The organism is Pseudomonas fluorescens (genome assembly GCF_001623525.1).
In the GTDB taxonomy this organism is placed as follows: domain Bacteria; phylum Pseudomonadota; class Gammaproteobacteria; order Pseudomonadales; family Pseudomonadaceae; genus Aquipseudomonas; species Aquipseudomonas fluorescens_Q.
On record NZ_CP015225.1, the window covers coordinates 3550025 to 3607021 of the forward strand.

General features: G+C 59.9%; 54 protein-coding genes and 2 pseudogenes (2 of these 56 only partly in view). 23 read left to right on the top strand and 33 right to left on the bottom strand.

Features of this window, described 5'->3' with window-relative positions:
* From rseP to rpsB, 8 genes are all read right to left on the bottom strand, one after another.
* Nucleotides 1-85: the start of an RIP metalloprotease RseP gene (gene rseP / locus TK06_RS15315; protein ID WP_063322761.1), read on the bottom strand. The gene continues 1268 nt to the left of window position 1, outside the view; 85 of the gene's 1353 nt are visible here — the first part of the coding sequence; it begins with the start codon at nucleotides 83-85; the stop codon falls past the left edge of the window.
* Between the two features lie 52 nt (nucleotides 86-137).
* The gene (gene ispC / locus TK06_RS15320; protein WP_063322762.1) at nucleotides 138-1328 is read right to left on the bottom strand and encodes a 1-deoxy-D-xylulose-5-phosphate reductoisomerase; all 1191 of its coding nucleotides are present in this window, start codon (nucleotides 1326-1328) and stop codon (nucleotides 138-140) included.
* A complete protein-coding gene (locus TK06_RS15325) occupies nucleotides 1325-2131 on the bottom strand; it encodes a phosphatidate cytidylyltransferase (protein WP_063322763.1) in 807 nt (268 codons plus the stop codon). The genes ispC and TK06_RS15325 overlap by 4 nt, the downstream gene beginning before the upstream one ends.
* On the bottom strand, nucleotides 2131-2886 hold the full coding sequence (gene uppS, locus TK06_RS15330) for a polyprenyl diphosphate synthase (RefSeq protein ID WP_063322764.1): 756 nt from the start codon (nucleotides 2884-2886) through the stop codon (nucleotides 2131-2133). The genes TK06_RS15325 and uppS overlap by 1 nt, the downstream gene beginning before the upstream one ends.
* Nucleotides 2887-2899: 13 nt before the next feature.
* Nucleotides 2900-3457, bottom strand: a complete 558-nt coding sequence (gene frr, locus TK06_RS15335) for a ribosome recycling factor (protein WP_063322765.1) — start codon at nucleotides 3455-3457, stop codon at nucleotides 2900-2902.
* The gene (pyrH, locus tag TK06_RS15340; protein WP_003198235.1) at nucleotides 3454-4197 is read right to left on the bottom strand and encodes a UMP kinase; all 744 of its coding nucleotides are present in this window, start codon (nucleotides 4195-4197) and stop codon (nucleotides 3454-3456) included. The genes frr and pyrH overlap by 4 nt, the downstream gene beginning before the upstream one ends.
* A gap of 213 nt (nucleotides 4198-4410) precedes the next feature.
* The gene (tsf, locus tag TK06_RS15345; RefSeq protein WP_063322766.1) at nucleotides 4411-5277 is read right to left on the bottom strand and encodes a translation elongation factor Ts; all 867 of its coding nucleotides are present in this window, start codon (nucleotides 5275-5277) and stop codon (nucleotides 4411-4413) included.
* A 194-nt stretch (nucleotides 5278-5471) separates the two neighbouring features.
* Complete coding sequence (gene rpsB / locus TK06_RS15350; protein ID WP_003198231.1) at nucleotides 5472-6209, bottom strand: 30S ribosomal protein S2; 738 nt, start codon at nucleotides 6207-6209, stop codon at nucleotides 5472-5474.
* A 447-nt stretch (nucleotides 6210-6656) separates the two neighbouring features.
* Here rpsB and map point away from each other — a divergent pair, with 447 nt between their 5' ends.
* The 5 genes from map (at nucleotide 6657) to TK06_RS15375 (ending at nucleotide 12263) form a co-directional block, all read left to right on the top strand.
* Nucleotides 6657-7439, top strand: coding sequence for a type I methionyl aminopeptidase (gene map / locus TK06_RS15355; RefSeq protein ID WP_057448350.1), 783 nt, complete (start codon nucleotides 6657-6659; stop codon nucleotides 7437-7439).
* Nucleotides 7440-7481: 42 nt separating this feature from the next.
* Entirely contained in the window at nucleotides 7482-10184 is a 2703-nt protein-coding gene (locus TK06_RS15360; RefSeq protein ID WP_063322767.1) for a [protein-PII] uridylyltransferase, read from the top strand.
* Between the two features lie 60 nt (nucleotides 10185-10244).
* Nucleotides 10245-11444: a succinyldiaminopimelate transaminase gene (gene dapC / locus TK06_RS15365; RefSeq protein WP_063322768.1), complete on the top strand. Its 1200-nt coding sequence runs from the start codon at nucleotides 10245-10247 to the stop codon at nucleotides 11442-11444.
* A gap of 164 nt (nucleotides 11445-11608) precedes the next feature.
* Nucleotides 11609-11950 carry a type II toxin-antitoxin system RelE/ParE family toxin gene (locus TK06_RS15370; RefSeq protein ID WP_063325158.1) on the top strand — a complete coding sequence of 114 codons (342 nt, stop codon included), beginning with the start codon at nucleotides 11609-11611 and terminating at the stop codon, nucleotides 11948-11950.
* 10 nt (nucleotides 11951-11960) lie between these two features.
* Complete coding sequence (locus tag TK06_RS15375) at nucleotides 11961-12263, top strand: XRE family transcriptional regulator (RefSeq protein ID WP_057448352.1); 303 nt, start codon at nucleotides 11961-11963, stop codon at nucleotides 12261-12263.
* A gap of 156 nt (nucleotides 12264-12419) precedes the next feature.
* On the opposite strand, the gene TK06_RS15380 is transcribed toward TK06_RS15375, so the two are convergent.
* Both TK06_RS15380 and TK06_RS15385 read right to left on the bottom strand, forming a co-directional pair.
* A complete protein-coding gene (locus TK06_RS15380; protein WP_063322769.1) occupies nucleotides 12420-14066 on the bottom strand; it encodes a Na+/H+ antiporter in 1647 nt (548 codons plus the stop codon).
* Nucleotides 14067-14249: 183 nt separating this feature from the next.
* A complete protein-coding gene (locus TK06_RS15385; RefSeq protein ID WP_063322770.1) occupies nucleotides 14250-15605 on the bottom strand; it encodes a hypothetical protein in 1356 nt (451 codons plus the stop codon).
* 178 nt (nucleotides 15606-15783) lie between these two features.
* Between TK06_RS15385 and TK06_RS15390 the strand changes: the two genes are divergently transcribed.
* The 4 genes from TK06_RS15390 to TK06_RS15405 all read left to right on the top strand — a co-directional run bounded on the left by TK06_RS15390 (nucleotide 15784) and on the right by TK06_RS15405 (nucleotide 18997).
* The gene (locus TK06_RS15390) at nucleotides 15784-16146 is read left to right on the top strand and encodes an ArsC family reductase (protein ID WP_063322771.1); all 363 of its coding nucleotides are present in this window, start codon (nucleotides 15784-15786) and stop codon (nucleotides 16144-16146) included.
* 32 nt (nucleotides 16147-16178) lie between these two features.
* Nucleotides 16179-17213, top strand: coding sequence for a 2,3,4,5-tetrahydropyridine-2,6-dicarboxylate N-succinyltransferase (gene dapD / locus TK06_RS15395; RefSeq protein WP_063322772.1), 1035 nt, complete (start codon nucleotides 16179-16181; stop codon nucleotides 17211-17213).
* A 174-nt stretch (nucleotides 17214-17387) separates the two neighbouring features.
* Nucleotides 17388-18593 (top strand): aminotransferase class V-fold PLP-dependent enzyme, encoded by a 1206-nt coding sequence (locus tag TK06_RS15400; protein ID WP_063322773.1) that lies wholly within the window; start codon nucleotides 17388-17390, stop codon nucleotides 18591-18593.
* Nucleotides 18590-18997, top strand: coding sequence for a SufE family protein (locus TK06_RS15405; RefSeq protein WP_063322774.1), 408 nt, complete (start codon nucleotides 18590-18592; stop codon nucleotides 18995-18997). The genes TK06_RS15400 and TK06_RS15405 overlap by 4 nt, the downstream gene beginning before the upstream one ends.
* 126 nt (nucleotides 18998-19123) lie before the next feature.
* On the opposite strand, the gene tcdA is transcribed toward TK06_RS15405, so the two are convergent.
* Nucleotides 19124-19942 (bottom strand): tRNA cyclic N6-threonylcarbamoyladenosine(37) synthase TcdA, encoded by an 819-nt coding sequence (tcdA, locus tag TK06_RS15410; protein ID WP_063322775.1) that lies wholly within the window; start codon nucleotides 19940-19942, stop codon nucleotides 19124-19126.
* A gap of 212 nt (nucleotides 19943-20154) precedes the next feature.
* Between tcdA and dapE the strand changes: the two genes are divergently transcribed.
* From dapE to TK06_RS15425, 3 genes are all read left to right on the top strand, one after another.
* A complete protein-coding gene (gene dapE / locus TK06_RS15415; RefSeq protein WP_063322776.1) occupies nucleotides 20155-21306 on the top strand; it encodes a succinyl-diaminopimelate desuccinylase in 1152 nt (383 codons plus the stop codon).
* Complete coding sequence (locus TK06_RS15420) at nucleotides 21306-22115, top strand: putative RNA methyltransferase (RefSeq protein WP_063322777.1); 810 nt, start codon at nucleotides 21306-21308, stop codon at nucleotides 22113-22115. The genes dapE and TK06_RS15420 overlap by 1 nt, the downstream gene beginning before the upstream one ends.
* An 82-nt stretch (nucleotides 22116-22197) precedes the next feature.
* Entirely contained in the window at nucleotides 22198-22575 is a 378-nt protein-coding gene (locus tag TK06_RS15425; RefSeq protein ID WP_063322778.1) for a hypothetical protein, read from the top strand.
* 147 nt (nucleotides 22576-22722) lie between these two features.
* Here TK06_RS15425 and TK06_RS15430 read toward each other — a convergent pair whose 3' ends face one another.
* Nucleotides 22723-22932, bottom strand: a complete 210-nt coding sequence (locus TK06_RS15430) for a cold shock domain-containing protein (protein ID WP_003198198.1) — start codon at nucleotides 22930-22932, stop codon at nucleotides 22723-22725.
* Nucleotides 22933-23166: 234 nt separating this feature from the next.
* Between TK06_RS15430 and plsB the strand changes: the two genes are divergently transcribed.
* The 4 genes from plsB (at nucleotide 23167) to TK06_RS15450 (ending at nucleotide 27445) form a co-directional block, all read left to right on the top strand.
* Nucleotides 23167-25665 carry a glycerol-3-phosphate 1-O-acyltransferase PlsB gene (gene plsB, locus TK06_RS15435; RefSeq protein WP_063322779.1) on the top strand — a complete coding sequence of 833 codons (2499 nt, stop codon included), beginning with the start codon at nucleotides 23167-23169 and terminating at the stop codon, nucleotides 25663-25665.
* 187 nt (nucleotides 25666-25852) lie between these two features.
* Nucleotides 25853-26227, top strand: a complete 375-nt coding sequence (locus TK06_RS15440) for a hypothetical protein (RefSeq protein WP_063322780.1) — start codon at nucleotides 25853-25855, stop codon at nucleotides 26225-26227.
* A gap of 91 nt (nucleotides 26228-26318) precedes the next feature.
* Entirely contained in the window at nucleotides 26319-26723 is a 405-nt protein-coding gene (locus TK06_RS15445) for a YbaY family lipoprotein (protein WP_063322781.1), read from the top strand.
* A 32-nt stretch (nucleotides 26724-26755) separates the two neighbouring features.
* The gene (locus TK06_RS15450; protein ID WP_063322782.1) at nucleotides 26756-27445 is read left to right on the top strand and encodes a DUF4197 domain-containing protein; all 690 of its coding nucleotides are present in this window, start codon (nucleotides 26756-26758) and stop codon (nucleotides 27443-27445) included.
* Nucleotides 27446-27630: 185 nt separating this feature from the next.
* Here TK06_RS15450 and TK06_RS15455 read toward each other — a convergent pair whose 3' ends face one another.
* Complete coding sequence (locus tag TK06_RS15455) at nucleotides 27631-30696, bottom strand: efflux RND transporter permease subunit (protein ID WP_063322783.1); 3066 nt, start codon at nucleotides 30694-30696, stop codon at nucleotides 27631-27633.
* 6 nt (nucleotides 30697-30702) lie between these two features.
* Nucleotides 30703-31803 (bottom strand): efflux RND transporter periplasmic adaptor subunit, encoded by a 1101-nt coding sequence (locus tag TK06_RS15460; RefSeq protein WP_063322784.1) that lies wholly within the window; start codon nucleotides 31801-31803, stop codon nucleotides 30703-30705.
* Nucleotides 31804-31896: 93 nt separating this feature from the next.
* Here TK06_RS15460 and TK06_RS15465 point away from each other — a divergent pair, with 93 nt between their 5' ends.
* Nucleotides 31897-32532, top strand: coding sequence for a TetR/AcrR family transcriptional regulator (locus TK06_RS15465; protein ID WP_063322785.1), 636 nt, complete (start codon nucleotides 31897-31899; stop codon nucleotides 32530-32532).
* Nucleotides 32533-32603: 71 nt separating this feature from the next.
* Here the strand turns inward: TK06_RS15465 and TK06_RS15470 are convergent, their stop codons facing one another.
* The gene (locus TK06_RS15470) at nucleotides 32604-33386 is read right to left on the bottom strand and encodes a class I SAM-dependent methyltransferase (protein ID WP_063322786.1); all 783 of its coding nucleotides are present in this window, start codon (nucleotides 33384-33386) and stop codon (nucleotides 32604-32606) included.
* Between the two features lie 91 nt (nucleotides 33387-33477).
* Between TK06_RS15470 and TK06_RS15475 the strand changes: the two genes are divergently transcribed.
* Nucleotides 33478-34098, top strand: a complete 621-nt coding sequence (locus TK06_RS15475) for a hypothetical protein (protein ID WP_063322787.1) — start codon at nucleotides 33478-33480, stop codon at nucleotides 34096-34098.
* Nucleotide 34099: 1 nt separating this feature from the next.
* Here the strand turns inward: TK06_RS15475 and TK06_RS15480 are convergent, their stop codons facing one another.
* The 7 genes from TK06_RS15480 to ppc all read right to left on the bottom strand — a co-directional run bounded on the left by TK06_RS15480 (nucleotide 34100) and on the right by ppc (nucleotide 41543).
* Nucleotides 34100-34798, bottom strand: coding sequence for an extensin family protein (locus tag TK06_RS15480; protein WP_063322788.1), 699 nt, complete (start codon nucleotides 34796-34798; stop codon nucleotides 34100-34102).
* 16 nt (nucleotides 34799-34814) lie between these two features.
* Nucleotides 34815-35636, bottom strand: a complete 822-nt coding sequence (locus tag TK06_RS15485; RefSeq protein ID WP_063322789.1) for an isocitrate lyase/PEP mutase family protein — start codon at nucleotides 35634-35636, stop codon at nucleotides 34815-34817.
* A 31-nt stretch (nucleotides 35637-35667) separates the two neighbouring features.
* Nucleotides 35668-36528 carry a DUF72 domain-containing protein gene (locus TK06_RS15490; RefSeq protein WP_063322790.1) on the bottom strand — a complete coding sequence of 287 codons (861 nt, stop codon included), beginning with the start codon at nucleotides 36526-36528 and terminating at the stop codon, nucleotides 35668-35670.
* On the bottom strand, nucleotides 36528-36839 hold the full coding sequence (locus TK06_RS15495) for a hypothetical protein (protein WP_063322791.1): 312 nt from the start codon (nucleotides 36837-36839) through the stop codon (nucleotides 36528-36530). The genes TK06_RS15490 and TK06_RS15495 overlap by 1 nt, the downstream gene beginning before the upstream one ends.
* A 363-nt stretch (nucleotides 36840-37202) precedes the next feature.
* Entirely contained in the window at nucleotides 37203-37880 is a 678-nt protein-coding gene (gene tsaB, locus TK06_RS15500) for a tRNA (adenosine(37)-N6)-threonylcarbamoyltransferase complex dimerization subunit type 1 TsaB (RefSeq protein WP_063322792.1), read from the bottom strand.
* Between the two features lie 93 nt (nucleotides 37881-37973).
* Nucleotides 37974-38621, bottom strand: a complete 648-nt coding sequence (gene adk, locus TK06_RS15505; protein ID WP_063322793.1) for an adenylate kinase — start codon at nucleotides 38619-38621, stop codon at nucleotides 37974-37976.
* Between the two features lie 291 nt (nucleotides 38622-38912).
* A complete protein-coding gene (gene ppc / locus TK06_RS15510; protein WP_063322794.1) occupies nucleotides 38913-41543 on the bottom strand; it encodes a phosphoenolpyruvate carboxylase in 2631 nt (876 codons plus the stop codon).
* A gap of 179 nt (nucleotides 41544-41722) precedes the next feature.
* Between ppc and TK06_RS15515 the strand changes: the two are divergent.
* Together TK06_RS15515 and TK06_RS15520 are read left to right on the top strand one after the other, a co-directional pair.
* Nucleotides 41723-41983 (top strand): annotated as a pseudogene (locus TK06_RS15515) (hypothetical protein); the annotation flags it as partial.
* A 136-nt stretch (nucleotides 41984-42119) separates the two neighbouring features.
* Nucleotides 42120-42440: a hypothetical protein gene (locus tag TK06_RS15520; protein ID WP_003189099.1), complete on the top strand. Its 321-nt coding sequence runs from the start codon at nucleotides 42120-42122 to the stop codon at nucleotides 42438-42440.
* A 34-nt stretch (nucleotides 42441-42474) separates the two neighbouring features.
* Here the strand turns inward: TK06_RS15520 and TK06_RS15525 are convergent, their stop codons facing one another.
* The 3 genes from TK06_RS15525 to TK06_RS15535 are packed head-to-tail and all read right to left on the bottom strand — an operon-like array spanning nucleotide 42475 to nucleotide 46842.
* Entirely contained in the window at nucleotides 42475-44247 is a 1773-nt protein-coding gene (locus tag TK06_RS15525; protein WP_109790760.1) for a P-loop NTPase fold protein, read from the bottom strand.
* Complete coding sequence (locus TK06_RS15530) at nucleotides 44247-45245, bottom strand: hypothetical protein (protein WP_063322797.1); 999 nt, start codon at nucleotides 45243-45245, stop codon at nucleotides 44247-44249. The genes TK06_RS15525 and TK06_RS15530 overlap by 1 nt, the downstream gene beginning before the upstream one ends.
* Entirely contained in the window at nucleotides 45238-46842 is a 1605-nt protein-coding gene (locus tag TK06_RS15535) for a hypothetical protein (protein ID WP_238992546.1), read from the bottom strand. The genes TK06_RS15530 and TK06_RS15535 overlap by 8 nt, the downstream gene beginning before the upstream one ends.
* Before the next feature lie 230 nt (nucleotides 46843-47072).
* Between TK06_RS15535 and TK06_RS30925 the strand changes: the two are divergent.
* The 3 genes and pseudogenes from TK06_RS30925 to TK06_RS15545 all read left to right on the top strand — a co-directional run.
* A pseudogene (locus TK06_RS30925) lies at nucleotides 47073-47171 on the top strand (pilin assembly protein); the annotation flags it as partial.
* A gap of 283 nt (nucleotides 47172-47454) precedes the next feature.
* Complete coding sequence (locus TK06_RS15540; protein WP_003198164.1) at nucleotides 47455-47868, top strand: DUF4398 domain-containing protein; 414 nt, start codon at nucleotides 47455-47457, stop codon at nucleotides 47866-47868.
* Nucleotides 47869-47919: 51 nt separating this feature from the next.
* Nucleotides 47920-48708 carry an OmpA family protein gene (locus TK06_RS15545; protein WP_063325159.1) on the top strand — a complete coding sequence of 263 codons (789 nt, stop codon included), beginning with the start codon at nucleotides 47920-47922 and terminating at the stop codon, nucleotides 48706-48708.
* A gap of 89 nt (nucleotides 48709-48797) precedes the next feature.
* On the opposite strand, the gene TK06_RS15550 is transcribed toward TK06_RS15545, so the two are convergent.
* The 8 genes from TK06_RS15550 to TK06_RS15580 form a co-directional block, all read right to left on the bottom strand.
* On the bottom strand, nucleotides 48798-49127 hold the full coding sequence (locus tag TK06_RS15550; protein ID WP_063322799.1) for a hypothetical protein: 330 nt from the start codon (nucleotides 49125-49127) through the stop codon (nucleotides 48798-48800).
* Complete coding sequence (locus tag TK06_RS15555; protein ID WP_063322800.1) at nucleotides 49124-50029, bottom strand: alpha/beta hydrolase; 906 nt, start codon at nucleotides 50027-50029, stop codon at nucleotides 49124-49126. The genes TK06_RS15550 and TK06_RS15555 overlap by 4 nt, the downstream gene beginning before the upstream one ends.
* An 84-nt stretch (nucleotides 50030-50113) precedes the next feature.
* Nucleotides 50114-51391 carry a flavohemoglobin expression-modulating QEGLA motif protein gene (locus TK06_RS15560; RefSeq protein ID WP_063322801.1) on the bottom strand — a complete coding sequence of 426 codons (1278 nt, stop codon included), beginning with the start codon at nucleotides 51389-51391 and terminating at the stop codon, nucleotides 50114-50116.
* Between the two features lie 36 nt (nucleotides 51392-51427).
* On the bottom strand, nucleotides 51428-51982 hold the full coding sequence (locus TK06_RS15565; protein ID WP_063322802.1) for a hypothetical protein: 555 nt from the start codon (nucleotides 51980-51982) through the stop codon (nucleotides 51428-51430).
* A 144-nt stretch (nucleotides 51983-52126) separates the two neighbouring features.
* A complete protein-coding gene (locus tag TK06_RS15570; protein WP_058545985.1) occupies nucleotides 52127-52843 on the bottom strand; it encodes a TetR/AcrR family transcriptional regulator in 717 nt (238 codons plus the stop codon).
* Between the two features lie 101 nt (nucleotides 52844-52944).
* A complete protein-coding gene (lysS, locus tag TK06_RS15575) occupies nucleotides 52945-54447 on the bottom strand; it encodes a lysine--tRNA ligase (protein ID WP_057448378.1) in 1503 nt (500 codons plus the stop codon).
* Nucleotides 54448-54555: 108 nt separating this feature from the next.
* Nucleotides 54556-55651, bottom strand: a protein-coding gene (gene prfB / locus TK06_RS30930; protein ID WP_095963568.1) for a peptide chain release factor 2 whose coding sequence is annotated in 2 segments (ribosomal slippage) — nucleotides 54556-55578 and nucleotides 55580-55651 — 1095 coding nt in all. Because the reading frame shifts where the segments join, the coding sequence is not laid out codon by codon here.
* A 353-nt stretch (nucleotides 55652-56004) separates the two neighbouring features.
* On the bottom strand, nucleotides 56005-56997 hold the 3' portion of the coding sequence (locus TK06_RS15580) for a response regulator (protein ID WP_063322803.1). It continues 9 nt past the right edge of the window; only the last 993 of its 1002 coding nucleotides appear in the window; its start codon lies beyond the right edge, outside the window — the gene reads right to left on this strand; it ends in the stop codon at nucleotides 56005-56007.

A 56997-nucleotide genomic window follows, 5' to 3' on the forward strand; every position in this document is an offset into this window, starting at 1 on the left:
CGACCCAGAAATGACCGAATTCGTGAAATGTGACCAACACCCCCAAGGCAACCAGGGTGCCGACAATCATATAGAGCGCGCTCATCTGTTTTCTCCGCAATCCTGTCCAGGGCAACCCTGGCTAACGTATCGCAGCTTCAACGCCCGTGGCGCTGCAGCCATTGGCCCGCCAATTCACGAGCCCTGGCATCCGCCGTAAATACCGTGTCGAGGTCATCGACCGAAACCACGGCCTCGAGATTCAAGACTTCCTCGATGATACTCGCGATCTCGAGGTAACGGACACGTCCATCGAGAAACGCTGCAACCGCCACTTCATTGGCGGCATTAAGCATGGCCGGTGCGCTGTCGCCCGCCTCGGCCGCCTGTCGCGCCAGGCGCAGGCAGGGGAAACGCTGCTCATCGGGCGCCTGGAAATCCAGGCGAGCGATGGCGAACAGGTCCAGCGGCGCAACACCCGAATCGATGCGCTCCGGCCAGGCCAGGGCATTGGCGATCGGGGTGCGCATGTCCGGATTGCCCAGCTGGGCCAGCACCGAACCATCGACATAGTCCACCAGGGAATGAATCACGCTCTGGGGATGAATCACCACCTCGACCTGGGACGGCTTGGCATCGAACAGCCAGCAGGCCTCGATCAGCTCCAGGCCCTTGTTCATCATGCTGGCCGAATCCACGGAAATCTTGCGCCCCATGGACCAGTTCGGGTGGGCACAGGCCTGCTCGGGTGAAACATGCACCAATTCTTCCAGCGGCGTCTGCCGGAACGGGCCACCGGAGGCTGTCAGCAAAATCCGCCGGACACCCACCGCGCCGAGGCCACGGGAAAAATCCTGCGGCATGCATTGAAAAATCGCATTGTGCTCGCTGTCGATAGGCAGCAACACCGAACCGCTTTTGCGCACAGCCTGCATGAACAGCGCGCCGGACATCACCAGCGCTTCTTTATTGGCCAGCAGGATCTTCTTGCCTGCTTCCACCGCCGCCAGCGTCGGACGCAAGCCCGCCGCACCGACGATTGCCGCCATCACGGCGTCGACTTCCGGGTCGGAAGCCACTTGGCAGAGGCCTTCCTCCCCCACCAGCACGCGAGTTTGCAGGCCGGCTGCGCGCAGATCGTCCTGCAGCGCCCGCGCCACAGCGGCCTCAGGCACCACGGCAAACCGCGGCGTGTGGCGTATGCACAAGGCCAGCAATTCACTCATGCGCGTGAAACCACTGAGGGCGAACACCTGGTAACGCTGCGGGTGCCGGCCGATGACGTCAAGCGTACTCAGGCCGATCGAACCGGTCGCACCAAGGACAGTGATCTGCTGGGGGCGACTCACGACGCCGCCATCCACAACAGCACGGCAAAGATCGGAATCGCGGCGGTAAGGCTGTCGATGCGATCCAGCACGCCACCGTGACCGGGCAGCAGGTTACTGCTGTCCTTGATTCCCGACTGACGCTTGAACATGCTTTCGGTCAGGTCGCCAACCACAGACACAAATACGATCAAGGCGGCCCCCATAAGGCCCATCAGCAGCTGCGCGACCGTCCAGTCCCGCACGAAGCCGACCACAGTGGTGATCACCAGGCTCAAGGCCAGGCCACCATAGACCCCTTCCCAGCTCTTGCCAGGACTGACCTTCGGCGCCAGCTTGCGCTTGCCGAAGGCCTTGCCGGAAAAATAGGCGCCGACGTCGGCACCCCAGACCAACACCATCACGGCCATGATCTGCCAGTTACCCAGCGGGTCTTGCTTGATCCAGATCAGCCCTTGCCAGGCCGGCAGCAGGATCAACAGGCCGATCACCAGCTTGGTCGCCGCATTGGCCCAATGATGGGTAGTCTGCGGGTAGGTCAGGACCAGGAAGGTCGCTGTCGCCCACCACAGCACCGCGGCACCCAACACCCAAGGCGCGAGCCCGGGCATCACGTACATGATGAACAGCATGGCCGCCACGGCCGCTGCGTAGGCCACGCGCGCCGACTGCGCAGGAAAACCCGCCAGCCGAGCCCATTCCCACGCCCCCAGGGTCACGACCAGTCCGATGAACAGCGCAAAACTGGCGCCTTCGAGCAGGAAGAAACCGCCCAGGGCGATGGGCAACAGGATCAAGGCAGTGATGATTCGTTGTTTGAGCATTAAACCCGGGCTCCAGCTTCGATCTGCTCGCTCGTTTTACCGAAGCGACGCTGACGGGAAGCGAAATCGGCCAGTGCGGTGCGCATGGCATCGTGTTTGAAGTCCGGCCAGAACAGGTCGGAGAAGTACAACTCGGCATACGCCAACTGCCAGAGCAGGAAGTTGCTGATGCGATGCTCGCCACCGGTACGGATGCACAGGTCCGGCAACGGCAGGTCGCCGGTCGCCAGGCAGGTCTGCAGCAGTTCCGGCGTGATGTCTTCCGGGCGCAGGTGCCCGGCCTGGACTTCCCGCGCCAGCCGCTGGGCAGCCTGGGCAATGTCCCACTGCCCACCATAGTTGGCGGCGATCTGCAGGACAAACCGATCGGCGCCCGCAGTCGCTGCCTCGGCTTCGCGCATCGCAGCCTGCAATTCAGGATGGAAGCGCGAGCGATCACCGATGATCCGCAGGCTGATCTTGTTATCGTTGAGGCGCTTGGCCTCACGACGCAGGGCCTTGAGGAACAGGTCCATCAAGGCACTGACTTCATCGGCCGGACGCTGCCAGTTCTCACTGGAGAAGGCGAACAGGGTCAGCACCTCGACCCCTGCCTCGGCGCACACCTCGATGACCGCACGCACCGCATCGACACCCGCCTTGTGCCCGGCGACGCCAGGCATAAAGCGTTTCTTGGCCCAGCGGTTATTGCCGTCCATGATGATCGCCACGTGGCGCGGCACCGCGAACGGCACGGCCTGCTTGGTCTTTTCCATGAAAACGAGACCCTTATACGGCCATCAGGTCTTTTTCTTTCTGCGCCAAATCCGCGTCGATCTTAGCCACGTACTTCTTGGTCAGGTCGTCGATCTCGCCAGTGGCACGACGCTCTTCGTCTTCGCTGATTTCCTTTTCCTTGACCAGGTCCTTGAGCTGGCTGTTGGCGTCACGACGGATGTTGCGCACGGCAACACGGGCGTCTTCAGCCACGTCACGGGCCTGTTTGGTGAAGCCCTTGCGGGTCTCCTCGGTCAGGGCCGGCATGGAGATCAGCAGCAGCTCACCCAGGTTGGTCGGGTTCAGGTTCAGACCGGCACTACCGATGGCCTTGTCGACCGCAGCCAGCATGTTGCGCTCAAAGGCCACGACCTGCAGGGTACGCGCATCCTTGACTGTGATGTTGGCCACTTGCTTGATCGGGGTATCGGAGCCGTAGTACGGCACCATCACGCCCTCAAGGATGCTCGGGTGCGCCTGGCCGGTGCGGATACGACCGAAGTTGTGCGCCAGGGACTCCAGGGATTTCTGCATGCGCTGTTCAGCGTCTTTCTTGATTTCGTTGATCATTGTTGAACTTCCTCGATCAGTGTTCCTTCGGCGCCGCCATGGACGATATTCAGCAGGGCACCGGGCTTGTTCATGTTAAAGACGCGCAGCGGCATCTTGTGGTCGCGGCAGAGACAGATAGCCGTCAGATCCATTACCCCCAGCTTGCGATCCAGCACTTCATCGTAGGTCAGATGATCGAACTTCTCGGCATGCGGGTCCTTGAACGGGTCAGCGGTATAGACGCCATCGACCTTGGTTGCCTTGAGCACGACATCGGCATCGATCTCGATCGCTCGCAGGCAGGCGGCCGAATCCGTGGTGAAGAACGGATTACCGGTACCGGCGGCAAAAATCACCACTTCCTTGGAGTTGAGGTGGCGCATGGCTTTGCGGCGGTCGTAGTGATCGGTTACGCCAACCATGGAAATGGCCGACATCACGATGGCCGAGATATTGGCACGCTCCAGCGCGTCACGCATAGCCAGGGCGTTCATCACAGTAGCCAGCATGCCCATGTGGTCGCCCGTGACCCGATCCATGCCGGCCGCGCTCAGCGCTGCGCCGCGAAACAGGTTGCCGCCGCCGATGACCAGACCGACCTGAACGCCGATCCCGACCAGCTGGCCGACTTCCAGGGCCATGCGATCCAGCACTTTCGGATCGATCCCGAACTCTTCCGAGCCCATCAGGGCCTCGCCGCTAAGCTTGAGTAGAATGCGTTTATAGCGAGCCTGATAACCACTGCCCTGCTGAGCCATTGCGAATCTCTCCTGCGGCGTATTTTCGAAAATTCTTTGCAGGCTGTTTGCAGCCTGCGTCTACTCTAGTCTGACGCTGACACAGCGCCATCGGAACACGGCTTTGTAAGCCAGTTCCGACAGGAAACCAATAAAAATCGGCATCCCCATCCAAAAAGAGGCTGCGCGCGTTAAGCGGGCAGCCTCTTCAGGGCGACAGTTGTAAAAACCGTCTTATTGCTTGCTGGCAGCAGCTACCTGGGCAGCAACTTCTTCAGCGAAGTTGTCGACCGGCTTCTCGATGCCTTCGCCTACTTTGAAGTAGGTGAACGAAACGATTTCAGCACCGGCTTTCTTCGCCAGGTCGCCGACCTTGACTTCCGGGTTCTTGACGAAAGCCTGCTCAACCAGGCTAGCTTCGGCCAGGAACTTGGAGATACGGCCGCTGACCATTTTTTCTGCGATTTCAGCAGGCTTGCCTTTCAGCTTTTCTTCGTTCAGCTGCAGGAAAACGCCCTTCTCGCGCTCGATCGCTTCAGCCGAAACGTCCGAAGGCAGCAGGAACTCAGGGTTGGTTGCAGCAACGTGCATGGCGATGTCTTTCGCCAGCTCGGTATCGCCGCCCTTCAGGACAACCGCAACACCGATCTTGTTGCCGTGCAGGTAGGTACCGACCACGTCACCTTCAACACGAACCAGACGGCGGATGTTGACGTTTTCGCCGGTCTTGCCAACCAGGACCAGGCGCGCTTCTTCCTGAGCTTCGATCAGCGGAGCTGCGTCGGTCAGTTTGTCAGCGAAGGCTTTTTCGACGCTGGCAGCGACGAATGCCTTGAAGTCATCCTGCAGGGCCAGGAAGTCGGTCTGGGAGTTAACTTCCAGCAGAACGGCAGCCTTGCCGTCGTCCTTGATGGCGATGGCGCCTTCAGCGGCAACGTTGCCCGCTTTCTTGGCAGCCTTGATGGCGCCCGAAGCACGCATGTCATCAATGGCTTTTTCGATGTCGCCGCCAGCCTTGGTCAAGGCTTTCTTGCAGTCCATCATGCCTTCGCCGGTACGCTCGCGCAGTTCTTTGACCAACGCTGCAGTAATCTCTGCCATTTCAAAATCCTCTTGGATAGGTTTTCAACCATTCCACCCGATCGAACGGGCGATCAATTCTTCCTGGAAAACCACTGCTTATAGGCCACGACAGGTTACAAACAGATCACTGCGCTGGCGGCAAATGGTTTTCGAGGTGGCAAAAAGGGGGCCAAGCCCCCTTTTTGCTTACTGAGTCAACGCCAGGGCGTCAATTACTCAGCGGCTGCTGCCGGAGCTTCTTCAGCGAAGACTTCGGTGCCGCCATTCACGTTGTTGCGACCACGGATAACAGCGTCAGCCATCGAACCCATGTACAGTTGGATGGCGCGGATGGCGTCATCGTTGCCTGGGATGATGTAGTCAACGCCTTCCGGGCTGCTGTTGGTATCGACAACGCCGATGACCGGGATACCCAGCTTGTTGGCTTCGGTGATCGCGATGCGCTCGTGGTCAACGTCGATCACGAACAGCGCGTCAGGCAGACCGCCCATGTCCTTGATACCGCCCAGGGAGCGGTCCAGCTTCTCAAGATCGCGGGTGCGCATCAGCGCTTCTTTCTTGGTCAGCTTGGCGAAAGTACCGTCTTCGGACTGGACTTCAAGGTCACGCAGACGCTTGATGGAAGCGCGAATGGTCTTGAAGTTGGTCAGCATGCCGCCCAACCAGCGGTGATCGACGTACGGCGAACCGCAACGTGCTGCTTCTTCAGCAACGATCTTGCCAGCGGAACGCTTGGTGCCGACGAACAGAATCTTGTTTTTGCCCTGGGCCAGGCGCTCTACGAAGGTCAGTGCTTCGTTGAACATCGGCAGGGTTTTTTCAAGGTTGATGATGTGGATCTTGTTACGCGCGCCGAAAATGTACTTGCCCATTTTCGGGTTCCAGTAACGGGTCTGGTGACCGAAGTGCACACCGGCCTTCAGCATATCGCGCATGTTGACTTGGGACATGATAGTTCCTTGATAAGTCGGGTTTGGCCTCCACGTATCCCAATGACCAACCAGCGGCTATATAAGCCAAAGGCACCCAGGTCATCGTGTCGACACGTGTGTGGATTTAAGCTTACGGGGTCATCCCCGGAAAGCGGCGCATTTTATACCACAGCAAGGGCGAAAACGGAACATGGAATCTGAAAACCTCTTGTGGCGAGGGGATTTATCCCCGCTGGGACGCGTAGCGGCCCCATACCAGGCGATTCAATCGACTTGATACACCATGCTGCCTGATTTGGGGCTGCTGCGCAGCCCAACGGGGATAAATCCCCTCACCACAGAGTTCCAGCCTGGAGAGCTCATTGTACTGATCGTCTGTTAGAATCGCGTTTTCAGGGCCGCCCGGATCCCCATCCGCCGCCCATTTCGTTTTGAACAGCGCCGTCGGGCGCAGAGAGAGCCTGTATGACCGTTACCCTCAAGACTCCCGAGGACATCGCCAAAATGCGTGTCGCCGGCAAACTCGCCGCCGATGTGCTGGAGATGATCGCCGACTACGTCAAGCCTGGCGTGACCACCGAAGAGCTGGACCGCATCTGCCATGACTACATCGTCAACGAGCAGAAAGCCATCCCGGCCCCGCTCAACTACAAAGGCTTCCCGAAGTCGATCTGCACCTCGATCAACCACGTGGTCTGCCACGGCATCCCCAACGAAAAACCGTTGAAGGATGGCGACACCCTGAACATCGACGTCACCGTCATCAAGGACGGCTTTCACGGCGACACCAGCCGCATGTTCCACGTCGGCAACGTGCCGGAGTGGGCCGAGCGCCTGTCCAAGGTCACCCAGGAATGCATGTACATGGCCATCGAACTGGTGAAGCCGGGCTGCCGCCTGGGGGACATCGGCGAAGTGATCCAGAAACACGCACAGAAGAACGGCTTTTCCGTGGTGCGTGAGTTCTGCGGCCATGGCATCGGCAAGGTGTTCCACGAAGAACCGCAGATCCTGCACTACGGCCGTGCCGGCACGGGCATGGAACTGCAGGCGGGCATGACCTTCACCATCGAGCCGATGATCAACCAGGGACGCGCCGATACCAAGGTGCTGGGCGACGGCTGGACTGCCATCACCAAGGATCGCAAGCTGTCGGCCCAGTGGGAACACACCTTGCTGGTCACCGAGACCGGATACGAGATCTTTACCCTGCGCAGCGATGACACCATCCCTCGCGTTTCCGCCTGATCCGAACCCAGCCTATAGATAGATAGAAAGGAAAGTCATTCAATGCCGCAGGTGGATCCCGAACTCTTCGACCGCGGCCAGTTCCAGGCTGAACTGGCCCTGAAGGCAAGCCCCATCGCGGCGTTCAAGAAGGCGATCCGCCAGGCCCACGAAGTGCTCGACCAGCGCTTTCGCAACGGCCGGGACATTCGGCGGCTGATCGAGGACCGTGCCTGGTTCGTCGATAACATCCTGCAAAAGGCCTGGGAACAGTTCAACTGGAGCGAGGATGCCGACATCGCCCTGGTGGCGGTCGGCGGCTACGGGCGCGGCGAACTGCACCCCTACTCCGACATCGATCTGCTGATCCTGCTCGACAGCGCCGATCATGAAGTTTTCCGTGACTCCATCGAGCGGTTCCTGACGCTGCTGTGGGACATCGGCCTGGAAGTCGGCCAGAGCGTGCGCTCGGTGCAGGAATGCGCCGACGAGGCCCGCGCCGACCTGACGGTGATCACCAACCTGATGGAAAGCCGCACCATCGCCGGCCCCGAGCACCTGCGCCAGCGCATGCTCGATGTCACCAGCACGGCGCACATGTGGCCCAGCAAGGACTTTTTCCTGGCCAAGCGCGCCGAGCAGAAGGCCCGCCACCACAAGTACAACGACACCGAATACAACCTGGAGCCCAACGTCAAGGGCTCGCCCGGCGGGCTGCGGGACATCCAGACGATCCTATGGGTCGCCCGGCGCCAGTACGGCACGCTGAACCTGCGCGCCCTGGCCGGTGAAGGTTTCCTGGTGGAAAGCGAAAACGCCTTGCTGGCCTCGTCCCAGGAATTCCTGTGGAAGGTCCGCTACGCCCTGCACATGCTGGCCGGGCGCGCCGAAGACCGCCTGCTGTTCGACCATCAGCGCTCCATCGCCAGCCTGTTGGGTTTCGAAGGGCAGGATGCCAAGCAATCCATCGAAAACTTCATGCAGCAGTACTACCGCGTGGTGATGAGCATCGCCCAACTCAGCGAACTGATCATCCAGCACTTCGAGGAAGTCATCCTCGCCCCCGAAGACGAAGAACCGCCGCAGCCGATCAATTCACGTTTCCAACTGCACGACGGCTACATCGAGGCGCGCAACGCCAATGTATTCCGTCGCACGCCGTTCGCCATGCTGGAAATCTTCGTGCTCATGGCCCAGCAACCGGAAATCAAGGGTGTACGCGCCGACACCATTCGCTTGCTGCGGGAAAACCGTCACCTGATCGATGAAGATTTCCGTCACGACATCCGCAACACCAGCCTGTTCATCGAGTTGTTCAAGTGCAAGATCGGCGTGCATCGCAACCTGCGGCGCATGAACCGCTACGGGATTCTCGGGCGTTATCTGCCGGAGTTCGGTTTCATCGTTGGGCAAATGCAGCACGACCTGTTCCACATCTATACGGTCGATGCCCACACCCTGAACCTGATCAAGCACCTGCGTAAGCTCCAGTACACCCAGGTCTCGGAGAAATTCCCGCTGGCCAGCAAGCTCATGGCCAAGTTGCCCAAGCCCGAACTGATCTACATGGCAGGGCTGTATCACGACATCGGCAAGGGTCGTCAAGGCGATCACTCCGAGATTGGCGCGGTGGATGCCGAGGCTTTCTGCCAGCGCCATCAACTGCCGCTCTGGGACAGCCGACTGATCGTCTGGCTGGTGCAGAACCACCTGATGATGTCCACCACCGCCCAGCGCAAGGATTTGTCCGACCCACAGGTGATCCACGACTTCGCCCAGATCGTCGGCGATGAAACGCGCCTGGACTATCTCTACGTGCTGACTGTGGCCGACATCAACGCCACCAACCCAAGCCTGTGGAACTCCTGGCGCGCCAGCCTGTTGCGCCAGCTCTACACCGAGACCAAGCGCGCCTTGCGCCGCGGCCTGGAAAACCCCGTGGATCGCGAAGAGCAGATCCGTCGCACCCAAAGCGCAGCCCTGGACATCCTGGTGCGCGGTGGCACCGACCCGGACGACGTCGAGCAGCTCTGGTCGCAATTGGGCGATGACTACTTCCTGCGCCATACCGCCGGCGACGTGGCCTGGCACAGCGATGCGATCCTGCAGCAACCGGCCGATGGCGGGCCGCTGGTGCTGATCAAGGAAACCACCCAGCGCGAGTTCGAGGGCGGCACGCAGATCTTCATCTACGCCCCGGACCAGCACGACTTCTTCGCCGTGACCGTGGCAGCGATGGACCAGCTCAACCTCAACATCCATGACGCCCGGGTCATTACCTCGAGCAGCCAGTTCACCCTCGACACCTACATCGTGCTCGACACCGACGGCGACTCGATTGGCGACAACCCGGCGCGGGTCAAGCAGATTCGCGATGGCCTGACCGAAGCCCTGCGCAACCCGGCGGACTACCCGACCATCATCCAGCGCCGGGTGCCGCGCCAGCTCAAGCATTTTGCGTTTGCCCCACAGGTGACGATCCACAACGACGCCCAGCGCCAGGTCACCGTCCTGGAACTCAGCGCCCCGGACCGCCCGGGCCTGCTGGCGCGAATCGGCCATATTTTCCTGGAGTTCGACCTGTCGCTGCAAAACGCGAAGATCGCCACCCTCGGCGAACGGGTGGAAGACGTCTTCTTCATCACCGACGCACATAACCAGCCGCTGTCCGATCCGCAGCTGTGCAGCCGCTTGCAGGAAGCGATCGTGCAGCATTTGAGCGTCAACCAGGAACCCGATGCTCACATGACACGTATCAGCATCTGAACGAACACATTCCCCCTGTGGGAGCGGGCTTGCTCGCTCCCACATTGAACGAGGCCCTTGATGAACAACGCTTTGAACCAGTTGCAGCCCTACCCGTTCGAAAAGCTCCGCGCCTTGCTTGGCAGCGTCACGCCCAACCCGGACAAGCGCCCGATCGCCCTGTCCATCGGCGAACCCAAGCATCGCTCGCCCAGCTTCGTGGCTGAAGCCCTGGCCAGCAACCTGGAAAAAATGGCCGTGTACCCGACCACCCTCGGCATCCCGGAATTGCGTGAGGCCATCACTGGCTGGTGCGAGCGTCGCTTCAACGTGCCGAACGGCTGGCTAGACCCGGCGCGCCACGTGCTGCCGGTCAATGGCACCCGTGAAGCCTTGTTCGCCTTCACCCAGACCGTGGTCAACCGTGGCGACGATGCGCTGGTGGTCAGCCCGAACCCGTTCTACCAAATCTACGAAGGCGCGGCGTTCCTGGCCGGGGCCAAGCCGCACTACCTGCCGTGCCTGGACGAAAACGGCTTCAATCCGGATTTCGATGCCGTCTCACCCGACATCTGGAAGCGCTGCCAGATCCTGTTCCTGTGCTCCCCTGGCAACCCGACCGGCGCGTTGATCCCGGTGGACGTGCTGAAAAAACTCATCGCCCTGGCTGACGAACATGACTTCGTCATCGCGGCAGACGAGTGCTACAGCGAACTGTACTTCGACGAACAGACCCCGCCGCCGGGGCTGCTCAGCGCCTGCGTCGAACTCGGTCGCAAGGATTTCAAGCGCTGCGTGGTGTTCCACAGCCTGTCCAAGCGCTCCAACCTGCCAGGCTTGCGCTCCGGTTTCGTCGCTGGCGACGCGGACATCCTCAAGGGTTTCCTGCTGTACCGCACCTACCACGGCTGCGCCATGCCGGTTCAGACCCAACTGGCGAGCATCGCGGCGTGGAACGACGAAGTCCATGTACGGGCCAACCGTGCGCTGTACCGGGAAAAATTCGACGCAGTGCTGGAAATCCTCAGCCCGGTGCTGGACGTGCAGCGTCCCGATGGCAGTTTCTATCTGTGGCCAAACGTGGCCGGCGATGATGCAGCGTTCTGCCGCGACCTGTTCGAACAGGAACACGTGACCGTGGTGCCAGGCTCCTACCTGTCCCGTGAAGTGGATGGCGTCAACCCAGGCGCCGGGCGCGTGCGCATGGCCCTGGTCGCGCCGCTGGCTGAATGCGTGGAAGCGGCGGAGCGGATTCGCGCGTTTATCCAGCGTCGAGGTTGATGGCTGTCTCGGACTGAAGCGGACCGCTGTTGTGGCGAGGGAGCTTGCTCCCGCTGGGCTGCGCAGCGGCCCCAACAGCAACATCCGTACCGGCCACCTCCCCCTGTACAAATCCTCAGTGCTGCCTGGGTTGCGCAATGCACCTATTTCGGTACACTTCATTCATGGTTGATATTGCCCCAATACTGAACGTACGTTTTTTCCGCACAGACGCTGGGAATGAACCCGTTCGCGAATGGTTGACTGACCTGCCTCGCGAGCACAGACGGATGATCGGGACCGACATCAAGACTGTTCAGATTGGTTGGCCAATAGGTATGCCGGTGGTTCGCAAACTGGACACCGGGCTGTGGGAGGTCAGGATTGACCTTGGAGATACCATTGCCCGTGTTCTCTTCACCGTGGCGGGCTCCGATATGGTTCTACTCCACGGTTTCATCAAGAAAAGTCAAAAAACGCCAGCCACCGACATGGCAACCGCCAAGCAGCGCAAAGCAAGATTATGAGGTACCGCAAATGAACAAGCATATTGGATCGGATTTTGACGATTTCCTCGCCGAGCAAGGCATCGCCGAAGAAGTTTCCGCCGCTGCGCTCAAACGCGTTATTGCCTGGCAGATTGCCGAAGCCATGAAGCTTCAGAAAGTGACCAAAAAGGCCTTGGCACAACGGATGCACACCAGTCGCACCGCTGTTGATCGTGCGCTGGATCAGAACGATGCAGGAATGACGCTGGCAACGCTTGCGAGCGCGGCGCGTGCGCTGGGTCAGAGGGTGGAAGTACGGTTGGTGCCTGAGCAGGAAGAGGCCCACGCATAAGCGCTGTTGTGGCGAGGGAGCTTGCTCCCGCTGGGCTGCGCAGCGGCCCCCACGGCAGTCAACTCAATTTGCCTGACACACCGGGTTGCCTGTTTTTGGGGGCGCTTCGCGCCCCAGCGGGAGCAAGCTCCCTCGCCACAATTAGCTTTGCGCAATCTATTTACCCAACCCCAAATTCGCCTCCGCCAGATCCAACTCCCCCAGCACCTCACGCAACACATCATCGCCAATCTGGTGGTGACGACTGAGGCGATACAACTCCAGCCGCTGTGCCCGAAAAGCCTTCAGGCGCAGCCGGCGCTCCAGCAGGTCCATCTCGAATGCCAACGCCTGGGCCTCGGCGGAGTCGTTGAACACGTCCAACTGATGACGATACTCAGACATCAACCGCGCCTTGACCTCGGTCGCCAGCGCCGCCTGGGCTGCATCCGGTGTACTGGGCAGCTCAGCCGGCTCCTCCACTTCCAGCGCGCGGATCGCCGCTTCAGCGGTCTTGCGCCAGGCCTCGCGGACTTCATTGCGCCGTTTGTCATCAGGGCTTTTTTCGATGCCCCGCAGCAACAATGGCAAGGCAATGCAGGCCGCAATCAGCGACAGCAGAATCACCCCGGCGGCGATGAAGATCAGCAGGTCCCGCTCGGGAAACGCCTCGCCCGCGCTCAGTAGCAATGGCACCGACAGCACGCCCGCCAGTGTCACCGCGCCGCGCACGCCACCGAAAGTCAGCAACCAGCAAGAACGTGCGGTCGGCACCGGGGTCAGTTCGCCCTGGCCACGCCAGCGTCGCAACAGCCCGGACAGGCGCCAGATGCTTTGCACCCAGACAAACCGCAGCACCAACAACACCAGGAAAATCGCCAGCACATCCAGGCAACGGTAGAACAACGTCGGCCAGAGCGTGGTTTCGAGGCGGGTCACCGCCTTGATGATGTCCGGCAGCTGCAAGCCCAGCAGCAGGAAGATCAAGCCATTGAAGGCAAACTCCAACAGCGACCAGACACTGCGATTGAGCAGCCGCGTGCCGGTCTGGCGCGGCAGCAGGTCGAGCCAGCTCTGCATCATCCCCGCTGCCACCGCCGAGAGAATCCCCGAGGCGCCCAAGCGCTCAGCCAGCACATAGGCCGCGAACGGCAGCAGCAACATGAACACCACATGGGTAGCCGGGTCGTCCCAGCCCCGGGCAATCATCCAGGCCCGCAGCCGCCCCAACAACCAGCTCAAGGCCACGCCGACCAACAGGCCGCCAACCGCCACCAGCACGAATGTCAGGCTCGCGCCCGCCAGGGAAAATACCCCGGTGATAGCCGCCGCCAAGGCGAACTTGAAGGTCACCAGGCCCGACGCATCGTTCGTCAGCGCCTCGCCCTGGAGCATGTGCATCAGCGGCCCGGGCAAACGGTCCCGGGCAATCGCCGACACCGCCACCGCATCGGTCGGCGACAGCACCGCAGCCAGGGCGAAGGCCACCGGCAACGGGATACTCGGCAGCAGCCAATGAATGAAATAACCGGCGCCCACCACGGTAAACAACACCAGCCCCACCGCCAGCGTCAGGATCGGCCCGCGCAAGCGCCAAAACTCGCGCTTGGGCATCCGCCAGCCGTCGGAGAACAGCAACGGTGGCAGGAAGAGAAACAGGAACAGTTCGGGATCGAGGGCCACGTGCAAGCCCAGGGACGGCCAGGCCAGCAGCGCACCCGCGCCGATCTGCACCAGGGGCAACGGTAATGGCACCAACCGTCCGAGCAGGCGCGAAACGCCCACCAGCATCAACAGGATCAGGACGGTATAGGCGCTTTGCATAACGGACTTCCAATGACAGCCATATACATCTGCGGCAACCGCTGGCCGGTGAAGTGCCATATTAACTGCCAAGGTGAACCGTTGCCGTTGCACATTGGTCGCACCTCAGCGGCATCAATGCGCAGTCGTCCCTTGGCCGCTCCTAACCTCCACGCGGCAGGAGCGACCGCGGATTATCGGAAGCTAAACAGCTCGCTCAGCGGCACTGAGCGTTGAGCGGGCCGAGACAAAATCGACGTCGTCACCCTCATTGTCGCTATCTTCCCCGATCTGTTCGGCCGTCGACATTTCGACCAAGGGCAACATTCCCTGCAGCTCATCTGGATGAGCGGGACCGGCGGATAGCCTGTCCAATGCGGCAGAGGCCTTGTCCGCCAACGGCTGGGTCATCACTCCCGTTGTCACCCAGGCGGCGAGCACCGGGGCCATCGTGGCTGTAACCGTCGCCTTACCAGCCGCCGCAACACCCGCAGGCGAAATCCCGGCGCTCCTGGCTGCGTTGACAGCGGCGGTCTGCGCCATACCGATCGCAGTAATACCACCGGCCAACGCTCCGAGACCACTGACCAAACCTGTCGGCGTAACCAAGGCTTGCAGCGATTTGCTGCCATCACGCATCGCGTCCAGCGGCAGGCTGCCAACTCGCTTCGCAATGCCCATCGCAGCACTCCCTACACCATAATTCTTGAGGTCTTTGTAACGCTGATGCCAGTCTTGACGCCCCAACAGGTATTCCGGGCCAATCCGGTGTTTCGATTTATCGATGGAATGTTGCAGGTCATAGGCGGCCATGCCTGAAAGCGGAGAACCGACGGCAGCTATCACAGAGTCCACCTTGCTGCCCGTTTGCGCATCAACGGTCTTCGTCACGACGGGTTGGATGACCGTGCGCAACACGTTTCGCGCGGAGAAGGTCTGGAAAGTCAGGCTGCCTTCAATAGCCTGAGTCGTCAGGCTCGGCTTCACCGCCTGGGCGGCTTCCTGCATGACCGGCTCCAGATCGGCATTTTCGGCCACCAGCCACTGGGTGTCGCTGGTGGCGCGCTTGATCAGGCCATTGCCGACCGTGTCGGCGGCGCTGCTGACCAGGCCGGCAATCGCCGACAGCGCCAACGGCGCGGTAATCGAGCCATTGCCGGTCACCGCCGGGGCGAAGTCCAGCGCGATGGACGCCGCGCCGAAGGGAACCGAACGAAGGAATCCAACGGTGTCATGGGCCGCGCGATCCAGCCGCGAGCCTTTGGTCAGCACGGCATCGACGCTTTCCGCGGTTTCCCCGTCATTGGCCAAGGTACGTGAACGATCGTCGATCAGTGCTTCGAAGGCCTCGCGATTGGCACCGTTTATATGCGGCTCGAATACCCGGGTGAGCTGGGCCTTGATTGCACCAGTCCGATTTGCCAGGTCCTGTGCAGCCGTGACAGGGCCGATCGGGATGGATGCAGCGGTCCCGGTAGTCGATGTCGTTGAATGGGGCGGGAGCGTCTCTTCAGTCTGAAGCGTCAGTGGATGGGGCGGTGTCAGGGAGATGGAATCCATGGGCGGGTCTCATGTGCGAAAAAAAGTGCCGGGTTTACCTGTGCTGTGTGGTCACCTCTTTCCTATCGGTTCCGCCTCGTCCGATCCGTCGCGACAGTCAAGGCACTGAAAGGAACGACGTGGCATAATCGTCCGCTGATTTTCAGGACGATACCGGGAACGTTTTGGGGGAGCATTCATGCCCAAGGAAAACAAGCACTTACAGCTTTTCGGCATCAAAGCCTGCGATACGATGAAAAAAGCGCGTACCTGGCTCGATGAGCACGCTGTACGCTACGACTTTCACGATTACAAGACCGCCGGCATCGACCGTGAGCACCTGACCCAATGGTGCAACGAGCATGGCTGGCAAGTGGTGTTGAACCGTGCCGGTACGACCTTTCGCAAACTCGACGACGAACGCAAAGCCGATCTCGACCAGACGAAAGCCATCGAACTGATGCTCGCCCAACCCTCGATGATCAAGCGCCCGGTGCTCGATCTCGGTGACCGAACCCTGATTGGCTTCAAGCCAGACATCTATGCGGCAGAAATCAAGTAAACCTGCCCAGTCCATTTTGTAGAGGTAATTTCATGTCCACTACCCTGTTCAGCCTGGCCTTCGGTGTCGGCACTCAAAACCGTCAAGGCGCCTGGCTGGAAGTGTTCTACGCACAGCCATTGCTCAACCCGTCGGCTGACATCATCAAGGCCATCGCGCCGATCCTCGGCTACAGCGAAGGCAACCAGGCCATCACCTTCACCACCACCCAGGCCTCGCAACTGGCTGAAGCCCTCAAGGGCGTCGATGCCGCACAGGCTGCCCTGCTGACCCGCCTGGCTGAAAGCCACAAGCCGCTGGTCGCCACCCTGCTGGCCGAAGATGCCCAACTGAGCTCCACCCCTGAGGCCTACCTCAAGCTGCACCTGCTGTCCCATCGCCTGGTCAAGCCCCACGGCCTGAACCTGGCTGGCATCTTCCCGCTGCTGCCGAACGTGGCCTGGACCAGCCAAGGCGCGATCGACCTGGCCGAACTGGCCGAGCACCAGCTCGAAGCCCGCCTGCGTGGCGAACTGCTGGAAGTGTTCTCGGTGGACAAGTTCCCGAAAATGACCGACTACGTGGTCCCGGCCGGCGTGCGTATCGCCGATGCCGCGCGGATCCGCCTGGGCGCCTACGTGGGCGAAGGCACCACCGTGATGCACGAAGGTTTCGTCAACTTCAACGCCGGCACCGAAGGCCCGGGCATGATCGAAGGCCGCGTATCGGCGGGTGTGTTCGTCGGCAAGGGCTCGGACCTGGGCGGCGGTTGCTCCACCATGGGCACCCTGTCGGGCGGCGGCAACATCGTGATCAAGGTCGGCGAAGGCTGCCTGATCGGCGCCAACGCCGGCATCGGTATCCCGCTGGGCGACCGCAACACCGTGGAGTCGGGCCTGTATGTGACCGCCGGCACCAAAGTGAAGCTGCTGGACGAAAACAACCAACTGGTCAAAGTGGTCAAGGCCCGCGACCTGGCTGGCCAGCCCGACCTGTTGTTCCGCCGCAATTCCGAGACCGGCGCGGTGGAATGCAAGACGCACAAGTCGGCCATCGAGCTGAACGAAGCACTGCACGCTCACAACTAAGCGTCACACCACCACCTGTGGGGGCGAGCCTTTGTGGGAGCTGAGCTTGCTCGCGATGAACGATGACGCGGTCTTGCAGTTGAACCGTGTCGCTGCCATCGCGAGCAAGCTTGGCTCCCACAAAAAAAGCCCGCTCCCACAGGGTCCGGCGTAACTCCAGCAGGGCCCGAAAGCATGTTGATTCCCTCCCCCTGGCGCACCGACTTCCCGGCCATCGCCGCCCTGCAACGGCAAGGCCAGACCTACCTGGACAGCGCCGCCACCACGCAAAAACCTCAAGCACTGCTGGACGCCCTGACGCATTACTACGCCAATGGTGCGGCCAACGTGCACCGTGCGCAGCATTTGCCGGGGGCCCATGCCACCCAGGCGTTCGAGGACAGCCGCCTCAAGGTGGCGCAATGGCTCAATGCCGGAAACTGCGGGCAGGTGGTCTTCACCCACGGCGCGACTTCGGCGCTGAATCTGCTGGCCTACGGGCTGGAACATTTATTCAACCCGGGCGACGAGATCGTCATCAGCACCCTGGAACACCACGCCAACCTGCTGCCGTGGCAGCAATTGGCCGAACGTCGTTCGTTAACCCTGGTGGTGTTGCCACTGGACGCCGACGGGGTGATCGACCCTGGCGCCGCCGCCGAACTGATCGGCCCGCGTACGCGCTTGCTGGCGGTGAGCCAGTTATCCAATGTGCTGGGGGCCTGGCAGCCAGTGCCGGCGCTGCTGGCGCTGGCCAAGGCCCAAGGCGCGTTGACGGTGATCGACGGCGCCCAAGGCGTGGTCCATGGTCGCCATGACGTGGGGGCATTGGGCTGCGACTTTTATGTGTTTTCCAGCCACAAACTTTACGGCCCCGACGGGCTGGGCGTGCTGTTTGGCCGTACCGAAGCCTTTGGCAACCTGCGTCATTGGCAATTCGGCGGCGAAATGGTGCAACAGGCCGATTACCACAGCGCCACCTTCCGTCCGGCGCCGCTGGGCTTCGAAGCCGGCACGCCGCCGATTGCCAGCGTGATCGGGCTGGGGGCAACCCTGGATTACCTGTCCGCCCTCGATCCGCAGGCGGTCATCGACCACGAGGCGGCGCTGCACGACTACCTGCTCCATGGCCTGCGGGCCCGCAACGGCGTGCGCCTGGTGGGCAACCCGCGCCTGGCCTTGGTCAGCTTCGTGGTCGAAGGCATCCACAACGCCGACTTGGCCCACCTGCTGACCGAGCAAGGCATCGCCGTACGCGCCGGACATCACTGCGCCATGCCGCTGTTCAAGCACCTGAAGCTGTCCGGGGCGATCCGCGTGTCGCTGGCGCTGTACAACGACTCCGCCGACATCGAACGCTTCTTCGACGCCCTCGATCAGGCCTTGGAGATGTTGCGATGAACCTGCCCGCCGAGGCTGCCACAGCGCTGCAGATTTTCCAGGACGCGTCAGGTTGGGAACAACGGGCCCGGCTGCTGATGCAATGGGGCGAGCGTTTGCCGCCCCTGAGCGACGAGGACAAGTGCGAAGCCAACCTTGTTCACGGCTGTGAAAGCCAGGTGTGGTTGGTGGGCCAGTTGGTCGATGGGCATTGGCAGTTTTGCGCCAGCAGCGATGCGCGGTTGATCCGTGGGCTGGTGGCGTTGCTGCTGGCGCGGGTCAACGGGTTGTCCGCCGAGGCGTTGCAGCAGGTGGATCTGCCAGATTGGTTCAACCAGTTGGGATTGTCGCGGCAGCTGTCGCCGTCCCGTAGCAATGGCTTGAATGCGGTGTTGAAGCGGATGCGCGAGTTGACCCGCCAATGATTGTGGCGAGGGAGCTTGCTCCCGCTCGGCTGCGAAGCAGCCGCCTTGGATTCAGCATGATTGACGCCGCCAATGGGGGGCCGCTTCGCGGCCCAGCGGGAGCAAGCTCCCTCGCCACAAAAGCGCTCACTGCCCAGGCTTGACCCTGTCAGCCGGTCGCCGCACTCCGGCTACGATCTTATCCACAGCCTTGGTCGCCGCAACCATGCCAAACGTCGCCGTGACCATCATCACCGCGCCAAACCCACCGGCGCAGTCGAGCTTGACGCCGTCGCCGACAAAACTTTTCTGCAGGCAAATGCTGCCGTCCGGTTTCGGGTAGCGCAGTTGTTCGGTGGAGAACACGCAAGGCACGCTGTAGTGGCGGGTCACGGTGCGGGAAAAGCCGTAGTCGCGGCGCAAGGTGGAACGTACCTTGGAGGCCAGTGGATCGTTGAACGTGCGGTTCAAGTCGCAGACCTGGATCAGCGTCGGGTCGATCTGCCCGCCCGCGCCACCGGTGGTGATGATCTGGATCTTGCGGCGCTTGCACCAGGCGATCAGCGCAGCCTTGGCGTTGACGCTGTCGATGCAGTCGATCACGCAGTCAATGTTCGGTGTGATGTATTCGGCCATGGTGTCGCGGGTGACAAAGTCGGCCACCGCATGCACCGTGCAATCGGGGTTGATCCCGCGCAGCCGCTCGGCCATGACCTCGACCTTGGGCTTGCCGACGGTGCTGTCCAGTGCGTGCAACTGACGGTTGGCGTTGCTGACGCAAACATCGTCCAGGTCGAACAGCGAGATCTCGCCCACGCCGCAACGGGCGATGGCTTCCGCCGCCCAGGAGCCGACACCGCCAACCCCGACAATCGCCACATGGGCCGCCCGCAGGCGCGCCAGGCCTTCGATGCCATACAAACGGGCGATGCCGGCAAACCGTGGATCTTCTGTACTCATGACCATTACCCCAAACACCGGCGCGCATTATAGGGCTTTGCTGGAGCAAATTAAGCAAAACCTCTGTGGGAGCGAGCTTGCTCCCACAGGTTTTGTGTTCCACCTGTCCCGCACCAGGGGCCCATGGTGGTCGTTTTGCTATAAGATAACTGCCATTTTGCGCGAGCCTGCCCGCGCCTGTACAAGCCTTGCGTCCATTCTATATTTCCGGAGCTTCCATGACGGCCCACGCCGACCTCTCGCCGACCCTGCAACTCGCCTGCGATCTGATCCGCCGTCCGTCCGTGACGCCAGTGGATGCCGATTGCCAGAAACTGATGATGCAGCGCCTGGGCAACGCAGGCTTTACGCTCGAACCGATGCGCATCGAGGATGTGGATAACTTCTGGGCCAGTCACGGCAAGCATGACGGCCCGGTGCTGTGCTTCGCCGGGCACACCGACGTGGTGCCGACCGGTCCGGTGCAGGCCTGGCAGCTCGACCCGTTCGATGCGGTCATCGACGAGCATGGCATGCTCTGCGGTCGTGGCGCGGCGGACATGAAAGGCAGCCTGGCGGCGATGATCGTGGCGGCCGAGCGCTTCGTCGCCGACTACCCGGACCACAAGGGCTCGCTGACCTTCCTGATCACCAGCGATGAAGAAGGCCCGGCGCACCACGGCACCAAGGCCGTGATCGAGCGCCTCAAGGCCCGTCAGGAACGACTGGACTGGTGCATCGTCGGCGAACCGTCGAGCACCACGCTGGTGGGCGACGTGGTCAAGAATGGCCGGCGCGGTTCCCTCGGCGCGAAGTTGACCGTGCGCGGCAAGCAAGGCCACGTGGCTTATCCACACCTGGCGAAAAACCCGATCCACCTGGCCGCTCCAGCGTTGGCAGAATTGGCCGCCGAGCATTGGGACCACGGCAACGACTTCTTCCCGCCCACCAGTTTCCAGATCTCCAACCTCAACGCCGGCACCGGCGCGACCAACGTGATCCCGGGTGACCTGGTGGCGGTGTTCAACTTCCGTTTCTCCACCGAGTCCACCGTCGAAGGCTTGCAACAACGCGTCGCCGACATCCTCGACAAGCACCAGTTGGACTGGCACATCGACTGGGCGCTGTCTGGCCTGCCGTTCCTCACCGAACCCGGTGCGCTGCTCGACGCCGTATCGTCGAGCATCAAGGACGTTACCGGCCGGGAGACCCAGGCGTCCACCAGCGGCGGCACGTCCGACGGTCGCTTCATCGCCACCATGGGTACGCAAGTGGTGGAACTGGGGCCGGTCAACGCGACCATCCACCAGGTCAACGAACGCGTACTGGCCGCCGATCTCGACGTACTGACTGAGATCTACTACAAGACGCTGATCAAGTTGCTCGCCTGATGCTCGCCTGCCCTATTTGCAGTGAACCGCTGAACGCGGTGGACAACGGCGTGGTGTGCCCGGCCGGCCACCGCTTCGACCGCGCGCGGCAGGGTTACCTGAACCTGTTGCCGGTGCAGCACAAGAACAGCCGCGACCCCGGCGACAACCTGGCGATGGTCGAAGCCCGGCGCGATTTTCTCAACGCCGGGCATTACGCCCCGGTCGCACGGCGCCTGGCCGAACTGGCCGCCGAGCGTGCACCCGGGCGTTGGCTGGACATTGGCTGTGGCGAGGGCTACTACACCGCGCAAATCGCCGAAGCGCTGCCCAACGCCGATGGTTATGCCCTGGACATTTCCCGCGAGGCGGTCAAGCGCGCCTGCAAACGCAATCCGCAGCTGACCTGGTTGATCGCCAGCATGGCCCGGGTGCCGCTGGCGGACGGCTGCTGCCAGTTCCTGGCCAGCGTGTTCAGTCCGCTGGACTGGCAGGAGGCCAAGCGCTTGCTCAGCCCCGGCGGCGGCCTGATGAAAGTCGGCCCCACCGCCGGCCACCTGATGGAATTGCGCGGGCGCCTGTACGACGAAGTGCGCGAATACATCGACGACAAGCACCTGGCCCTGGTGCCGCCAGGCATGGTGCTGGATCACAGTGAAACCCTCGAATTCAAGCTGACCCTCAACGGTGGCCAGGACCGCGCCAACCTGCTGGCCATGACGCCCCACGGCTGGCGCGCCAGTGCCGAACGCCGTGCCAGCGTGATCGAGCAGGCCGAGCCGTTCCAGGTCACGGTGTCGATGCGCTACGATTATTTCGTTCTTCAATAACCTTTTGATCCCGGGCCCGGGCAACCGCTCGAGCCCCGTTAAATCCGCGAATGGATTTTTCAAGACCGCAGCGAGGATATCCATGCGCCAACCCGATATCGAGATTTACCTCAAAGACGCCGACGTCGACCACAAGGCCATCGCCGCCTGGCTCGGCCAGGCCCTGGGCCCGTGCAGCGACTGGGTCCAGAAAGGCCAGACCTACAAGTGCAAGGCCGGCAACATCCCGGTGACCTGGCTGCCCAAGGCCGTGGGCAAATGGAACAGCCTGTACCTGGAAAGCGACCAGACCCCGTGGGAAGACGACATCGCCTGCGCCCGCGCCGCCTTCGCCGCACTGAACGTCGAAGTGCGCTGCGCGCCTGGTTCATGGGTGGAGGAAGAAGGGGAAGAATCGGCGGACCGCTGGATTCGCATCAGCGTTGACGGGGAAGAAGAGATTACCTGGAAGACGGCCTGACGCAGACTTCCAGCCCACCGAAGAGCCAATGTGGGAGCGAGCTTGCTCGCGATAGCGATAGATCAGCCAGATTAGACGTGACTGAGACACCGCTATCGCGAGCAAGCTCGCTCCCACAATGGGTTTTGTGTAGCCAGTGAACGCGGTTTACAACCCCACCACATCCTCAGCCTGCAAGCCCTTCTGCCCTTCCACGACTGCGTATTCGACCTGCTGGCCTTCGGTCAGGGAACGGTGGCCTTCACCGCGGATGGCGCGGTAATGCACGAACACATCCGCTCCACCTTCGCGTTGGATGAAGCCGTAACCCTTGGCGTCGTTGAACCACTTCACACTGCCGGTTTCCCGTGCTGCCATGATGCTCACTCCCATTTTTATCTTATAAGTCGGCTTTTCGATGGAAAGCCGTACGAACTTTCACCACCGTCAGGCCGTCCATGGGGAGGCCGGGTAGCAACCTGGCGAGTATATGACACCCGGAAAAACTCTCAACTGACTTTACTTCGGCGCTTTTTTGCCGATTTTCGATGAATCCGGCACACTAGCGAGCCCGAGCAGCCGCTCGGTTTTATTCACTCATGCAGAAGCCGTATGACCCGCTCCCCGTTCCGCCGTCTTGTGTTTGGCACCCTGCGCCGACTGTTGTACCTCTGGGTTCGCTCAGAGACGATCAACCAGTCGTCCTTCACCCTCAACCTCGACCGCAGTCGCCCGGTGTTCTACGTCCTGCAAGATCCTTCGCTCACTGACCTGGCGGTGCTCGACACCGAATGCACCAAGGCCGGCCTGCCCCGTCCGGTGCTGCCGGTCTCGGTGGGTAACCTGCTGGAGCCGGCGGCGTTTTTCTACCTGACGCCGGCGCCGGACTGGATCGGGCGCCAGGACAAGCGCGGTGCGCCGCCCACCCTGACGCGGCTGGTCAACGCCCTGACCCACAATGCCGCCGAAGACGCGCAGATCATCCCGGTCAGCGTGTTCTGGGGCCAGTCGCCCGACAGCGAGTCCAGCCCCTGGAAGCTGTTGTTCGCCGACAGTTGGGCCGTCACCGGGCGCCTGCGTCGCCTGTTGAGCATCATGATCCTGGGGCGCAAGACCCGCGTGCAGTTCTCCGCGCCGATCCATCTGCGCGAGCTGATTGAACACGATAAGGGCCACGAACGCACCGTGCGCATGGCCCAACGGATCCTGCGGGTGCACTTTCGCAACCTGAAGGCCGCGGTCATCGGCCCCGACATTTCCCATCGGCGCAACCTGGTCAAGGGCCTGCTGAACCAGCCGCTGGTCAAGCAGGCGATTATCGACGAGGCCGAGCGGGAAAAGATCACCCCGGAAAAAGCCAAGGCCCAGGCCCTGCGCTATGGCAACGAAATCGCCTCGGACTACACCTACACCGCGATCCGCTTTCTGGAAGTGGTGCTCAGCTGGTTCTGGAACAAGATCTACGACGGCATCAAGGTCAACCACATCGAAGGTGTGCAAAACGTTGCCCAGGGCCACGAAGTCATCTACGTGCCGTGCCACCGCAGCCACATCGACTACTTGCTGCTGTCGTACCTGTTGTTTCGCAACGGCCTGACGCCGCCGCACATCGCCGCCGGCATCAACCTCAACATGCCGGTGATCGGTGGCCTGCTGCGCCGTGGCGGGGCGTTCTTCATGCGTCGCACCTTCAAGGGCAACCCGCTCTACACCGCCGTGTTCAACGAATACCTGCACACGCTGTTCACCAAAGGTTTCCCGGTGGAGTACTTCGTCGAGGGTGGGCGTTCGCGCACCGGGCGCATGCTGCAACCCAAGACCGGCATGCTCGCCATCACCCTGCGCAGTTTCCTGCGTTCATCGCGCATGCCCATCGTGTTCGTGCCGGTCTACATTGGTTATGAGCGCGTACTGGAAGGCCGCACCTACCTGGGCGAACTGCGTGGGGCCAGCAAGAAAAAAGAATCGATCTTCGACATCTTCAAGGTCATCGGCGCCCTCAAGCAACGCTTCGGCCAGGTGGCGGTGAACTTCGGTGAACCGATCAAGCTGGCGGAATTCCTCGACGGCGAACAACCGGGTTGGCGCCAACAGGAGCTGGGCCCGCAGTTCAAGCCGGCCTGGCTCAACGCGACCACCCACCGCCTCGGCGAGCGCGTGGCCCGGCACCTGAACGAAGCCGCTGCGATCAACCCGGTCAACCTGGTCGCCCTGGCGCTGCTGTCCACCAGCCGCCTGGCCCTGGACGACCGCGCCATGGCCCGGGTGCTGGACCTGTACCTGGCGTTGCTGCGCAAGGTCCCGTACTCGCCCCACACCACCCTGCCCGAAGGCGATGGCCGGGTGCTGATCGAACATGTAAAAGGCATGGACCTGCTGTCGGAACAGAGCGATGCCCTGGGCAAGATTCTGTACCTGGATGAGCAGAACGCGGTACTGATGACCTACTACCGCAACAACGTCCTGCACATCTTCGCCCTGCCGGCGTTGCTGGCGAGCTTCTTCCAGAGCAGCTCGCGCATGAGTCGCGAGCAGATCCTGCGCTACACCCATGCGTTGTACCCGTACCTGCAATCGGAATTGTTCATTCGCTGGTCGCTGGAAGAACTGGACGGCGTGGTCGACCAGTGGCTTGAAGCATTCGTCGAACAAGGGCTGCTGCGTTTCGAAAAAGACCTGTACCTGCGTCCGGCGCCAAGTTCGCGGCATTTCGTGCTGCTGACCCTGCTGTCAAAAAGCATCGCCCAGACCTTGCAGCGCTTCTACATGACCGTCTCGCTGCTGCTCAACAGCGGCCAGAACACCATCAGCGCCGAAGAACTGGAAGACCTCTGCACCGTCATGGCCCAGCGCCTGTCGATCCTGCATGGCCTGAATGCGCCGGAGTTCTTCGACAAGAGCCTGTTCCGCCACTTCATCCAGACGATGCTCGACCTCGATGTACTGCGCCGCGACGAAGCCGGCAAACTCAGCTACCACGAGCTGCTGGGCGAACTGGCCGAAGGCGCAGCCAAGCGGGTGCTGCCAGCGGAAATTCGCCTGTCGATCCGTCAGGTGGCGCTGCATCGCAGTGACGATGCAGCGGACGTCGCCATCAGCCCCGACAGTTGAAGGTTGCCGATCACTCACCGAGAAGCATGGAAGGTTCCGGTGAGTTGATGGGGCAGTCAACGAGTTTACTCCGACACCGCGCAGCGGCTAAGGTGACGTCAAACGAAGAAAAGGCCTACAGAGAACTTTGGAGCAGGCCTCTAGGATGGGTTCACGTCAATGTCGACGTACTGAAAAGGAATTCAGCATGAACATCATCACGTTAACCCTGCAACTGCCCGAAGGCTTTCAACTCCCGGAAGACGCTCGCACCGAAGTCAGTGTGCGAAATGCAGCCGGTGCACAGATCAGCGCCAGCGGCGGCCAGGGCTCCAATGTGGCGCCTAAGGAGCCAGTGGCCCAGCAGCCTTGGCAATATCGCTTTCTTGTCGAGCCCAAGATGACACCCGTAGGGGAGAAACTCTCGGTCAAGGCACAAGCGTACCGAGGCGACACCGCTCTTTTTCTTGAAACCGAACAGGCCTTCACCTGGGATGGCGGCAATCAACACGTTGACATCCCGCTGAGCCTGGCGCCAGCATCGCTGGCTGAAACTGTTCAAGCACCCGCGTTCGGTTCCTGAACCGCGACGTTACGAATGGATGCTTGGACGCAAATCCGCTAAATGCTCATTGACGCCCGTGTGGCTGGCGTCAATGAGCCAGGTGCATCCAATGAAAAAACTTGCTCTGCTTGCATCCATGGCATTACTGGCCGCTTGCCAATCGGCAACGCCCCCCTCCACGACCGTTGCGGCCCTCGATGGCGAAGTGTTCTATCTGCAACGCATTGCCCTGCCACCCAACGCTACCTTGAGCGTGAGCCTGCAGGACGTTTCCCTCGCCGACGCCCCTGCGGTGGTCCTCGATGAGCAGAGCGGCCCGATCAAAGGCCAGGTCCCGCTGCCGTTCCACCTCAGTTATGATCCAACCCAGGTCAAGCCCGGCCACCGTTATGCCGTGAGCGCCCGCATCGAAGTGGACGGCCAGTTGATGTTCATCACCACCGAACAACACACCGTGCAACTCGATGGCAAGGATCCGCAGCCGTTGAAGATTCGCGTCAACGCCGCACGCTGAGTCCTTTTCAAATTCTCTTCAAGGAAGCCCTCATGCTCCGTCCTACTCTCCGTTTCACCGGCCTGTGCGCGGGCCTGCTGATCTGCGCCAATGCCATGGCCCTGTCCTTGGGCGACCTGTCGCAAAAAGACGCCACCGGCGGTCTCAAGGACGCCTTGACCCAAGGCGCGCAGGTGGCGGTCAAGCAACTGGGCACACCCGGCGGCTTCAGCAACAACCCGGATGTGAAAATCGAACTGCCAGGCAAGCTGGGCAAAGTCGCCAGCAAAATGAAGGCCTTCGGCATGGGTGAACAGGTCGATCAACTGGAAACCAGCATGAACCAGGCCGCCGAGGCCGCCGTGGTCCAGGCCCAGCCGATCCTGGTCAATGCCGTGAAGAACATGAGCGTGGACGATGCCAAGGGCATTCTCAGCGGCGGCCAAGACTCCGCCACGCAATACCTGAACAAGAGCAGCCGCGAGCAGATCCGCGCCAAGTTCCTGCCCATCGTCAAGCAAGCCACCGACAAGGTCGGCCTGGCGCAGAAATACAATGCCTTCGCCGGCCAGGCCGCGACCTTCGGTGTGCTCGACGCCAAGAGCGCCAACATCGAGAACTACGTGACCGAACAGGCGCTGGACGGCTTGTTCGAGATGATCGGCAAGCAGGAAGCCACCATCCGCCAGAACCCGGCGGCGGCGGCGACCAGCTTGGCGAAGAAGGTTTTCGGCACCCTCTGAGCCCCAACCCGAACCAACTGAAGGAGCTTGCTCGCGATGAACACACTGCCTAGCTGACAAACCACGATCCCGTGGCGAGGGAGCTTGCTCCCGCTCGGTTGCGCAGCAACCGCAAAAGCTTGGGGCCGCTACGCAGCCCAGCGGGAGCAAGCTCCCTCGCCACAGGTTCGGTGTGCAGTTGTTGATCAGGTTTTCTTGACCCTGAACCAAGCCGCATACAACGCGGGCAAAAACAGCAACGTCAACGCCGTCGCCACGATCAACCCGCCCATGATCGCCACGGCCATCGGGCCGAAGAACAGGCTGCGGGACAGCGGAATCATCGCCAGCACCGCCGCCAGTGCCGTGAGCACAATCGGGCGGAAGCGGCGCACTGTCGCTTCGATGATCGCCTGCCAGGGCGACAGTCCCGCCTTGATGTCCTGTTCGATCTGGTCCACCAGGATCACCGAGTTGCGCATGATCATCCCCGACAGCGCGATCGTGCCGAGCATGGCGACAAAACCAAACGGTTGGCGGAACATCAACAGGAACAGCGTGACACCGATCAACCCCAGCGGCGCGGTCAGGAACACCATGGCCGTGCGCGAAAAACTGCGCAGTTGCAGCATCAGCAAGGTCAGCACCACCACGATGAACAACGGTACTCCGGCGTTCACCGATTTCTGGCCGCGGGCCGAATCCTCTACCGTACCGCCCACCTCCAGCAGGTAACCGTCCGGCAGTTGCGCACGAATCGGCTCCAGGGTCGGGAAGATCTGCTGCACCAGGGTCGCCGGTTGTTCCTTGCCATAGATATCGGCCCGTACGGTCACGCTCGGCAAGCGGTTGCGGTGCCAGATCACGCCTTCTTCGAAACCGTATTCCAAGGTCGCGATCTGCGACAGGGCAACGCTCTTGCCGTTGTCGGTCGGCACCGCCAGGCTCGGCAGCAACGACAGCTCGGTGCGCTCATGCACCGTGCCACGCAGCAGGATCTCGATCAGTTCGTTATCTTCCCGGTACTGGCTGACGCTGGACCCGGTAAGGGAGCTGCGCAGGAAGCTTGCCAGGGTGGCCGTGCTCACGCCGAGGGCTCGGGCACGGTCCTGATCGACGTTCAGGTACACCACCTTGCTCGGTTCTTCCCAGTCCAGGTGCACATTGGTCACGTAAGGGTTTTCGCGAACTTTTTCCGCCACTTTGCGCGCCAGGGCGCGAACCTTTTCAATGTGCTCGCCCGTGACGCGGAACTGCACCGGGTAGCCGACCGGCGGGCCGTTTTCCAGGCGAGTGACCCGCGAGCGCAGGGTCGGGAACTGTTCGTTCAGGGTCGCGATCAACCAACTGCGCAAAGGCTCGCGGTCTTCGATGGTCTTGGCCAGCACCACGAACTGGGCAAAGCTGGACGCCGGCAGTTGTTGATCCAGCGGCAGGTAGAAGCGCGGTGAACCGGTGCCGACGTAGGCCACGTAATTGTCGATGCCCGCGTGGTCCTTGAGCAGCGCTTCAAGGCGCTTGACCTGCTCGGCGGTGTTGCTCAGGGAGGCGCCTTCCTGCAGCTTCAGGTCGACCATCAGCTCCAGCCGCCCCGATGCCGGGAAAAACTGCTGCGGCACAAAACGGAACAACACCACCGAGCCGACGAACAACAGCACGGTCAGGATGATGACGGTTTTGCGGCGACGTACGCACCACTCCACCATCCGCCGGACACGCTGATAGAACGGCGTGCCGTACGGGTCGGCCTGGCCGTCAGCCGTGCCATGTTTGGCCGCGTGAATTTTCGCCAGGTCCGGCAGGAGCTTTTCCCCCAGGTACGGCACAAACACCACGGCAGCCACCCAGGATGCCAGCAATGCCAGGGTCACGACCTGGAAAATCGAACGGGTGTATTCGCCGGTGCCCGATTGCGCGGTGGCGATTGGCAGGAAGCCGGCCGCGGTGATCAACGTACCGGTGAGCATCGGGAATGCCGTGCTGGTCCAGGCAAAACTGGCGGCCTTGATCCGGTCGAAGCCCTGCTCCATCTTGATCGCCATCATCTCCACCGCGATGATCGCGTCGTCCACCAGCAGCCCCAGCGCCAATACCAGCGCGCCGAGGGAAATCTTGTGCAGGCCGATGCCCAGGTAGTACATCGCGGCAAACGTCATTGCCAGCACCAGCGGGATCGCCAGGGCCACCACCATCCCGGTGCGCAGCCCAAGGGAGAAGAAGCTCACCAGCAACACAATCGTCAGCGCTTCCACCAACACCTGGACGAACTCACCGACCCCGGTCTTCACCGCCGCTGGCTGGTCCGACACCTTGCGCAATTGCATGCCGGCCGGGAGCGTGTTCTGGATCCGGGCAAAATCGACCTCGAGGGCCTTGCCCAGCACCAGGATGTCACCACCGTCCTTCATGGCCACGGCCAGGCCGATGGCATCTTCACCCATGAAACGCATGCGTGGCGCCGGTGGGTCATTGAACCCCCGGCGCACATCCGCCAGATCACTGATACGGAACGTACGATCGGCGACCCGGATCGGAAAGTTGCGGATCTCTTCCACGGTCTGGAAATTCCCGGAAACCCGTAGCTGCAGTCGCTCGCTGCCGGTTTCGAAGAAGCCAGCGGTCGACACGGCGTTCTGCTCTTCCAAGGCCTGCTGGACAGCCGCCAAGGGCAGGCCGAGGGTCGCCAGCTTCACGTTCGACAACTCGATCCAGATCTTCTCGTCCTGCAAACCGAGCAGTTCGACCTTGCCCACGTCCTTGACCCGTTGCAGCTGGATCTGGATGCGGTCGGCGTAGTCCTTGAGCACGGCGTAGTCGAAGCCGTCACCGGTCAGCGCATAGATGTTGCCGAAGGTGGTGCCGAATTCATCGTTGAAAAATGGCCCTTGGATACCCGGCGGCAAGGTGTGGCGGATGTCACTGATCTTCTTGCGGATCTGGTACCACAGCTCGGGGATCTGTACCGAATGCAGGGAGTCACGGGCCATGAAGGTCACCTGGGACTCGCCCGGACGGGAGAACGAGACGATCCTTTCGTAATCGCCGGTTTCCATCAGCTTCTTTTCGATGCGCTCAGTGACCTGTCGCGAGACTTCCTCGGCCGTGGCGCCCGGCCAGTTGGTGCGGATGACCATGGCCTTGAAGGTGAACGGCGGGTCTTCGCTCTGGCCGAGCTTGGTGTAGGAAAGCGCGCCAACGACGGCCAGCAACAACATCAGGAACAGTACGATCTGGCGGTTGCGCAGCGCCCATTCGGAAAGATTGAAACCCATCGGGGATTACTCCTTGGCCGTCAGATTGACCACGCGGTTGGAGCGATCCACCGGCCGCACCTGCTGGCCGTCGAGGAGCACATGCACGCCGGCCGCCACGACCCAATCATCGGGGCCCAGGCCTTCCAGCACCGGTACGGTCTTTTCGCCGAAGGCGCCGACCCGCACCGGGACCTTTTTCAGGGTGTTGTTGGCGTTGACGACCCAGACATAGGTCGCGCCATTTTCAGCCGTCAAAGCCGACAGGGGCACCGACAGCGGCACCTTGTCGGCGGTCTGGATAAACACCCGCGCACTCTGGCCCAGCTCGGCCGGAACATTGCCGGCGGTGAAGGCCACACGGGCGGCGAAGGTGCGAGACTTGGGATCGGCGGCCGGCGACAGCTCGCGAATGCGTCCGCTGAAGCGCTGGTCGGGCTGGCTCCACAGTTCGACCGAAACCGGCTGGCCGATCTTGAACCGGCCAAAACCCTGCTCCGGCAGGCTGATCAGCACTTCACGCTCGCCGTCGGTGGCCAGGGTAAAGACGGTTTGCCCGGCCGACACCACCTGCCCGACTTCCACCGAACGCCGGGCAACGACGCCATCCTGGGGCGCACGCAATATCGAATAACTGGCCTGGTTGTTGGCGACGTCGAACTCGGCCTTGATCTGCTTGAGCCGCGCGGTGCCGGATCGGTAAAGGTTTTCGGCGTTGTCGTACTGGGAGCGGCTGACCATCTGCCGTTCCATCAAGGTTTTGTAGCGGTCACGCTCGGCGCGTACCAGGTTCAGGTTGGCCTCGGCGGCGGCGACCTGGGCACGGGCGGCTTCCAGTTGCAGGCGCACATCTTCGGGATCGAGTTCAGCCAGCGGTTGATTGGCCTTGACCCGCTGACCCTCTTCGACCAGTCGTCGACTCACCTTGCCGCCAATACGAAAGGCCAGGTCGGGCTCGAACCGTGCTCGCACTTCACCGGGGTAACTGTCCATCGCCTGGACCGAAGGCTGTGGTTTCACCACCATGGCGGGGCGCACGGCGACCGGGACCGGCTCGTCATGACCGCACGCAGACAATAAAAAAGCCAGGGTGACTGGCACGGCGAGGGGCAAGGCATAGCGGAACATGGCGAGTGACCTTTCGCTAATGGTGCTTGGAATAATTATACTGGCGAGTATGTTATTAATAGCAAACTCACCAGTCCAGTATTAAAGCGAAGAATGTCGAACAATCCTCCAATCCCCTCCGGTCCCGGCCGTCCCAAGGATCTGGCCAAGCGCCAGGCCATTCTCGACGCGGCGAAGCGCTTGTTCGTGAGCATGGGTTACGCCAGTACCAGCATGGACGCCGTCGCTACCGAGGCCGGGGTCTCGAAGCTGACGGTCTACAGTCACTTCAACGACAAGGAGACGCTGTTTTCCGCTGCCGTGATAGCCAAATGTGAAGAGCAGGTGCCGCCGCTGTTTTTCGAATGGCCGGACGGCGTTCCGATCGAACACGTGCTGCTGAACATCGCCCGTGGCTTTCACCTGCTCGTCAGCAGCGAGGAATCGTTGAACCTGCATCGGCTGATCATGGCCCTGGGCAGCCAGGACCCGAAGCTCTCGACGATTTTCTACGAAGCAGGCCCACAGCGGATGCTCTCAGGCATGGAGCGGCTGCTGATCAAGGTCAATCAGAGCGGTGCCCTGAACATTGATAAACCGCGCAATGCCGCCGAGCATTTTTTCTGCCTGATCAAGGGCGCGGCGAATTTCCGGTTGTTGTCTGGCTGCGGCCCGGCCCCGGAACCGGAAGCCGCCGAGGCCCATGTACAGGAAGTGGTGGGGTTGTTCATGCGGGCTTATCGGCCTTAGCTCGACCGGTAGCCTTTCGCTGACTGGAAGAGCCTCATCGCGAGCAAGCTCGCGATACAGGCGACACGGTCTCAGGGCTTGAGCGCTTTCTTGGGGTAGATGTCGTAGCGACTGGATTTGCCATCGAGCCCATGACTTGGCTTCGGCCCTTCGATACATGGGGCCTTGCGTGGGCGCTTGACCACCACTCGGTGAGTCGCCAGGGCCAGGGCCGCGGCCAGCAGCGCCGGGGCGTCCGGGTCATCGCCCACCAGGGGGCGGAACAAGCGCATTTCCTTCTTCACCAGGGCGGTTTTCTCCCGATGGGGAAACATCGGGTCCAGGTAGATCACCTGGGGCGGCTCGCCTTCCCAGTCGCGCATCACCTCGATGGAATTGCCCTTGAGCAAGCGCATGCGCGCCACGATGGGCGCCACGTCGAAATCCTCCGCCCCACGGGCCAGGCCATCCTCCAACAGCGCTCCAATCAGCGGTTGACGCTCGATCAGGCTCATCTCGCAGCCCAGGCTGGCCAGCACAAACGCATCCTTGCCCAACCCGGCGGTAGCATCCAGCACTCGTGGCCGCACACCTTGGGCAATGCCGACCGCCTTGGCGATCATCTGGCCGCTGCCGCCACCGTACAAACGCCGATGGGCCGCTCCGCCCTCGACGAAGTCCACCCGCACCGGCCCTGGCGCGTCCGGGCCCAGTTGCTGCAACTGCAACCCCAGCTCGCCGACCTGCAAGGCAAACTCGCCATCGTCCACCTGCAAAGGCAGACCAAGCCGCTCGGCCCAGTGCTCGGCCTGCGGTTGAAAGGCCGGGGCCAGGGCCTCGACATGGATGCGGCAGGCCGCGGGTTGCTCACTCATGGAAACATGCTCAAAAAATTAAGGATCGGCAAAAACGGCCGATAACAACGGTGAACGGCATTTTGCCAGAGCTGAGCGTCGACCGAGAAAAATGTCAGACATTCAATCCACATCGATAGGCGTTATCTCCCCTTACGGCGATTACAGCCTGCGCAACACCCAAGCGCTGAGCGGCGTCAGTCACCTGTGGCAGGATTTTTTCGCCCGGGCCCTGGCCGATCAACTGGGTGATAACGCACCGGCACCTGGCAGCTACCAGCCAGTGCCTCTCGATGAAGCGGTTGAACCGACCCTCGGCGCCGAACTGCTGGAACACATCATCAGCCAGCGCACCTGCGAAGTGACCGATACACCGGTCAAGCCGCCTGAGCCGTTGTTCCTGCCCATCGCCGAATTCGAACTCGATCTGCTGGACAAGCCGTTCCCACCTTTCCCAGCGGAAGAAATCGCCGCCCAGCAAAAACAGCAGACCTTCGAAAGCAACTGGGTTCGTCCACTCGTTCTCACCGCCGGCCAACCGCTGCCGGAGCCCGGCCCGGCACCGCAACCGCGCCCACTGCACCTGCCAATCGCCGAGTTCGAACTCGACTTGCTGGACAAGCCGTTCCCGCCCTTCCCGGAAGAGGAATTGGTGGCACAACAGAAACAACTGGACTTCGACATCCGCTGGGCACGTCCGATCGTGCTGCAGAATCTGCGTATCGCCGCCTGAATCAGCGACAGATCCACCATGGTCCCACGTCCAGATGAAAATGGTTGCGGTGCGCCGCGTTGTAATCCGGACTCAAGACCACACTGAACATATCGCAGGCGCCCTCGCGTGCCTGGCGCAGGAACCGCGCGTCGGCGTTGTCCTTCGGCCAGTCCCTGAGCACGCTGATCGTGCGGCCATCGGCCAGGCGAAACCCGGCGATGTCCAGCGCACTGGCGGTGGCGTGCTGGCTGCGCGAGCCGCTTTCCCGACCGTACATGTTGCGGCAGGCAAAACTGCCGAGATGATCAACCCGTGCCACTCTCTGGCCATAGGTCGCGACTGCCGCCGGCTGCAACGCATGGCGCTCGAATAGCGCGAACGCCACCGCCAACGGGCAACTGGCAAGGAAACTGCTGCTCAGGGCCACCTCGCCGCCCTGCACTCTCAGCACGTTGGTCAGCGGGCAATCTGTATGGGCACCGCTATCAGCCTGGCGAGCGGTGCGCAGCCCCGAGGTGGCGAGGGCCTGATCGCAGAGCTGCGGGTCATTGCGCAGGGCCATGAGTTTGAAACGGGTCAGCAGGTTCGGCGCAAGGTTGACGTCCAGCGGCGCCCAGGGATTCCATTGGGGCGGCAGCGACACCCAGCCGCGCCATACCCCCAGCACTGCGACGCCAACGAGCAGTGCCACGACAGCCAGAACTTTCAAAAACCGCACGACGTTGCCTCGGGCATCAACCCTTGAATAATTGGTTGGCCTGCTTGAACGGCATCGAGTGGCGCGTGAAGGTGAACGTGCCCTGCTGCTGGATTTCTTCGGCGGCGCGGAAGAACTCGCCATAGGCAGCCAGAGCCAGGGCCGATCCGACGCTGATGCGCTTGACCCCCAGTTCACTCAATTGTGTCACTGTCAGGTCCAGCGCCCCGGACATCAGCACGTTCACCGGTTTCGGCGCCACGGCCCGCACCACTGCAAGCACTTGCTCGGCGCTGCTCAGCCCCGGGGCGTACAACACGTCGGCCCCCGCGTCTGCGAAGGCCTTCAAGCGGCGAATGGTGTCGTCCAGGTCCGGATTGCCGTGCAGGAAGTTCTCCGCCCGGGCGGTCAACAGGAAGGGGTACGGCAAGCTGCGCACTGCGTCGGCGGCGGCCTTGACCCGTGCCACCGCATGCTCGAAGCAATAGATCGGGCTGTCTTCGCGCCCCGTGGCATCCTCGATCGAACCACCCACCGCACCGGCCTCTGCCGCACGGAGCAGGTTACGCGCGCAATCGTCGGGGGCATCGGCAAAACCATTTTCCAGGTCCACGGCTACGGGCAGGTCGGTGGCCGCCACAATCGCCCGCACATTGGCCAGCGTGTCCTCCAGGCCCAGCGCTCCATCGGGCCGGCCCAAGGAAAAAGCGTGCCCGGCACTGGTAGTCGCCAGGGCTTCAAAGCCGAGGCTGGCCAACATCTTGGCCGAACCGACATCCCACGGGTTGGGAATGACAAAAGCCCCTTCACGTTCGTGCAAGGCCTTGAACGCCTGGGCTCGACGAGTTTGCGCATCCATGTAGTTCGCTCCTGGGCAGAGAGTGTTGGCCTCAGAGCAAACCCAGTTGCTCGGCGGCGGGCTCTCTATATAGCTCAGGCAGGGCCGGCAAGCCAGGCAAACGACTCATCAGGTGAGTGTGGAAGCGTTGCGCGAGTTTCGCCGCCAGCAGGTTGTCGGCGGTGTGCAGGAAGATATAAGGCGTGCGCCCTTCTTCGATCCATCCGGCGATTTTCTCTACCCAGGGCGTCAGGAACGGTTCATTGGCTTCCAGCACCGGATGGCCGATGAAGCGCACCTGCGGGCACTGGGTGAAGGCCGTCGGTCGCGGTGGCACTCGCGGTTTTTTCGATTGGGCATGGAGCACGCCAGGGTCGGTGGAGGTGCAACTGAACAGCGCCCGGGGATCGAGGCAGATACGTTCGATACCGCGGTCGAGCAACAAGCGGTTGAGTCGCCGTTCGGCATCGCCCTTGGCAAAGAACTCATCGTGGCGCACTTCCACGGCCAACGGTCGCTCGAAAGCGTCGATGAACCCCGCCAGCTCGGGCAATCGATTGGGGGTAAAGGCCTTGGATAATTGCAGCCAGAACGGTGAAACCCGGTCACCCAGGGGGCTGAGCAATTGCACGAAGGTTTCGGTGGCTGTCAGCCGCTCACGCAAGTCGCCGTTGTGGCTGATGTCACCGGGCAGTTTGGCGGTGAAGCGAAAATGCCCGGGCATGGTTTCGGCCCAACGCTGGACGATGGCCGCAGAGGGACTGGCGTAGAAAGTCGTATTGCCTTCCACGGCATTGAATACTTGGGAATAGAGATTCAGGAAGTCGGAGGTTTTGGCGTCCTGGGGATAAAGATAATCGCGCCAGGCGTTTTCGCTCCAGGACGGGCAGCCCAGGTAGTAAGGCAAGAGCATCAGATGTAGAGATCGAGACCCAGCACTTCCATATCCCAATCGACGAAACCGGCGGTACTCAGGTAGCTCGCCAGGGCCGTGGCGACACTGCGGCTCATCGCACGGTGGTAAAGCATGTCTTGCTGGCGGGCGGGAAGATTGCTCAGGCGTTGCGCGGAGGCTTTGGCGGCGCGGGCAGCCAGTTGCTCTTCAGACGGAAACTCCAGTTCGCCATCGATATCTTCATCGAAGGACTCTTGCTCAGCGATTTTGCCTGCACGAGGCTTGCGCTTGATGGGATAGGACTGGGATGAAAAGCCGTCTATACGCATAACAGAATGCTCGGTATCAATGATGGCAATTTAGCGGCACTTTCGCAGCCGCGCAAATGCGCAAGTGATAACTAGAACACATAAAGTCCAAAAGGTTTAAAAACGGGCTGAAAAAGTGACGACTGGCAATATTGGGTGTGACTTTTGGCAGAGGAAATGACTTTGGATGGGGGGCCGGATGTGCATGAAACAATCCACAGTGTCAGGGAATGCTTTTGTGGCGAGGGGATTTATCCCCGTTCGAGTGCGCAGCACTCGCCAAATAAGTGCATGGCCCAACACCGTCGGGGGGTGCTTCGCGCCCCAGCGGGGATAAATCCCCTCGCCACAACGGTGTTCGCTTGAATACCCGTTGCTGTCGAGTTACCGCTCGGACTTGGGCGTTGCCACCTTGTCCCGCAGGTACACCGGCTGCGCATCATCGGCGGGAATGGCCTCGCCGCGTTCCCAGGCGAAGCGCGCCAGGGCCAGCAGGTCTTCGGCGTGAGGCAGCAGGGTGGCGTCCTGGCCGGTCAGGCTGACGGCGATGCGTTCGCCGTAGCCCCAACCGGTACCGGCGCCGAACCAGTCACCGTCGGCCCCGCTTGGCAACGCCGCCGCTTCGGGTGGCAATACCGCCTCAGCACCGACCAGGCGCATCTCGCCGTCGGTTTCGCGATAGCAGCCCCAGTACACCTCGTCCATGCGCGCATCGATGGCCGCTGCGACTTGGCGGGCGCCCTGTTCACGCAAGGCGCGCTGGGCCAGCACCGCCAGGTTCGACACCGGCAACACCGGCCGCTCCAGGGCAAACGCCAACCCTTGCACCACGCCGATGGCGATGCGCACGCCGGTAAAAGCCCCCGGCCCGCGACCGAAGGCAATCGCATCCACTGCCTGCAAGGTCGTCCCGGCATCGCTCAGCAATTTCTGGATCATCGGCAATAGTTTCTGCGCATGCAGGCGCGGGATCACCTCGTAATGGCTCGTGACCTTGCCGTCGTGCAGCAAGGCAACGGAGCAAGCTTCAGTCGCGGTGTCCAGGGCCAGCAAGGTGCTCATCGATGTGTCCGTAAATCAGGTGGAAAAAAGTGCGCCAGTATAAACAACTACGGCCCGCAAGCGGGCCGTAGTTGATGCAACTGATCAGACTTTTCAGCTCAGCGCTTCGAGCACCTTGCTGGTGATCGCATCGACCGAGCCAACGCCCGGGATGTGGCTGTACTTCGGCTTGCCCTGGGCAGCCGACAGGTTCTGGTAGAACGCCACCAGCGGCTTGGTCTGGGAATGGTAGACCGACAGGCGATGACGCACGGTTTCTTCGGTGTCGTCCTTGCGCTGCACCAGCTCTTCACCGGTAACGTCGTCCTTGCCCGCGACTTTCGGCGGGTTGTAGACGGTGTGGTAGACACGGCCGGATGGCTCGTGGACGCGACGACCGGCAATGCGCTGGACGATCTCTTCATCGTCGACCGCGATTTCGACCACGTGATCGAGCTCAACACCGGCAGTCACCAGGGCTTCGGCCTGGGGAATGGTGCGCGGGAAGCCGTCGAACAGGAAGCCGTTGGCGCAATCGGCTTGAGCGATACGATCCTTGACCAGGGCGATGATCAGGTCATCCGACACCAGGCCGCCGGCATCCATGATGCTCTTGGCCTTGACGCCCAGCTCGGTGCCCGCCTTGACTGCGGCACGCAGCATGTCGCCAGTGGAAATTTGCGGGATACCGAATTTTTCGGTGATGAACTTTGCCTGAGTACCTTTACCGGCCCCGGGAGCTCCCAGCAGAATGACGCGCATCGATGTGCTCCTCAATTTTTTTATGTAAAACGCTCGGATTCGCCTCGTGGGGCCAATCTTCGAAAAACAGGATCGTGACCGCCCAAACGGCCAAAGGCTGATCAAGATACACAGCAGGCCCGACCCACACAAGCCGCCGAAAGTCGGAGGAACCCGCACCCGATACGACCTTCGGAGGAGGTGGCGAGAGTCGCAACCGGGCAACAAACTGTCGCCTGGCCAACCCGCTCCCTCCCCCCACGGACAACGCCCGGGAACACCGAGCGAGCCGTTTCGGTGCGCTGCCTGATCTTAGCCGGTATTGCGCAAACCGGCGGCAATCCCCGCCACAGACACCAGCAACGCCTGTTCCACGGGGCTGCCCTGGGCCACATCCTGCTGCCGTGAGCGCGCCAACAGTTCGGCCTGCAACAGGTGCAGAGGGTCGAGGTAAGTGTTGCGCAGGCGAATGAATTCCAGCGTGGCTGGGCTATGTGCCAGTAGCTGCGACTGACCGGTCAACCCAAGGACCACCGAGCAGGCCTGCGACAATAGGTCGCGTAAATGCGCACCCAAAGGCAGCAGCCCAGGTTCCACCAAACGCTCGTCGTAGGAGCGGGCAATGTCGGCGTCGGCCTTGGCCAGCACCATCTCCAGCATGTCGATGCGGGTCCGGAAGAACGGCCATTGCTCGCGCATTTGCCCCAGCAACTCGCCTTCGCCACGCTCCAGGGCCTTGCTCAGTGCGGTTTCCCAGCCGAGCCAGGCCGGCAGCATCAGGCGGGTCTGGGTCCAACCGAAGATCCACGGGATCGCCCGCAGGCTTTCGATGCCACCGGCCCGACGCTTGGCCGGACGGCTGCCCAGGGGCAGGCGCCCCAGCTCCTGCTCGGGGGTGGACTGGCGGAAGTACTCGACAAATTGCGGGTTTTCCCGCACCACGGCGCGGTAGGCACGGACGCCATCGGCCGCCAGTTCGTCCATCAGGTCCCGCCACTGCGGCGTGGGCGGCGGCGGTGGCAGCAGCGTCGCTTCGAGCACGGCGGCGAGATAAAGGTTGAGGTTCTGTTCGGCGATGTCCGGCAGACCGAATTTGAAACGAATCATTTCGCCCTGCTCGGTGGTGCGGAAACGCCCGGCCACCGAACCCGGTGGCTGGGACAGGATCGCCGCGTGCGCCGGACCACCACCACGGCCCACGGTGCCGCCGCGACCATGGAACAACAGCAGTTCGACTTGCTGCTCGCGGCAGATGTCCACCAGCCGCTCCTGGGCCCGATACTGCGCCCAGGCCGCCGCAGTGGTCCCGGCATCCTTGGCCGAATCGGAATAGCCGATCATCACTTCCTGAGGGCCTTGCAACCGCGAGCGATAACCGGGCAGCAGCAACAAGCGCTCGATCACCGGCCCGGCGTTGTCCAGGTCGGCCAGTGTCTCGAACAGCGGCACCACGCGCATTGGCCGCAACACGCCGGCGTCCTTCAACAACAGCTGCACCGCGAGGACATCGGAAGCCGCACCGGCCATGGAGATCACGTAGGAACCCAGGGACGCCGCTGGCGCCGCGGCCACTTCCCGGCACGTCGCCAAGACTTCCGCCGTATCGGCCGATGGCTTGAAATGGGCCGGCAGCAGCGGACGCCGGTTGCTCAGTTCCGCCAGCAAGAAGCTGATGCGCTGCTCCTCGTTCCAATCCTCATAGCGCCCCAGACCCAGGTAGTCGGTTATTTCCGTCATGGCGGCGGTATGGCGCGTCGAGTCCTGGCGCACATCGAGGCGCACCAGAAACAGGCCGAAGGTCACCGCCCGGCGCAGGCAATCGAGCAGCGGCGCGTCGGCAATCACGCCCATGCCGCATTCGTGCAACGAGTGGTAGCACAGCTCCAGGGGGTCCAGCAGCTCGCGGTTGTGCTGTAACACGTCGGCGCTTGGCGGCGTGGCGGCACTCAAGGAGGCGTGGGCCCAGTTGCGGGTGGCGCGCAGGCGTTCACGCAATTGCTTGAGCACGGCGCGATAAGGTTCGGCGCTGTCGCCGGCCTGGGCACGCAAGGCCTCGCTGGCGTGTTGCATGGACAATTCGGCCGCCAGTTGATCGACATCACGCAGGTACAGGTCCGCCGCCATCCACCGCGCCAGCAACAGCACCTCGCGGGTCACGGCAGCGGTGACATTCGGGTTGCCGTCACGGTCGCCGCCCATCCACGAGGCAAAACGGATTGGCGCGGCCTCCAGCGGCAGGCGCAAGCCGGTCGCGGCATGCAGGGCCTGGTCGGCCTTGCGCAGGTAATTGGGAATGGCCTGCCACAACGAGTGCTCGATCACCGCGAATCCCCACTTGGCCTCGTCCACCGGGGTCGGCCGGGTGCGGCGGATTTCTTCGGTGTGCCAGGCTTCGGCGATCAAGCGTTGCAGGCGTTCGTGAATCTGCGCGCGCTCGGCGCTGGTCAGGTCGCGGTGATCCTGGGCCGCCAGTTGCGCGGCGATGGCGTCATATTTCTGGATCAGCGTACGGCGAGCCACTTCCGTGGGGTGGGCCGTGAGGACCAATTCGATCTCCAGCCGCCCCAATTGCCGGGCCAGGGCCTCGGCGCCATGGCCTTCGGCCCGCAACCGGGCGAGCAGCTCGGGCAACACCCGCGCCTCGAAGGGTTCCGGCTGCGATTCTTCGCGGCGGTGGATAAGTTGGTATTGCTCGGCGATATTGGCCAGGTTGAGAAACTGGTTGAACGCCCGCGCCACCGGCAACAGTTCGTCCTCGCTCAACTGGTTGAGGCTGGCGCTGAGTTCGGCGTCCACGGAACCGCGTCGGTCAGCCTTGGCGCCCTTGCGGATCTGCTCGATCTTGTCGAGAAACGCATCCCCGTATTGTTCGCGGATGGTGTTGCCCAATAACTCACCCAGCAGGTGAACGTCTTCGCGCAAGCGTGCATCGATATCGGTCATCAGCATTTCTCCAGCAAAAAGTCCGGACAGCTCTTGGATTAGAGAGTGCCGATGCCCACCGTTTCTGACAAGCGACGAAGGGACTTTAAACCTTGCAGGACAAAGCTAGTCTCATGATTAAGCCACACAACGGCTTGTCACTCACCGCGCCTGCCACGAGCAGGCTTATTGAGGTCATCATGAAAATTCGTGAGCTTGCCCAGCATTGGGAAGAAAACGCCAAGGGCCGTCTGACCGAGACTGGCTACACGATTCACCTGGACGTGGAAGCCGCCGCCCGGCTGGCAGCAATCTGCGACATGTACCCCAAGCGCCAGCCCGAGGAGCTGCTCGGCGAGCTGATCGGAGCGGCACTGGAAGAGCTGGAAGCCAGCTTCCCCTACATCAAGGGCTCGCAAGTCGTCGCCACCGATGAAGAAGGCGACCCGCTGTACGAAGAAAGCGAGCACGCAATAGGAAAAACTCAATATCTCTTGAAAGCCGCGTAGAACATGGCTTCGCGATCATTTCAGAGAACAATGAGTGATAAAGACAGTCCTAGATTTACGACACATGTAGCCACGCCGGAGATACCCCATGGACACCTTCAAAACGATGCTCAGCAACTGGGAAAACAAAGCTCACGAAACCTCGAAGCTTGTTGAAATCACCCTGACCATTCGCCAACAAGACCTAGTGAAAATCAAGGCGTTTGCGGAAGCCTATGGACTAGATCAAAGCATCATCACGGAAGGTCTGATTCACTCTGCTATAAAAGAAGCGGAAACAGCCATGCCCTACGTCAAAGGGACTGAGGTGATCCGAGTGGAGGAAGGTGAAGAGATTTTTGCCGACGCTGGTAAGACACCTGCCTACGTCGAAGCTGAACAAGCAATTTCAAAGACCCTACGGGGATAGGGTCTTTGAGACGGAACACTAGCCTCGCAAGGGGCTATTCAACCTTACCTTGGCGAGAGAGTATTTCCTTTTCAATCTGTGCATAAAGCTTTTCGTAACCTTGAAATTTACTCATTCTGGCTTTATTTAGCAGAGAGCCTTCGCACATTTTCATTAGGCAACGGTACATCTTGAAAAAAATATCATGATAACCATCCTGAATATCTTTATCAGGAGAACTAACCTGACCGCATTTCAAGCACATCCGCACAAGGTTTGTAAAATTATAATCATCTAAGCTTGAAAAATATTTTAAGAATTCAGCTTCTGTTTTTTTGGCAACGCTATTTCTAACATCAGTATTCTCAAAACCAGAAACGTTATAAGCGTAGTTTATAAGGTCAGGCAGACTCTTTTCTATCACCAGACCATCAAAGTATTCTTCAAGCTTCTGTTGAATATAGGCATTCGCGGGCCAGCGAAAAACATCATTTTTTTCACGCATATCACTGGGTGCAACAACTTCATTAAAATACCTATCTATGTCGCTATTTATTTTATCGACCCGTCCTAAATCATAATAGATAGAAGCAACCGAATCTAAATCATTTATTGAGAAATTAACCAAAGCCACATCTATAGCCAAATCAAATGCGGCAAAAACCTCATCATCATTTTTTGAAAAAGAAGCATGAAAGACATTCCAAGCTCTCTGTAACAAAGCAATATCTTGATCATGCTTAATTTTAGCTTCCAACGAGGTAACTAGATCTAGCATTGACTGATCGTCAGCATAACCCTTTCTAACTAAATTTATGATCGCAACGTCAAATTCATCAATGGAACTTAATCCATAATCTTGCAGATATTCAATCTTAAGGTCTAGTTCAGCGAGTAATTTTATTTCTTCTGGTGACCGATCATCATCAGGCATACGATAACCAGATAAGCTACCTTGATAAGTCAACAGAAAATCAATATCTACGCCAGCCGAATTCCCGCCATAGATTGTAAGAACAGCAAGAGGCAGGGTTCTATAAGCCTGCTGCTGCACAAGCTCATTACAACCATTCAGCCGCTCATCCAGAAGACCTGCAAAATAATCAATCTTTTTGAGCAAACGAACATTGTTTATTTTCAGTTTAATGGCGTTATCCGATACTATCTTACGTGCTTCCCCTGATGAATTAAAAACTAAAGAGGCAGACTCTTGCACTGACGGACTAAAAACAATCTCATAATCGAAAACTTTTTCACTGTATGTGAAAAACTCATCATCCGGCTTTAGTGACCCTTCATTTAAAATCAAGATGACCGAGCAATTCTTTTTCTCGATCAAATTTGACACCAATCCTAATACATCCCGTGCAGATAAAGAATTACCGCGACGTTCAAAATCGTCGATACATATTATTGTTTCTGTTACCAGAGAGTATTGAATTGAATCAATAACTCCGCCAAAACTCCCTACATAAGGAATTTTTGCTTCTCTTCCATAGCCAAAGATTTTTCTTAAACCTACAACCCCATCACTGAAATCAAGCTTCTTGATATTTTCGACAACAGAGTTTTTGGTAGTGACAACACCGGCACTTTTGCTAGGAACAGAATTATCAAAAATTGAACGCTTCAAGTCAGCTAGCGAATTGATACCGAAAAGTGAAACGTAAGAATAGTTGACGCGAGCAAAATTAAGTCGATGCTTCTCAATCACAGAGTTCCAGAGATAGGTTTTTCCGGTTCCCCACTCCCCTTTCAAGACAATTGCTGAACCCATTCTTTTAACAGCGAAATCATGCAGTGCTTTTTCAACTTGAATGACAGACATCAGTTTATCCCTTGAGCTTTATCATCATCCTTTATGAAATCAGGATATTTTTGTGGCTGTTGAATAAAAATGTATTTAACAAGTTTTTGACGAAGAGCTTCGTCCAACGCACTTTGAAAATTCGAAATGGAGTGAAGGGGCGATTCATCAACGAGCAAAGATCGCCAATGAATATTATTTTCAGCATCAGACTTTTTCAGCCTCAATAAAGTTTGTATTGCCCTATGTGCGACATTACCAACCCCGGCTCGCACAGTAAAACTTTGCCTAATAATTTCATCGTCAATTTCTGAACTCTCATCAAGCTCGCAGGTATTTAATATCGAAAGCGTCCTTGGCGAAAACGTGTAATTTTTGTCCCCATTGTAATCCTGCAAATAGATGTCTTCTATCCTAGTTTTCCACGTCTCTGTATCACCATTACTTTCATGAATTTCATCTTTGCGGAATTTCAGGTGAAGCCCCACGCCATCACCTAGCTGGTAATGCATATCACCGGCTAGCAGACTCATCAAACTATTCGACAAAGCTGAAAAGAAATTCACACGATAGTTTTTATTAAATCTCTCAAATAGAGAAATATCGAAAAGCGTCCAAATACTGTGACGCTTCCAAGCGAACAATATCGGTATACCCAACAACTCACTATACTTGATTAGTTTTTCCCGATCTTTCGCTCTAAGAGTTAGGTTTTCATCCTGCTTAGTTTTTACTTCGATCAAAACTCTGTATTGACTATTATCCGTGTTGAAAACGGCCAACAAATCAGGAACCTGAAAGGTATCTTTAGAAGATTTCGGAATTTGTTGCTGATCCAATTTATGGACAAGCGAACATTTGCCGAGCCAGCTACAGATGACGGCGAATTCGTCCTCTGCAGGTAAACCGAGATCTAGACGTAGAACCCGCTGAACCACTTCATCAGCATTTTCCCACCCACACTGTTCAAGTGCCTCATGAAGAATTCGACTCCGATCCATCAGCACAAGCTCATCCATGTATCACGTCCTCATCATTACAGAGCATTGGCATTTCATCAGGTGCGATGGAGATTACAGAATCGCTAGACTGGTTAGCCCTTCCAACACACCATAATGATTGCCAGTCTTCTTCCCTTATACTTGAAAAGAAAACAATATCGAAACACGACACTTTTTTAGACATTCTAGGAAGCGTTATATTATTACCGAAGAAATCTATTGTTGGTGACTTGGCTATGGTTACCTCAGGCTCGTTTTCGGAGCAAAAAGTTTTGATGGCCTTACTTTCTTTAGCATCAACACGAGCAGTGAAAATATTCTCGCCATAATCGAGCTTGCGAATGACATCACCTTTGAAAAGCTGGGCGTAAAGTTCGATATATCGCTCATCCTGCTGCGTCAAGTCTAGGGTTTTCAATCTGAGCTGCTCAGGGATTTTCGAGGCAATAATTCTGGAGCACTCAGCAACCTCTACTATTTTTTTCAATCGACCAAAAATTTCAGTGTAGTCACCATACGTCCCATCCCAAAGACGCATAGGTTCACCGTTAAAAACAATTTCAACCGAAATCCTAGACTTCGGATATTTTACAACGAAGTCATAGGCTCTTTTAATACGGTGATAATGCCTTAAATTATTGAACGGTTGTCCTAACCAACCAGCAACGTCGAACGTGTAGGTTGCGTCTACTTTATAGCGGTCATGAATGAAATACCGATAAGTCAAAAATCCGTCTAAAGCAGAACCTTCAATATCAAATTGTTTTGAACCCTTACCCATGAATGACTCAGTAGCAGCCAGCTCAAATTCTGCTTCATCACTGACAAAATAGATGCACGTTTCAAGTCGTCTTTTTCCGGGAGTGAGCGTTAGCACCCCCCCAACAATAACCTCATTCAGATGTTCAAATAGTTTCGACCCAACAAACTTGAAATCCTTTGTAGGTATGTGAATCGGCTCACCCACTTCAGTCATGTTTTGCCATGCCTGATCAGCAGAAGCATTGGCTTCATCATCATTAAAAACTATCTGAATTTCTGGTGCAGGGTCAGTGATCGGAATCAGCTCATGCACGACAGAACCGCTTGTAGCAGTGACTACAACCTTAAAGTTTGGATCAATGCTATTTATTGATTGTTCATAGCCTTCAACGACCGCCGAGACGTCGAAATTTCCCGGACTACCTGCCTTCGTAATCAGGGATATGGTTGCTTCGATAATCCCCGCACGAATTTTGTTTTCAGCCTCAAATGGTGCCATCGGAATCACACCAACCAGCGAAGAAACGTAGGATTGATGAACGGCCTTCATCTCTTTCAAATGAGCGACAGTGTGAAACGTTTCTTCGTTGTCGATTAGCTTGGAGCACGAATAGCACATCCAAATACCGTTATCGAAATGTCGTCTTTGGGCTTTTGTCTGATTTGGGTCATACCGTTTGGCACCCGGCCCGCTCGCAGCAGCACAAATATGTGCAGCGACACCGATACTATTTTTCCTGTCACCCGCATCCGTTGAGCCAATCGTGAAGACACGACAACGAGAACAGAGGTTCGCGGCCCTCACAAGCAACTCAATCTTTGTCGTTTCAGAAAAGTCGTCACGGGTGCTCACGCTGGCCCCTTCTTCAACAACCCTTGTTGCTTTGTTCTTCCGTGGTGCCATCGTGCGTAACTCGCCATCGTGTGAGCGGAATCCTGTACAGGCGTTTTAACATCGAACGCTTGGGCACACCAAGAAATGGTGCTGGGATCGACACCCGAAAACGACCACAACCCAAGACAGAATTGGGCTACGCTGAGCTGTGCTGGCTTACCTCGACCGCAAAATTTTCCTTCGTAGTCCCGCTTTCCGAAGACGTAGGTCCGACCCCACGCTTCCTCGCCTTGTCCCGGCGGCATCTGCACGACCTTTCTTCGCAGAACGACAAATCCAAACACTGACCGCTTTCATTCCTGGTTGCGACTTTCCGGCGCGGGGGCTTTCCACCCGCGCCGCAATACCGCTGCGCGCCTTGAAAGTTCAGCTTTTTTGCCGCTGACCGATCAGTCAGTAATTCTTTTGGCGAATGGCCATCTTCGCTGAACTTTTGAAAAACGCCTCGGGTCACACCGAGTAACCATACTGGAACGGTTGTTTAAATAAACGCGCCTTGGCGCCAGCGCCAAACCAGACGTCACGGCTTCGGTCCCAGCATGGATTTGTCGTTTTTTCAGGAGTTTTCCAATGGAGTTGAAGCCTATGAATACCTGCACTGCCAAACCCTCATCCACTGGCCTGCGCGGCTTGAAGTTGGCTGCCCTGGCGATCGGTAGCAGCTTCATTCTCGCCGGTTGCGCCGGTAATCCACCTTCGGAGCAGTACGCGGTGACCCAATCGGCGGTCAACAGCGCCGTCAGCGCCGGCGGTACCGAATTCGCTGCTGTGGAAATGAAATCGGCCCAGGACAAACTCAAGCAGGCGGAAATCGCCATGCATGACAAGAAGTACGACGAAGCCAAGCGTCTGGCCGAACAGGCCGAGTGGGACGCCCGCGTCGCCGAGCGCAAGGCTCAGGCCGCCAAGGCCGAACAAGCACTCAAGGATTCTCAGAAAGGGGTTCAGGAACTGCGTCAGGAAGGCATGAACAAGGTTCAGTAAGCCGTTCACGCCATGACGTACTTCTCATTGATAAAAGGACGACAGACTATGATGCACAAACACTTGATGATGCCCGCCCTGCTCGCTGCCTGCGTAGCCCTGGCCGCTTGCTCCCACGACCCGAACGCGAACCTGGAACAGGCCCGCACCAATTACAACGGCCTGCAGGCTGATCCAGCGGCGACCAAAGTGGCCGCATTGGAAACCAAGGACGCCGCCGACTTCCTGGCCAAGGCTGACAAGGCCTATATGGACAAGGAAGACGAAGCCAAGGTCGACCAGTTGGCCTATCTGACCAACCAGCGCGTCGAAGTGGCCAAGCAGACCATCGCCCTGCGCAACGCCGAAGCCGAGCTGAAAAACGCCGGTGACGAACGTGCGCGTGCCTTGCTCGATGCGCGTAACGCGCAGATCAAGCAACTGCAGGACAGCCTCAACGCCAAGCAGACCGAACGCGGTACGCTGGTGACCTTCGGCGACGTACTATTCGCCACCAACAAGTCCGACCTGCGCGCCAGCGGCATGACGAATGTGAACAAACTGGCGCAGTTCCTCCAGGAAAACCCGGACCGCAAGGTGATCATCGAAGGCTACACCGACAGCACCGGTTCGGATTCCTACAACCAGTCACTGTCCGAACGCCGCGCCAACTCGGTGCGTATGGCTCTGGTGAATATGGGCGTGAACATGGACCGTATCGTGACCCAAGGCTATGGCAAGGAATTCCCCGTGGCTGACAACACCAGCGTCTCGGGCCGTGCCATGAACCGTCGCGTGGAAGTGACCATCTCCAACGACAACCAGCCAGTGGCCCCGCGCTCGACCATGAGCGCCAACTGATCGACTGACGGCCAACAAAAAGCCCCGCCTGACTTCAATCAGGCGGGGCTTTTTGTTGGCTTGTTCCCCCTGTGGGAGCGGGCTTGGGGTTACGGCTGCAGTTTCTGCGGCGTCTCCTGCCCCATGCAGCGCACCGCGCGTTTCTTCTCGTTGATCAGCACGCCGGTCAGGCCTTTCTGCTCGGTGTCGAACAACACCAGCACACCATCGATGCACTGGGCAACCTGGGGGGCCGGTTCCAGGGAAACCTTGTAGTCCTCGCCCGGTACGGTCTTGAGCATGGTGAATTGGTTGAGCAGCAACGCATCCTCAGGCTTGGCGAAGTGCAGGTGGCCGTAGTACCACAGCGTCGCAACGGTGCCGAGGATGCTGCAGATACCGGTGATGATCAGGGGGATGGCGTTACGTTCTTCGCTCATTGCGGGCTCTCTGGTGATTCAACGGGTGATTTCGGGTAATTCGGGACCTCGCCCAGGCGGCGCAGGCCGTCGAAGTGCTGGGGATCGTCGAGGTAGCGCAGCATCACAGTGCGCCAGGTTGGGTCGGCGAACGTCTGCACATGGCCGCCGCGTGTCAATTGCAGGACCCGCGGCGGCGGCGCAGCTTGATACAGGCGGATGCCATTGGAAAGGGGAACGATGGGATCGTCCAGGCTGTGGTAGATCAATTTCGGCACGCCATTCAATTGCGCCACGGAACTGATCGCGCTGTCACCGTCCGGTACCAGCCAGGACAACGGCACCTGGAACGGCCAGGTCAGCCAGGACGTACTCAGGGCAAAACGGCCGACGTCGCGATAGCTGGCGGGCACGCCATCGAGCACCAGGGCCTTGAGCTGTCGTTGGCGCTGCGGGTGTTCGACCAGGTAATGCACCGCCAGCGCACCGCCCAGGCTCTGGCCGAGCAGCACCAGTGGCTTGCCCTGCACCTCGGGCGCCTGGTCGAGCCATTGGAACGCTGCGTCAATGTCCTGGTAAATCGCCGGCAGGCTCGGCTCGCCTTCGGACAGGCCATAACCCCGGTAGTCGACCATCAACACCTGGTAGCCCTGCTCCGGCAACCACCAGCTCCCGCCCAGATGCCAGGCCAGGTTGCCGCCGTTGCCGTGCAAATGCAGGACCGTGCCCTTGACCGCCACACCCGGTTTGACGGGCAGCCACCAGCCGTGAAGCTTGAGACCGTCGGCGGTGGTCAGGGTGACGTCGCGGTACTCGAGCCTGGCCCGCTCCGGGGTGAACGGCTGGCCGTGCTCGGGGTAGAACAGCAGGGAACTGCAACCGCTCAGGGCCAACAATAGGCAAATGATGCCGAGGGTTCGCATCCGGTGAAGCCTCGCAAAAAAACAGAATTGGAACACGGTCCCCTGCGGGAGCAAGCCCGCTCCCACAATTGGACAGTGTGATGCTCAAAGGATATTGGAATAATCCGCTTCGATCCGGTCCAGGCTCAGATGGTTCAGGAAGTTGGAGAAACACATCCAGGCCGACAAGGCGTTCATGTCGCGGAACTGCTCGGGCAGGTATTTGGGCGGCACCACCAGGCCTTCGTCCACCAGTTGCCGCAACGTACGCATGTCCTCGAGGGTGGTCTTGCCGCAGAACAGCAGCGGCACCTGCTCCAGTTTGCCTTTGCGCACGGCCAACTGAATGTAGTTGTAAACCATGATGAAGCCCTTGAGGTAGGACAAGTCTTTGGTAAATGGCAGCCCCGTCGGCACCGAGCCACGGAACACCCGGCTGGCGTTGCCGTAGCTTTCGGCCATTTCAAAACCCTGCTCGCGGAAGAACTCAAAGATCTGCAGGAAATCGGCGCCCTCCTCCACCATGTGAATGGCCCGGGTACGGTTGGTCAGTTTGCGCAGGCGGCTCGGGTAGGAGGCGAAGGTGATGATTTCCATCAGGATCGCCAGGCCTTCCTGGGTGACCGTGGACGAGGGTGGGCCCTTGGACAGGAAGGTGCAGATTGGCTGGTTGAGGCCGTTGAGCGTCGTGCCGACGTGCACCAGCCCTTCGTGAACTTCCAACGCACGCACGTCGCGCTCGTTGAACATCGCATCGGTGCGGATCTTGATGTAGTCCGCGCCCGCCGCTGCGTCGGCCACGATACCATCGGACTCGAATACCCGGATGGTTTCCTCGGCTTCGCCAAACACCCGGTTGAGGCGGTGTTGCAGCAGGCTGACGGCTTCCTTGGCGCTGAGGACTTTCGGCTCGTCCTTGAGGTCGCCACGGCCATCGATGTTGTTCAGGTAATCGGAGAGCATCAGGCCCAGGTCGGCCAGGGTCGGGTCGCCGGCGTGGAAGGCATCGGAGGCGGCGCCATAGAGCTCCTGGGAGATCAGCCCGAAATCCTCGGTGCCACGGGCCTCGAGCATGCGCACCACCATGCGGTATTCCTTGCACATGCGGCGCATGATCTGGCCAACCGGGTTGAACTGCCCAAGCTGGCGGGTGATGTCACGCTCGATGTTCTGGAACTCCAGCTTCACTTTGCTCGAATCGAAGGACAGTGGCCGGTTGAGGTAATAGTCGCGATCCACCGCAGGCATTTCCTTGCCCTTGGCCTTGAGAAAGCCCTTGCGGATGTTCTCGTCCCACTTCACCGCGTCGAGGATGCGAATCGGCGTTTGCGCCAGCACAATGCGATCGGACAAGGTGCGTATCGTCTGCTGGTAATCGTCCACCCGGAACTCCTGTGAAAAAACGTCCGCTTGTTGCTGTTATTGGGGTTTGACCAGCCGCTGGTAACGCACGGCCTCCGAGAACACATCGGAATTGGCCGGGTCGTCGAGGTAACTGAAAACCTTGTTCATGTCGCTGTCCACCAGCACCCCGTCACCTTCCTCGCTCTGGTTCGGCTGGCCGCTGAGGCGTTTCTGGCCGATGGCCTGGTTGATCTGGTCCACGTCCAGGTTGTAGACCACCAGCTCTTGCTTGTCGGTCAACTCGAAACCGGCGATCAAATAGTGGCCGCCAAACCGGGCCGGCACCTTGGCCGACACGTACCAGCGGCTGCCATGACGGGAAACAGTCAACGGGATGGCTTCACGCTCATGGGGCCTGGCCCTGAAGTAGCTGATGGCCTGGTAGCGGTGCTTGCCGACCTTCGTCAGCTCCAGGTTCAACGGTTCGCCCCAGGCATTGGTGCTGGTCCAGTGACCGAGCAGGCCCTCTGGCGCGGCTTCGCTTTGCGGCAAGGGTGCCTTGAAGGACACCAGGCAGCCACTGAGCAACAGCAACGACACGGCCAGGACAACGGCACGCCAGGCTTTCATTTGAACTCCCTATGGCAGGTGGCGCCTTGCCTTTGTGGCGAGGGAGCTTGCTCCCGCTTGAGCGCGCAGCGCTCACCAAAAAAGGGGCTGCTGCGCAGCCCAGCGGGAGCAAGCTCCCTCGCCACATAAACTGCGGTGCTTCAACTACACCGACGCCAGTACCAGATGCATGTAGCGGGTCAGGATGCCGAGCATATCTTCATCGGCTACCGGCTCGGCGCCATTGAGCAAGCCCTGATATTCCATCCGACCGATAATCGCCGTCAACACTTTGGCATCCTGTTGCGGCTCACGGGAGCCCAATACCTGGAAAAACTGACAGGTGCCGTGCAGCAAAATCTGCTGGTGGGAACGCACCAGCACCGCCAGGCGCGGGTTGAGCAGCGCTTCCTGGCGGAAGGCCTGTTCAGCCATCAGGTACTCACGGCGACTGTCCAATTGGTGTTGCACGTAGTCGGCGGTCATCCGGGCTATGTCGTCCGCCAGTTGCGAGCGCGATTGGGCGCTGCCGTCACCGTAAGCGACCATTTCCCGCAGCAAGCCTTCGTTACTGGCCCACAGCTTGGCCATGAACGCCGCGCTGCGCTCCACATACTGGGCGAAGGTATCGGTGAGCAGGTCATCGATGTCCTTGAAGTAATACGTGGTGGCCGACAGCGGCACGCCCGCTTCGGCGGCTACCGCGCGGTGCCGCACGGCTCGCACGCCATCGCGCACCACAATGCGCATGGCCGCGTCGAGAATCTCCTGGCGACGCTGCTCACTGCCCTGTCGGCTGGCCTTGCGGCCCTGGTACTGAACACTTTCAGCGACAGCCGTGGCGACGCCCGCTGCACCTTCTGAAGCCATTGCACGATTCACGACAGGTCTTCCTCGCTCTTTGAAAAACTAACCAATTGATACGTTTGTACCAGACAGGCAATAAAAAGCCGCCCATCGAGGCGGCTTTTTAGTTGAAGCACTTACGCTTGAGGCCGCATGTGCGGGAAGAGAATCACGTCCCGGATCGACGGCGAGTTGGTCAACAACATCACCAGGCGATCGATGCCGATGCCTTCGCCAGCGGTCGGCGGCATGCCGTACTCCAGGGCACGCACGAAGTCGGCATCGTAGTGCATGGCTTCGTCGTCGCCGGCGTCCTTGTCAGCCACCTGGGCCATGAAACGCTCGGCCTGGTCTTCTGCATCGTTGAGCTCGGAATAGGCGTTGGCGATTTCACGACCACCGATGAACAGCTCGAAACGGTCGGTCACGCTTGGGTTCTCGTCGTTGCGACGGGCCAGCGGCGACACTTCGAACGGGTACTGGGTAATGAAGTGCGGCTGCTCCAGCTTGTGCTCCACCAGCTCTTCGAAAATCATCACTTGCAGCTTGCCCAGGCCTTCGAAGCCGAGCACCTTGGCACCGGCCTTCTTGGCGATGGCGCGAGCCTTTTCGATGTCGTTCAAGTCATCGGCAGTCAGTTCAGGGTTGTACTTGAGGATCGAGTCGAACACCGACAGGCGCACGAACGGCTCGCCGAAGTGGAACACCTTGTCGCCGTACGGCACGTCGGTAGTCCCGAGAACAAGCTGCGCCAGCTCGCGGAACAGTTCCTCGGTCAGGTCCATGTTGTCTTCGTAGTCGGCGTAGGCCTGGTAGAACTCGAGCATGGTGAACTCAGGGTTGTGCCGGGTCGAAACGCCTTCGTTACGGAAGTTGCGGTTGATCTCGAAGACTTTCTCGAAGCCACCGACCACCAAGCGCTTGAGGTACAGCTCCGGCGCGATGCGCAGGAACATTTCCATGTCCAGGGCGTTGTGGTGGGTTTCGAACGGCTTGGCCGCCGCACCGCCGGGGATGGTCTGCAGCATCGGCGTCTCGACTTCCAGGAAGTCACGCTTCATCAGGAAGCTGCGGATGTGGGCGATGACTTGCGAACGTACACGGAAGGTCTGGCGTACGTCTTCGTTGACGATCAGGTCGACGTAGCGCTGGCGATAACGCTGCTCGGTGTCGGTCAGGCCGTGGTGCTTGTCCGGCAGCGGGCGCAGGGACTTTGTCAGCAGGCGCACGCTGGTCATTTCGACGTACAGGTCGCCCTTGCCGGAACGGGCCAGGGTGCCTTCGGCGGCAATGATGTCGCCCAGGTCCCAGGTCTTGACGGCGGCCAGGGTTTCTTCCGGCAGGGTCTTGCGGTTGACGTAGACCTGGATGCGACCGGTCATGTCCTGGATCACCATGAACGAACCACGGTCGAGCATGATACGACCGGCCACCTTGACAGGAATCGCCGCCTCGGCCAGCTCTTCCTTGGTCTTGTCCGCATACTGCTTCTGCAAGACGTCGCAGTAGGCGTCGCGGCGGAAGTCGTTGGGGAAGGCCTGGCCCTTGGCGCGCTCGGCAGCAAGCTTTTCCTTGCGCAGGGCGATCAGGGAGTTTTCTTCCTGTTGCAGGGCTTGCGGGTCGAGTTCTAGGTCGCTCATGTCTTTAAGGATTCCATCACAGGTTCGTTGCCCCCGGCCCCGGGCCGGAGTTTGCGGGCCAGTCTGCTCCTTGATGGAAGCGTGCCTGCCCGCCGCATGGGTGTCGCGTTACAGCCCTTGTTTGAGGCTGGCGATCAAGTATTCATCGATATCGCCATCGAGCACCTTGTCGCAATCGCTGCGTTCGATGCTGGTCCGCAGGTCCTTGATCCGCGAGGCATCGAGCACATACGAACGGATCTGGTGACCCCAGCCGATATCCGACTTGGTGTCTTCCAGGGCCTGGGACGCCGCGTTGCGCTTCTGCACTTCCTGCTCGTAAAGGCGAGCCCGGAGCATCTTCATCGCGGTGTCTTTGTTGGCGTGCTGGGAACGCTCGTTCTGGCAGCTGACCACGGTGTTGGTCGGTACGTGGGTAATCCGTACGGCCGAGTCGGTGGTGTTGACGTGCTGGCCACCGGCCCCGGAGGAACGGTAGGTGTCGATGCGCAAGTCCGCCGGGTTGATCTCGATCTCGATGTTGTCATCGATTTCCGGCGAAACGAAGACGGCCGAGAACGAAGTGTGGCGACGGTTGCCGGAGTCGAACGGGCTCTTGCGCACCAGGCGGTGCACGCCGATCTCGGTCCGCAGCCAGCCAAAGGCGTATTCACCCTTGATGTGCACGGTGGCGCCCTTGATCCCGGCGACTTCGCCGGCCGACAGTTCCATGATGGTGGCGTCGAAACCGCGCTTGTCAGCCCAGCGCAGGTACATGCGCAGCAGGATGTTGGCCCAGTCCTGGGCTTCGGTGCCGCCGGAACCGGCCTGGATGTCCAGGTAGGCGTTGTTCATGTCCATCTCGCCGCTGAACATGCGACGGAATTCCAGCTTGGCGAGGTTCTCGTCGAGGCGTGTCAGCTCGGCGACGACATCGCCGACCGCGCCTTCATCGTTCTCTTCGACAGCCATGTCCAGCAGGTCGCGGCAATCGGCCAGGCCGCTGGACAACTCGTCCAGGGTCTCGACGATCTGCGCCAGCGCAGAACGCTCGCGGCCCAGCTCCTGGGCGTACGAAGGGTTGTTCCAGACATTCGGATCTTCAAGCTCGCGATTGACTTCGGTCAGACGCTCATGCTTTTGATCGTAGTCAAAGATACCCCCGAATAGTTTCGGAGCGCTCGGACAGGTCCTTGATGGTGTTAAGGATCGGGTTGATTTCCATGGCGGGCAGCACTCGTTGGCGAACTTTTGAAAGCCGGCGAGTATAACGTAATCAAGCGCCAGCGGCAGCCCGCCTGGCGGCTTTAGGGGCAATGATACTCAGGGGTGGGTCAACACGGACCTGTGGCGAGGGAGCTTGCTCCCGCTGGGCTGCGCAGCAGCCCCAAAAGGAGCGACTCAACTCATCTGATACACCGAGCCGCCTGGTTTCAGGTCTGCTGCGCAGCCCAACGGGAGCAAGCTCCCTCGCCACAAAACTCATCTGATACACCGAGCCGCCTGGTTTCAGGTCTGCTGCGCAGCCCAGCGGGAGCAAGCTCCCTCGCCACAAAAGCAATCTCGCCAGGCTAGGGGTTATTCGAAGCCCACCCGATTCCGCCCATTGTGCTTGGCCAGGTACAACCCCTTGTCCGCCGCCGAGATCAGTTGCCGGCAATCGCCACCTTGCTGCGGCGTGATGGTCGAGACGCCAATGCTGATGGTCAGGTTCTCGCCGCCGTCAGGCGTGGTATGGGGGATTTTCAGGGCGACGACGCCCTGGCGCAGTTTCTCGGCCATTAGCCGGGCGCCGCCCGGCGAGGTGCCGGGCAGGACCAGGGCAAACTCCTCGCCGCCGTAACGGGCTGGCAAGTCGGATGGACGGCTGCACGCCTCGCGGATCGCCGTGGCGACCTTGCGCAGCGCTTCGTCGCCCTCCAAGTGGCCGAAGTTGTCGTTGTAGGCCTTGAAGTAGTCCACATCGATCATCAGCAGCGACAGTTGGCTCTGGTCGCGCATCGCCCTGCGCCATTCCAGCTCCAGGTATTCGTCGAAGTGCCGGCGATTGGACAGGCCGGTCAGGCCGTCGGAGTTCATCAAGCGTTGCAGCACCAGGTTGGTGTCGAGCAGTTGCTGCTGGCTGACCCGCAGTGCCCGATAGGCCGCGTCGCGTTGCAACAGCATCATGTAGGAACGCGAGTGATAGCGGATGCGCGCCACCAGTTCGATGTTGTCCGGCAACTTGACCAGGTAGTCGTTGGCCCCGGCAGCGAACGCCGCACTCTTGACCAGCGGGTCCTCCTTGGTGGACAGGACAATGATCGGGATATCGCGGGTGGCCGGATGGTTACGGTACTCGCGCACCAGGCTCAGGCCATCCAGGCCGGGCATCACCAGGTCCTGGAGAATCACCGTCGGCTTGATGCGAACCGCATGGGCGATGGCCTGGTGAGGGTCGGAGCAGAAGTGGAAGTCGATGTTGTCTTCATTCGACAGCCCGCGCCGCACCGCCTCGCCAATCATCGCCTGGTCGTCAACGAGCAAGACCATGGCGGCGTTTTCTTCGCGCTTGAATTCGTCGAGCTGCAG

Coding starts and splice junctions, on each gene's coding strand:
- TK06_RS15325 (WP_063322763.1), bottom strand. CDS start 2,131: ATGCTCAAACAACGAATCATCACTGCCTTGATCCTGTTGCCCATCGCC.
- uppS (WP_063322764.1), bottom strand. CDS start 2,886: ATGGAAAAGACCAAGCAGGCCGTGCCGTTCGCGGTGCCGCGCCACGTG.
- frr (WP_063322765.1), bottom strand. CDS start 3,457: ATGATCAACGAAATCAAGAAAGACGCTGAACAGCGCATGCAGAAATCC.
- pyrH (WP_003198235.1), bottom strand. CDS start 4,197: ATGGCTCAGCAGGGCAGTGGTTATCAGGCTCGCTATAAACGCATTCTA.
- tsf (WP_063322766.1), bottom strand. CDS start 5,277: ATGGCAGAGATTACTGCAGCGTTGGTCAAAGAACTGCGCGAGCGTACC.
- rpsB (WP_003198231.1), bottom strand. CDS start 6,209: ATGTCCCAAGTCAACATGCGCGATATGCTGAAGGCCGGTGTGCACTTC.
- map (WP_057448350.1), top strand. CDS start 6,657: ATGACCGTTACCCTCAAGACTCCCGAGGACATCGCCAAAATGCGTGTC.
- TK06_RS15360 (WP_063322767.1), top strand. CDS start 7,482: ATGCCGCAGGTGGATCCCGAACTCTTCGACCGCGGCCAGTTCCAGGCT.
- dapC (WP_063322768.1), top strand. CDS start 10,245: ATGAACAACGCTTTGAACCAGTTGCAGCCCTACCCGTTCGAAAAGCTC.
- TK06_RS15370 (WP_063325158.1), top strand. CDS start 11,609: ATGGTTGATATTGCCCCAATACTGAACGTACGTTTTTTCCGCACAGAC.
- TK06_RS15375 (WP_057448352.1), top strand. CDS start 11,961: ATGAACAAGCATATTGGATCGGATTTTGACGATTTCCTCGCCGAGCAA.
- TK06_RS15380 (WP_063322769.1), bottom strand. CDS start 14,066: ATGCAAAGCGCCTATACCGTCCTGATCCTGTTGATGCTGGTGGGCGTT.
- TK06_RS15385 (WP_063322770.1), bottom strand. CDS start 15,605: ATGGATTCCATCTCCCTGACACCGCCCCATCCACTGACGCTTCAGACT.
- TK06_RS15390 (WP_063322771.1), top strand. CDS start 15,784: ATGCCCAAGGAAAACAAGCACTTACAGCTTTTCGGCATCAAAGCCTGC.
- dapD (WP_063322772.1), top strand. CDS start 16,179: ATGTCCACTACCCTGTTCAGCCTGGCCTTCGGTGTCGGCACTCAAAAC.
- TK06_RS15400 (WP_063322773.1), top strand. CDS start 17,388: ATGTTGATTCCCTCCCCCTGGCGCACCGACTTCCCGGCCATCGCCGCC.
- TK06_RS15405 (WP_063322774.1), top strand. CDS start 18,590: ATGAACCTGCCCGCCGAGGCTGCCACAGCGCTGCAGATTTTCCAGGAC.
- tcdA (WP_063322775.1), bottom strand. CDS start 19,942: ATGGTCATGAGTACAGAAGATCCACGGTTTGCCGGCATCGCCCGTTTG.
- dapE (WP_063322776.1), top strand. CDS start 20,155: ATGACGGCCCACGCCGACCTCTCGCCGACCCTGCAACTCGCCTGCGAT.
- TK06_RS15420 (WP_063322777.1), top strand. CDS start 21,306: ATGCTCGCCTGCCCTATTTGCAGTGAACCGCTGAACGCGGTGGACAAC.
- TK06_RS15425 (WP_063322778.1), top strand. CDS start 22,198: ATGCGCCAACCCGATATCGAGATTTACCTCAAAGACGCCGACGTCGAC.
- TK06_RS15430 (WP_003198198.1), bottom strand. CDS start 22,932: ATGGCAGCACGGGAAACCGGCAGTGTGAAGTGGTTCAACGACGCCAAG.
- plsB (WP_063322779.1), top strand. CDS start 23,167: ATGACCCGCTCCCCGTTCCGCCGTCTTGTGTTTGGCACCCTGCGCCGA.
- TK06_RS15440 (WP_063322780.1), top strand. CDS start 25,853: ATGAACATCATCACGTTAACCCTGCAACTGCCCGAAGGCTTTCAACTC.
- TK06_RS15445 (WP_063322781.1), top strand. CDS start 26,319: ATGAAAAAACTTGCTCTGCTTGCATCCATGGCATTACTGGCCGCTTGC.
- TK06_RS15450 (WP_063322782.1), top strand. CDS start 26,756: ATGCTCCGTCCTACTCTCCGTTTCACCGGCCTGTGCGCGGGCCTGCTG.
- TK06_RS15455 (WP_063322783.1), bottom strand. CDS start 30,696: ATGGGTTTCAATCTTTCCGAATGGGCGCTGCGCAACCGCCAGATCGTA.
- TK06_RS15460 (WP_063322784.1), bottom strand. CDS start 31,803: ATGTTCCGCTATGCCTTGCCCCTCGCCGTGCCAGTCACCCTGGCTTTT.
- TK06_RS15465 (WP_063322785.1), top strand. CDS start 31,897: ATGTCGAACAATCCTCCAATCCCCTCCGGTCCCGGCCGTCCCAAGGAT.
- TK06_RS15470 (WP_063322786.1), bottom strand. CDS start 33,386: ATGAGTGAGCAACCCGCGGCCTGCCGCATCCATGTCGAGGCCCTGGCC.
- TK06_RS15475 (WP_063322787.1), top strand. CDS start 33,478: ATGTCAGACATTCAATCCACATCGATAGGCGTTATCTCCCCTTACGGC.
- TK06_RS15485 (WP_063322789.1), bottom strand. CDS start 35,636: ATGGATGCGCAAACTCGTCGAGCCCAGGCGTTCAAGGCCTTGCACGAA.
- TK06_RS15490 (WP_063322790.1), bottom strand. CDS start 36,528: ATGCTCTTGCCTTACTACCTGGGCTGCCCGTCCTGGAGCGAAAACGCC.
- TK06_RS15495 (WP_063322791.1), bottom strand. CDS start 36,839: ATGCGTATAGACGGCTTTTCATCCCAGTCCTATCCCATCAAGCGCAAG.
- tsaB (WP_063322792.1), bottom strand. CDS start 37,880: ATGAGCACCTTGCTGGCCCTGGACACCGCGACTGAAGCTTGCTCCGTT.
- adk (WP_063322793.1), bottom strand. CDS start 38,621: ATGCGCGTCATTCTGCTGGGAGCTCCCGGGGCCGGTAAAGGTACTCAG.
- ppc (WP_063322794.1), bottom strand. CDS start 41,543: ATGACCGATATCGATGCACGCTTGCGCGAAGACGTTCACCTGCTGGGT.
- TK06_RS15520 (WP_003189099.1), top strand. CDS start 42,120: ATGGACACCTTCAAAACGATGCTCAGCAACTGGGAAAACAAAGCTCAC.
- TK06_RS15525 (WP_109790760.1), bottom strand. CDS start 44,247: ATGTCTGTCATTCAAGTTGAAAAAGCACTGCATGATTTCGCTGTTAAA.
- TK06_RS15530 (WP_063322797.1), bottom strand. CDS start 45,245: ATGGATGAGCTTGTGCTGATGGATCGGAGTCGAATTCTTCATGAGGCA.
- TK06_RS15540 (WP_003198164.1), top strand. CDS start 47,455: ATGGAGTTGAAGCCTATGAATACCTGCACTGCCAAACCCTCATCCACT.
- TK06_RS15545 (WP_063325159.1), top strand. CDS start 47,920: ATGCACAAACACTTGATGATGCCCGCCCTGCTCGCTGCCTGCGTAGCC.
- TK06_RS15550 (WP_063322799.1), bottom strand. CDS start 49,127: ATGAGCGAAGAACGTAACGCCATCCCCCTGATCATCACCGGTATCTGC.
- TK06_RS15555 (WP_063322800.1), bottom strand. CDS start 50,029: ATGCGAACCCTCGGCATCATTTGCCTATTGTTGGCCCTGAGCGGTTGC.
- TK06_RS15565 (WP_063322802.1), bottom strand. CDS start 51,982: ATGAAAGCCTGGCGTGCCGTTGTCCTGGCCGTGTCGTTGCTGTTGCTC.
- lysS (WP_057448378.1), bottom strand. CDS start 54,447: ATGAGCGACCTAGAACTCGACCCGCAAGCCCTGCAACAGGAAGAAAAC.